Consider the following 57,671-nt stretch of genomic DNA (forward strand, 5'->3'; position numbering starts at 1 on the left):
TGGTCAGGGGCATAAAAGAACACTAACCAAAACAGTCCACTGTTGAGTTCTCAAAGAACACACCCACACCATCGCCACAACCCCATTTCCAGGGCGTGAACTCCGGGGAGTCATTTCCTCGTTCGCGCTTTCGCTGCAGTGAAGACTAGCAGGCCCTTTTTTCGGTCTCACCGGGGGGGTAACCCTTATCCGGTGCCGCCGAATTCGGCTCGCTATTCTGCCCGGCAGCTTACCAAGCGCTATTTTCAATCAAAGAACAGGGTGGAAAACCGCGTCCGCATCCCCAAGCCGATTGGCTTGCTTTTACTTTCTCGATTTCCCGGTCGGGGCGCCCACTCTACCATCCGGAGACAGGAGCTTGGTTCGCAACCCCGCATCAGGCCCGGCCCGGTTTTCCCGGCCCGTGTCGCTCTGACTTGGAATAAGTTACACGGTCTGTTTCGCGGGGGTCAAACCGGGGGGGTGGTCAACCGAAACGGGGCGCGAACCCGCAGGTCAGCGCCCCGTTTCAGTGCTCGCGGCCGTGTCAGCTCAGGACCTTGGCCCCGGCCGTGTGGCGCTTGCCGCGGCGGACGACCAGCCAACGACCGTGCAGCAGGTCCTCCTGGCTCGGAACCCAGTCCTCGCTCGCGATCTTGACGTTGTTGACGTACGCGCCGCCCTCCTTGATGGTGCGTCGCGCAGCGCCCTTGCCGTTGGCCAGACCGGTTTCGACGAGCAGGTCGACGATCGTCGGTCCGTCGGCCAGGCGCACCTCGGCCTGCGGGACCGCGGCCATGGCGGAGTCCAGGGTCGCCTCGTCGAGCTCGGCGATCTCGCCACGCCCGAACAGCGCCTGGCTGGCGGCGATCACCTTGCGGGTCTGGTCCTCGCCGTGCACCAGCGTGGTCAGCTCCTCGGCGAGCCGCTTCTGCCCCGCGCGCAGCTGCGGGCGCTCGGCCGTGGTCTTCTCCAGCTCCTCGATCTCCTCGCGGTCGAGGAAGGTGAACAGCCGCAGGTAGTTGGGCACGTCGGCGTCGGCGGCGTTCACGAAGTACTGGTACCAGGCGTAGGGCGAGGTCAGCGACGGGTCGAGCCAGACGTTCCCGCCGCCCGTGGACTTGCCGAACTTGCGTCCCTCCGAGTCGGTGACCAGCGGCAGCGTCAGCGCGTGCGCCGCCGCGCTCTCCTGCTTCCGGATCAGGTCCACCCCGGCGATGATGTTGCCCCACTGGTCGGACCCGCCGAGCTGCAACGTGGTGCCGTGCTTGCGGTAGAGCTGCACGAAGTCGTTGGCCTGCAGCAGCATGTAGCTGAACTCGGTGTAGGAGATGCCGTCGGTCTCCAGCCGGCGCTTGACCGTCTCGCGCGCGAGCATCGTGTTCACCGAGAAGTGCTTGCCGACGTCGCGCAGGAACGCGGTGACCGACAGATCAGCGGTCCAGTCGGCGTTGTTGGCCATGACCGCGCCGGTCGGCGAGTCGTCGAAGTCGACGAACGTCGACAGCTGGCCGTGGATCTTGTCGGTCCACTCGGCGACGGTGCTCTCGTCGTGCAGGTTGCGCTCGCCGACGTCGCGCGGATCACCGATCAGACCGGTTGCCCCGCCCGCCAGCACCACGGGCCGGTGGCCCGCCTGCTGGAACCGGCGCAGCGTCAGCATCGGGATCAGGTGGCCGGCGTGCAGGCTCGGCGCGGTCGGGTCGAAACCCGCGTAGAGAGTGAGCGGGCCGGTGTCGAGGTCTCGGCGCAGCGCGTCGAGGTCGGTGGATTGCGCGATCAGTCCGCGCCAGGCCAGCTCGTCAAGGATGTGCTCACTCACGCAGTCCAGTTTCGCTCATCCCCGCAAACGGGTTTACGTCCGGGCTCGGGTCCGGCGTCGCCCGCCGCGCCGGTAGGCGCTGACGGACTCCGAGCCGTCGACCCACGACCGCCACGGCAGGTCCATGGCGGCGGCGACGCCGACGCGGGGGCCGCTGCGGATGTCGTCCTCGGCGACCTGCGTGCCGTCGTAGAGGCGGACCGGCGAATCCGGCGAGGTCAGGTCGACGCCGTTGTGCTCGCGGGTGATGCCCAGGACCCCGGCGAGCCGGGCAGGGCCGCTGGCCAGCTGGGCGTCCTTGCGGGCGGCGGGCTTTCGGCTGCGAGCGAGCTCGCTGCCGGTGGTGATCTCCCCGGCGCGCAGCAGAACCGCGCCGGGGACACCGTCGGTCATGCACACCACGTTGATGCAGAAGTGCATCCCGTAGACGAAGTAGACGTAGAGGTGGCCGGCGGGGCCGAACATGACCGAGTTGCGCTCGGTCCGGCCCCGGTAGCAGTGCGACGCCGGATCATCGGTGCCCCGGTAGGCCTCCACCTCGACCAGGCGCACGCCGACCTCGCCCTCGGGGCTGCTGGACCGCAGCTCGCAGCCCAGCAGCCGACGCGCGACCCACAACGGGTCGCGCGCCAGCTCGTCGCTCGTCACCAGGTCCACGCTCAGCACCCTACCGGGAGCGCGTTGACGTTGATCACTCCGACAGCCACCCGCGGTGCTCGTCGACTGCCGCCACGACCTGCTTGCGCTGCTCCGCGACCCGGCTCGGTGCGGTGCCGCCGTGCGAGTCGCGGGACTCGATGGAGCCCGAGACCGTCAGCACCTCGCGGACCTGCGGGGTCAGGGCCGGGTGGGCTGCGGTCAGTTCCGCATCGGTGAGCTCGTCCAGGCCGACTCCGCGCGTCTCGGCGGTGCGCACGCACTCCCCCGACGCCTCGTGGGCGACGCGGAACGGGACTCCCTGGCGCACCAGCCACTCGGCGATGTCGGTGGCGAGGGTGAACCCGGCGGGCGCGAGCTCGGCCATCCGCTCGGTGTGGAAGGTCAGCGTGCCGAGCATGCCGCTCATCGCGGGCAGCAGCAGGTCCAGCTGCTCGACGGAGTCGAAGACCGGCTCCTTGTCCTCCTGCAGGTCCCGGTTGTAGGCCAGCGGGAGGGCCTTGAGGGTGCTCAGCAGGCCCGAGAGGTTGCCGATGAGCCGACCGGACTTGCCGCGGGCGAGTTCGGCGACGTCGGGGTTCTTCTTCTGCGGCATGATCGAACTGCCGGTGGCCCAGGCGTCGTCGAGGGTGATGTAGCCGAACTCGGCGGTGTTCCAGATGATCACCTCTTCAGCGATCCGGGAGAGGTTGACCCCGAGCATGGCCAGGCAGAACGCGGCCTCGGCGGCGAAGTCGCGGGAGGCGGTGCCGTCGATGGAGTTGTCGGTGGCGCCCCGGAAGCCCAGGTCGGCGGCGATGGCCTGCGGGTCCAGGCTCAGCGAGGAACCGGCCAGCGCACCCGAGCCGTAGGGCGAGTAGGCGGTGCGGGCGTCCCAGTCGCGGATGCGGGAGACGTCGCGCAACAGCGCCTGGCAGTGCGCGAGCAGGTGGTGCCCGAGCAGCACCGGCTGGGCGTGCTGCAGGTGGGTGCGCCCGGGCAGCACCGCCTCCGGGTGCGCGGCGGCCTGCCCGGCGAGCGCGTCGACGACGTCGAGGACGCCCGCGGCGATGCGCCGGTTGGCGTCGCGCAGCCACATCCGGAACAGGGTGGCGACCTGGTCGTTCCGGGACCGACCGGCCCGCAGCTTGCCGCCGAGGTCGGCACCGACGCGTTCCAGCAGGCCGCGTTCGAGGGCTGTGTGCACGTCCTCGTCGTCGATGACCGGGGTGAACGCTCCGGATTCGACGTCGGCTGCGAGGGTGTCGAGCCCGGCGAGCATCGCGTCGAGCTCGTCCTGGGTCAGCAGCCCGGCGCGGTGGAGGACTCGGGCGTGGGCGCGCGATCCGGCGATGTCGTAGGGCGCCAGTCGCCAGTCGAAGTGCGTCGACAGGCTCAGCGCGGCCATCGCCTCGGCCGGGCCGGAGGCGAACCGGCCGCCCCAGAGCTTGGTGGGCTCACTGCCTTGCTGCGTCACGTTCGGTTCCTCGGTGCTCTCTCGGTTGGCTTCCGGGCAGTTCTCCTGTCGAACCGCCCGCGTTCGATGTCCCTGGTGTCCGGACAGCTCGGACCAGACTGCCCTACGCCTCATCCTCGACGTGGAGGCCGCCCGCTGCCATCGCGGTGAAGCGCTCGGCGAGCTCGTGCCCGGTCAACGGCTCGCGGGCGACGATCATGACCGTGTCGTCACCCGCTATCGAGCCCACGACCTCGGTGAGCGCGGCGCGATCGATGGCGCTGGCCAGGAACTGGGCAGCGCCCGGCGGTGTCCGCAGGACGGTGAGGTTGCCCGCGCCGTCGGCACCGGCCAGCAGCTCGCCGAGCAGACGGCTCAGCCGCGAGGTGCCTCCCTGGACGCCTCGGACCGGGCTGCCGTCCTCCGGGATGACGTAGACCGCCGCCCCTCCGTCCGGGCCGCGCAGCTTGACGGCGCCGAGCTCGTCGAGGTCCCTGGACAGCGTGGCCTGGGTGACCTCGATGCCGGCGTCGCCGAGCAGCTTGGCCAGTTCGGTCTGGCTGCGGATGTCCATCGAGGACACGAGTTCGACGATGCGCGCCTGCCGCGCGACCCGGGTCGTGCTCACGATCGTCGCACCAGCCAGGACAGCAGGGCCTTCTGGGCGTGCAGCCGGTTCTCGGCCTCGTCGAACACCGCGCTGGCGGGTCCGTCGAGCACGTCGTCGGTGATCTCCAGGCCGCGGTGCGCGGGCAGGCAGTGCAGCACGCTCGTGTCGGACTTGCCCGTGGCGGCCAGCAGTTCGGCGTTGACCTGGTACGGGCGGAACGGGCTCACCCGGTCCTTGCCGTCGTTCTCCTGCCCCATCGACGTCCACGCGTCGGTGACCAGCACGTCGGCGCCTTCGACGGATCCCTGCGGGGTGTTGTGCAGCTCGACGGAACCGCCGGTCTCCGCCGCGCGCTTGCGAGCCGCTTCCAGCACCCACTCGGCGGGGCGGAAGCCCTCGGGGGCGCCGATCCGCACGTGCATGCCCGCGGTGACGCCGCCGACCAGCAGCGAGTGCGCCATGTTGTTGGCGCCGTCACCGAGGTAGGTCAGGGTCAGCCCGGCGAGCTTGCCGTGGCGTTCGCGGATGGTCTGCAGGTCGGCGAGCACCTGGCAGGGGTGGAACTCGTCGGTGAGCGCGTTGATCACCGGTCCGCGCGAGACCGAAGCCATGGCGTCGATGCGCGCCTGGGCGAAGGTCCGCCACACGACGGCGTCGACGTAGCGGGACAGCACGCGCGAGGTGTCCTCGATGGTCTCCTCGCGACCGAGCTGCATCATCCGCCCGTCCACCACGATCGGCTGCCCGCCGAGCTGGTGAATGCCGACCTCGAAGGAGAGGCGGGTCCGGGTGGAGTTCTTCTCGAAGAGCACCGCGATCGACTTGCCCTTGAGCACGTCGGAGCCGAGCGGATCGGCCTTGAGCTCGTCGGCGAGGTCGAGCACCTCGGCCTGCTCGTCGGGCGTGAGGTCGTCGTCGCGGAGGAAGTGCCGGGACATCAGTTCTCCTTGGCAGCGTTGAGCAGTTCGGGAAGGTCGGCGAGCAGTCGCTGCACCTGCTCACCGCGCACCACCAGTGGCGGGCACAGCCGGATGGCGTCCGGCTGGATGGGGTTGACCAGGTATCCGCGTTCCTGCGCGGCGGCCGCGACCTTGGCGGCGACGGGTTCGGTGAGCCCGATGGCGACCAGCAGTCCAGTCCCGCGGACCTCGCGAACCAGCGGGTGGCCGAGCGCTTGCACACCGCTGACGAGGTCCTTGCCGACCTGTTCGACGTGGTCGAGCAGTCCTTCGGAGGCGATGGTGTCGAGCACTGCCAGAGCCGCCGCACACACGATCGGGTTGCCGCCGAAGGTGGTGCCGTGTTGACCGGGGTGCAGCAGGTCGGCGGCGCTTCCGATGCCGATGCAAGCGCCGATCGGCAGACCGCCGCCGAGGCCCTTGGCCAGGGTGATCACATCGGGCGTGACGCCCTCGCGCTGGAAGGCGAACCACGAGCCGGTGCGGCCGATGCCGGTCTGCACCTCGTCGAGGACCAGCAGCGCACCGTTGCGGGAAGCGATCTCGCGGGCGGCGCGCAGGTATCCCTCGGGCGGGACGACGACCCCGTTCTCACCCTGGATCGGCTCCAGGAACACCGCGGCCGTGTTGTCGTCCACTTCGGACTCCAGCGCGGCGACGTCGCCGTAGGGCACGTGCACGACACCGGCGGGCATCGGCGCGAACGGCTCCTGCTTGCCGGGCTGTCCGGTCAGCGCGAGCGCGCCCATGGTGCGGCCGTGGAAACCGCCCTGGGTGGCGACGATCTTGGGACGTCCGGTGAGCCGGGCGATCTTGAACGCGGTCTCGTTGGCCTCCGCGCCGGAGTTGCAGAACAGCACGCGCCCCTGGCCCGCCACCCCGGCGAGCTCCAGCAGCCGCTCGGCCAGCGTCAGGCCGAGCTCGTGCACGTAGAGGTTGGAGACGTGCCCCAGCTTGGCGACCTGCTCGGACACCGCCTGGACGATCGCGGGGTGGGCGTGGCCGAGGGCGTTGACGGCGATCCCGCTGACGAAGTCCAGGTAGGTCTTGCCGTCGGCGTCGGTCAGCTCGGCACCGGAACCGCTGACGAAGGTCAGCTTCGGGGTGCCGTAGTTGTCCATCATGGACGCCTGCCAGCGCTGCATCCCGGTCGCGTTGGTGGTCATGCGTCCTCCGTGTTCTTGCGGGGCACCCGCACCCGGTCGGCCGGCATGAGCGTGGGAAGCGGAATCGTCACTCATGCGTCCTCCGATTCGACGGGGAACACCATGGTTCCCACTCCGGCACTGGTGAAGACTTCGAGCAGGACGGAATGCGCCAGCCGCCCGTCGATGACGTGAGCGCGCGGCACTCCCCCGCGCACGGCGCGCAGGCAGGCTTCCATCTTCGGGACCATCCCGGAGGCCAGGTCCGGCAGCAGCTCCGCGAGCTGTTCCACGTCGAGCCTGCTGACCAGCGACGACTTGTCAGGCCAGTTGGTGTAGAGACCTTCGACGTCGGTGAGCACCACGAGCTTCTCAGCCCCCAGCGCGACCGCCAGCGCACCGGCGGCGGTGTCGGCGTTGACGTTGTGCACCACGCCGTCGGCGTCGGGGGCCACGGTGGACACCACCGGGATGCGTCCTGCGTTGATCAGGTCCAGCACGGCGTCGGGGTTGACGTCGACGACGTCGCCGACCAGCCCGACGTCGACCGCTTCGCCGTCGACGGTGGCGGTGCGGCGGGCGGCGGTGAACAGCCGCGCGTCCTCGCCGGACATGCCGACCGCGTAGGGACCGTGCTGGTTGATCAGGCCGACGAGCTCGCGCCCGACCTGCCCGAACAGCACCATCCGGACGACGTCCATCGTCTCCGGCGAGGTCACGCGCAACCCGCCGCGGAACTCGCCCTCCATGCCGAGCCGGTCGAGCATCGAGGTGATCTGCGGACCGCCGCCGTGCACCACGACGGGACGCAGGCCCGCGAGCCGCAGGAACACCATGTCCTGCGCGAACGCGGCCTTGAGCTCGTCGTCGATCATGGCGTTGCCGCCGTACTTGATCACCACTGTGGCGCCGTTGAAGCGCTGCAACCACGGGAGCGCTTCGACGAGGACGCTGGCCTTCTCGGCCGCGGTGGCCAGCCGATCGCTGGTGTCACTGGTCATGAGGAGTACGCGCTGTTCTCTTCGACGTAGTCGTGGGAGAGGTCGGTGGACAGGATCGTGGCGGCGTGCTCGCCGAGGTGCAGGTCGATGACGATCTCGATCTGCCGCCCCGACAGGTCGGCCTCGCTGCGGTCGCGGGCGGTCGCGCCGTGGGCGTAGAGCGTGACCCCGTTGGTGGCGATCTCGACCTTGTCCACGTCGATCTCGGCCTGCGCGCGGCCCAGCGCCATGGCGATGCGGCCCCAGTTCGGGTCGGATCCGAACATCGCGGTCTTGACCAGGTTGTCCTCGGCGACGATCCGGCCGATGGTCACCGCGTCCGCTTCGCTGACGGCACCGCGCACGGTGATGTCGATGGTCTTGGTGGCGCCTTCGGCGTCGTCCTGCAGCTGGCGCACCAGGTCCTGGCAGACGGCGGTGAGCAGCGCGGTGAACTCCTCCTGGGAGGCTTCGACGCCCGAGGCGCCTGAGGCCATCACCAGCACGGTGTCGTTGGTGGAGGTGCCGCCGTCGACGTCGAGCCGGTCGAAGGTGACCCGGGTCGCCGCCCGCAGCGCTTCGTCGAGGTGGGCGCCGCTGATCATCACGTCGGTGGTGATGACGCTGAGCATGGTGGCCATGTTCGGCGCGAGCATGCCCGCTCCCTTGGCGAACCCGCCGATCGACCAGCCGTTCTCGTGCGCGTGGTGCGCCTGCTTGGCCTTGCTGTCGGTGGTCAGCACGGCGGTCGCGGCGTCCAGGCCGGACTGCTCACCTGCGTCGAGCGCCTTGGCGGCGGTGTCGACGCCGGGCAGCAACGCGTCCATCGGCAGCCGTTCACCGATCAGGCCGGTCGAGCAGACCGCGACCTCGATCGCTCCGGCGCCGAGGACGTCGGCGACCTTCTCCGCGGTGGCGTGGGTGTCCTGGAAACCGCCCGGTCCGGTGCAGGCGTTGGCGCAACCGGAGTTGAGCACGATCGCGCGCAGCTTGCGCTCCTGCAGCACCTGCTGCGACCACAGCACCGGCGCGGCTTTGACCTTGTTCGTGGTGAACACGCCGGCCGCCGACTGCTGCGGACCGTCGTTGACCACGAGTGCGAGATCGCGCGCCCCCGCTGCCTTGATGCCTGCGGCGACCCCGGCCGCCCGGAAACCGGCGGGACCGGTCACGCTCATGTCTTCTCCTCGGTTCTGGTGGCGGGACTCACGGCGCGAGGCCTGCGGTGGGCAGTCCGGTGGTCTCGGGCAGGCCGAGGGCGAGGTTCATGCACTGCACGGCGCCGCCCGCGGTGCCCTTGGTGAGGTTGTCCTCGGCACCGACCACGATCAACCGACCGGCGTCGGGATCGACGGTGACCTGCAGGTGAACTGTGTTGGCGCCGAGCGTCGCCGAGGTCTGCGGCCAGGCTCCTTCAGGCAGGACGTGGACGAACGGCTCGTCGCCGTAGGCGTCGAGGTAGACCTTGCGGGCGGCTGCGGGATCGACGCCGCCGCGCAGCGGTGCCGAGCAGGTGGCGAGGATGCCGCGCGCCATCGGGGCCAGCACGGGCGTGAAGGAGACCTTGGCCTTCTCCCCCGCCGCGGCGCTGAGGTTCTGGATCATCTCGGGTGTGTGCCGATGGGCGCCGCCGACGCCGTAGACGCTGGCCGAGCCCATGACCTCGGCCGAGAGCAGGTGCGGCTTGAGGGCGCGACCCGCACCGGAGGTGCCCGTGATCGCGGTGACCACGACGTCGGGCTCGACGATGCCCGCGGCCAGCGCGGGCACGATCGCCAGCGACGAGACGGTCGGGAAGCAGCCGGCGACGGCGACGCGCTTGCTGCCGCGCAGCCGGTCGCGCGCACCGGGGAGCTCGGGCACGCCGTAGGGCCAGGTGCCGGGATGGTCGCCGCCGTACCAGCGGGTCCAGTCCTCGGCATCGTTGAGGCGGTGGTCGGCTCCGCAGTCGACGACCACGACGTCCTCGCCGAGCTCGGCGGCGATGGCCGCGGAGTGGCCGTGGGGCAGCGCGAGGAACACGACGTCGTGGCCGCGCAGCTGCTCGGCGGTGGTCTCTGTGAGCTCGCGGTCGGCCAGGCGCAGCAGGTTGGGGTGGTGCTGACTGAGCTTGCTGCCCGCGTTGCCTCCCGCCGTCAGCGCGCCGATCTCGACCTCGGGGTGCGCCAGGAGCAGGCGGAGCAGTTCTCCGCCCGCGTAGCCACTGGCACCCGCTACAGCAACCCTCACCGTCATACGGATGATTATGCACTGCTATGCAAAATCAATCAAACAGCTTTCCGGGGCCGACCTCAGTTTCCCACGTCACGCCCCCGCCCGACCTGTGACGCTGCACCGAGCTCAGACCCCCGGCCACCGACCACCCGGGTTGACCGGATTTCCACTGAAATCGGAGGTCTGACTTCAGTGGAAATCCGGGGTCTGACTTCCACTGAAATCCGGTCACAGGAGTGCGGCGTCGGGGGCCGGTGGCAGGATCGGCGGGGTGGGTGAGGTCGCGGGGTACCGGGAGGCGGCGTTGCGGCTGCTCGGCGAGCACGCCGTGGCGGAGGACGCGCCCGCGATGCAGCGGTACATGAAGTCGGAGATGCCGTTCATCGGGGTGCGCAAGCCCGCGCGCGTGCGGATCGTCGATGCGCTGTGCGAGCGGTTCCGCTTCGCGATGCAGGAGGACCTCATCGATTCCGCGCGGGAGCTCTGGCGGAAGGCGAGCTTCCGGGAGGAGCGGTACGTCGCGTTGTCGGTGACGGGACACCGGGCGCAGCGGGGTTTTCAAGACCCCGAGATGCTCGGGATCTACGAGGAGTTCGTGGTCACCGGAGCCTGGTGGGACTTCGTCGACGAGACGGCGAGCCGCCGGATCGGACCGCTGTTGCTGAGCCACCCGGACGTCGTGCGCCCGCTGCTGCTGAGCTGGTCCACCGACGAGGACCGCTGGCGCCGCCGCACGTCGATCATCGCCCAGCTCCGCGCCAAGGACCGCACCGACGTCGAGCTGCTGCGGCGGAGCATCGAGGCGAACCTCGACGATCCGGACTTCTTCCTCCGCAAGGCGATCGGCTGGGCGTTGCGGGAGCACGCCAAGACCGACCCCGGCTGGGTCCAGGAGTTCGTCGAGAACCACGACCTCTCGCCGCTCTCCCGACGCGAAGCCCTCCGCAACATCGACCGCTGACCGATCGCGATCATCCGCACCCGCCAACACCTCGGAATCACCCTTAACGGCGACGTTTCCAGCTCGCGCGTTGACACCGAGTAACTCCCGGGTCATCGAAGTTTCACAGCGCTCGCAGAAGGTCACACGACGTGGACCCCCCTGTGGATTCGGTCGGTCCGGGAGGGCATCATCGAGTTCGATGACGATGATCCCGCCGCACCCGAACCTGGGGGCCCGCCACGGCCCGGCGCCGATCACGACGTCGTCCTGGGTCGGGCGGCAGGTGCTGTTACGACGCGTCGCCGCTGCCGACAGACGAATCCTGGCCGGTTTCGACCAGGACCCCACGCGCGCTCCGTACGTGCAGACCGACGGCTACCGGCACTGGGCCGCGCACCGCGCGTACCACCCCGATTCGCCGGACGACTTCCAGCTCGCCATCGAAACCCGCCGGGACCAGGTGCTCGTCGGCTCGATGTGCACCAGCCAAGCCGACGAACCGGGCGTGTTCAGCTACGGCGTCGGCATCGGCCCGATGCACCGTCGCCACGGCTACGCCGACGACGCGATCATCACGCTGCTCGCGGTCATGTTCGGCCGCCGCAGGTTCCGCAAGTGCCAGGTCGGCATCTACCAGGAGAACGTCGCCTCGCTCGCGCTGCACAGCAAGCTCGGCTTCCGCGAAGAAGGCCGCACCAGCGAACCGGACTCCCTCTCCGACGGAATGCTCCACCTGGTCATCATGGGCCTCACCGCCGAGGCCTTCACCACCAAGCACCTCCCCCGCAGCAACTGAGCACCTGACGCAACGGCCCCGCCCGGAGGGTTCCGGGCGGGGCCGTTGCACGGGTGTCTCAGGCGCGGAGGGTGGCGCCGAGGCGGTCTGCTGCGGACTTGACCGCTGCGTCCCGGGCCTCGGTGGCTTCCTCCTGCTTGAGGGTGCGATCGGGGGCCCGGAACCGCAGGGCCAGGGCCAGCGACTTCTTGCCCTCGTCGAGCTGCTCGCCCGCGTAGACGTCGAAGAGGCGGACGTCCTCCAGCAGCTCGCCGCCGCCGGCGCGGACCGCCTCGACCACGTCGGAGGCCGCGGTCGACGAGTCGACGACCAGCGCCACGTCCATCAGCACCGGCGGGTAGGCCGAGATGTCCGGCGCCGCGCGGCGCTCGACCAGCGGCAGCGCGTCGAGGTCGAGCTCCATCGCGCTGGTGCGCTTGGGCAGGCCCAGCGCCTCGACGACCTTCGGGTGCAGCTCACCGGCGTGGCCCACGACCGTCTCGCCGACCAGCAGCTCGGCGCAGCGGCCCGGGTGCCACGGGGCGTGCTCGGCGTTGCGGACCGCCAGCTCGACACCGGCGGCCGAAGCCACCACGCGAGCCGCCTGGATCGCGTCCGCCCAGTCGGCGGCGCGGCCCTTGCCCCACCAGCCGGCCTGCTCGCGCTGACCGGCCAGGACCGTCGCGACCCGCGTGGGCTGCGCGGGCAGGGCTGCCAGCAGCCCGGCGAGCTGCTCGTCGGTGGGACGTCCCTCGACACCGACCGCCGGCACCGCGGGCTGGTCCGCCGACGGCTGGCTGATCTGTCCGATGTGGAACAGCGCGACGTCGCGGTGACCACGGGAGACGTTGCGCTGCAGGGTGTCCAGCAGGCCCGTCAGCAGCGTCGTGGTCAGCTGCGACTTGTCGCTCTCCAGCGCGTTGAGCACGCTCACCGTGCGGCGGCGCTCGTCGTCCTCGGCGAGACCGAAGGCGTCGAGCATCTCGTCGCCGGTGAACGGGAAGGGCAGCACCTCGACGTAACCTGCACCGGCCAGGGCTCGCGACACCGCGCGCTTGCGGCGCTGCGCCGCCGACAGGCCGCGACCGGGCGGCGCGGAGGGCAGCACCGACGGGATCGTGTGGTAGCCCTCCAGCCGCAGCACCTCCTCGACCAGGTCGAACGGCTGCGTCAGGTCCGGTCGCCAGGACGGCGGGGTCGCGGTGATCAGACCGACGCCCTCGTCGGAGGTGCTCAGGTCGATCTTGCAGCCGATCTGGGTCAACCGCCGCGCGGTCACGCCGCGCTCGTAGGAGACCCCGGCGACCTTGTCCGGCAGCGCCAGCGGCATCGTCACCGCCGCCGGGGCCTTCGGCTCGCCCACGTCGGTGCGGCCCGGCGCGATGGTGCCGTCGCCGTAGCGGACCAGCAGCTGCGCGGCGAGCTCGGCGGCCACCGGCGCCACCGCCGGGTCCACCGTGCGCTCGAAGCGCTTGCCCGCCTCGCTCGGCAGCTTGTGGCGGCGGATGGTGCGGGCGATGTTCGCCGGGTCCCAGTTCGCCGCCTCGATCAGCACGTCGTGCGTGCCGTCACCGATCTCGGTGCTCTCGCCGCCCATGACACCGGCCAGCGACACCACGCCGGAGTCGTCGGCGATCACGATGTCGTCGGCGTCGAGGGCGCGAACCTGACCGTCCAGAGTGGTCAGCTTCTCGCCGCTCTCGGCGTGGCGGACCACCAGGTCACCGGTCACCTTCGTGGTGTCGAAGGCGTGCAGCGGCTGACCGAGCTCCAGCATCACGTAGTTGGTGACGTCCACCGACAGCGAGATCGAGCGGATGCCCGCCAGCGCGAGGCGGCGGCGCATCCACCACGGGCTCGGCGCCGTCGGGTCCACGCCGGTGACCCGGCGCAGCACGAACCGCGAGCACGCCTGCGCGTCCCGCAGCTCGACGCCGCGCGAGGGCTTGTCGTCCTCCGGGACCGGGCGGGTGCCCGGGTCGCCGAACGGCACGTCCAGCGCGTTGGACAGCTCGCGGGCCAGCCCGCGCACCGAGAAGCAGTAGCCGCGGTCGGGCGTGATGGCCAGCTCGATGATCGAGTCGTCGAGACCGACCAGCTGCACCGCGTCGTCACCGGGGTCGGCCGAACCGGGCGGCAGCACGAGGATGCCGTCGTGGTCCTCGCCGAGGCCCAGCTCCTTGGCGGAGCAGATCATGCCCTCGCTGATCTTGCCGTAGGTCTTGCGGGAGCTGATCTCGAAGCCGCCGGGCAGCACCGTGCCGGGCAGCGCGACGACGACCAGGTCGCCCTCGGAGAAGTTGCGGGCACCGCAGATGATGTTCTGCAGCTTCTGCTCGCCCTCCTCCGGAGCACCGTCTTCGGAGGCGCCGATCTCGACCTTGCAGTACCGGATCGGCTTCTTGAACTCGGTGAGTTCTTCGATCTCGGCGACTCGGCCGGCCACGAGCGGGCCGCGCACCTGCGTCAGGTGCTCGACCTCCTCGACCTCCAACCCGATCCGGATGAACGCCTCTGCCAGCGTCTCCGCGGTCGTCTCCTCGGGCAGCTCAAGGTGCTCGGCCAGCCAGGAAACCGGAATCCGCACTTGGTCAGGCCCTTCTCTCGTTCAGGTAAGTGATGTCGGGGACGTCGTGATGGGTGGCTAGATGCCGAACGGCTCGGTGAAGCGGACGTCGCCTTCGACCATGTCGCGCATGTCCGGGATGCCGTTGCGGAACATCAGGGTCCGCTCGATCCCCATGCCGAACGCGAAGCCGGTGTAGACCTCGGGGTCGACACCGCTGGCGCGCAGCACGTTGGGGTTGACCATGCCGCAGCCACCCCACTCGACCCAGCCGGCGCCGCCCTTCTTCTCCGGGAACCAGATGTCCATCTCGGCCGACGGCTCGGTGAACGGGAAGTACGACGGCCGCAACCGGGTCGTGGACTCCGGGCCGAACATCGAGCGCGCGAAGGCGTCCAGGGTCCCCTTGAGGTGCGCCATGGTCAGGCCCTTGTCCACCGCCAGGCCCTCGACCTGGTGGAACACCGGGGTGTGGGTGGCGTCGAGCTCGTCGGTGCGGAAGGTGCGCCCGGGGCAGACCACGTACACCGGCAGCTCGCGGTTGAGCAGCGCCCGGACCTGCGACGGCGAGGTGTGCGTGCGCAGCACCAGGCCGGAGTCCTCCGGCGCGACGTAGAAGGTGTCCTGCATGGTCCGCGCCGGGTGGTCCTTGCCGAAGTTCAACGCGTCGAAGTTGAACCACTCGGCCTCCAGCTCGGGGCCTTCGGCGACCTCCCAGCCCATGGCCACGAAGGTGTCCTCGATCTGCTCGGCGAGCTGCGTGATCGGGTGCCGGGCGCCGGTGTGCACGCGGTCCCACGGCAGCGTCACGTCGACGGACTCCTCGCGGAGCACTCGCTCGTCGCGCTCGGCCTGCAGCACGGCCCGGCGCTCGTCGAAGGCGCCCTGGATGGCCTCGCGGGCCTGGTTGACGCGCTTGCCCGCCTCGGAACGCGCCTTGGGCGGCAGCGCTCCGATCTCGCGGCGCGCGGTCAGCAGCGGCGAGCGGTCACCGAGGTGAGCGGGCTTGACCGACGCCAGCTCGTCCAGATCGGCGGCGGCGACGAAGGCCTTCTTGGCCTCGTCGACCGCGGCGTCCAGCGTCTCCGGCGACAGCGCGGCGACCTCTTTCGGGTCGTACGAGTCGTTGGCTCCAGACATCGTTAGTGCGTGACTCCCGTTGATCCCACAGGCATCATCGCCCAGGTCCCTGTTCTGCCAGGTGGCTGGGCTTGCGAACCTGCTGAGGTTGCATACGACTCTTCGGTGCGAAGCCGCAAGCTGACATGGGCGATTCTATGCGACGGCGTCCACGGCGTTTCGCGGTGATCCGTCCCGCCCGAGCTCAGCGGTGCTGCGCACGCGCCGAAGCGTAGAGGCAGACGGCGGCGGCCGTGGCCAGGTTCAGGCTTTCGGCCTGACCGTAGAGCGGCACCCGCAGCGTCGTGTCCAGCTGGGACTTGACCTCGTCGGACAGGCCGTGGGCCTCGCTGCCGAAGACCCACGCGGTCGGCTCGGCGAGCTCCCCCGCGCGGTCGGCGGTGTCGAGGTCACCGGCGGCGTAGCCGTCGGCGCCGACCAGCCGCAGCCCGGCGTCCCGGCATGCCGCCAGCACCGCGCTCACGTCGCGATCGCGAGCGATCGGCAGGTGGAACAGGCTGCCCGTCGAGGCGCGCACCGCCTTGCCGTTGTAGGCGTCGACGGTGTCACCGGCGAACAGCACCGCACCGGCCCCGGCCGCGTCGGACACGCGCACCACGGTTCCGGCGTTGCCCGGGTCGGCGATGCCGACCAGCACCGCGACCAGCTTCGGCCGCTGCGCCAGGGCGGCGACCGGATCGGTGCGCGGCAGGTCGCAGACCGCCACGACGCCCTGCGGGGTGACCGTCTCCGACAGCGACGCGGCGGCCTTGTCGGTCACCTCGCGCACCGGCACGCCCGCCAGCACCGCGCGCTCGGCGAGCTCGGGGTGTCGCGGTTGCTCGGTGACGAACAGCTCTCGCACCCGCAGCCGGTCGTCGGCGTGCGCGGTCAGCGCCTCGCCCACGGCCTGCGCTCCCTCGGCGAGGAACGCGCCGGCCTTCTCGCGGCCTGCGCGGCGGGTGAGCTTACGAGCGACCGCGACCCGGGACGATCGCTCGGTGAGCGGGGTCCCGGGTCGCGAATCGGAAGTGCTTTCGGCGATCAGGCCGCACTCTCCGGCAGGTTCTTGCGCGCCACGTCGACCAGCGCCTCGAAGGCCTGCGGGTCGTTGACGGCGAGCTCCGCCAGGATCTTGCGGTCGACCTCGACCTCAGCGGCCTTCAGGCCCTGCACGAACTTGTTGTAGCTCAGGCCGTGCTGCCGGGTCGCGGCGTTGATGCGGGTGATCCACAGCTTCCGGAACTCGCCCTTGCGGGCGCGGCGGTCCCGGTAGGAGTAGGTCATCGAGTGGAGCATCTGCTCCTTGGCCTTGCGGTACAGCCGGGAGCGCTGACCGCGGTAACCACGGGCCGACTCGAGAACTGTGCGGCGCTTCTTCTGGGCGTTGACCGCCCGCTTGACGCGTGCCACGGGGTCCGTCCTGTTATCTCATCAGGGGCGGCGGATTGACCGCCCAATGCGGGTGGCTGGATGGCTTGCGATGCCGGACTACTGCTCCCTCGCGGGTGCAGCGGGGAAGTCGGCGTCAGCGACCCAGCAGCTTGTTGATGCGCTTGACGTCGGCCTTGGCGACGGCTTCGGTGCCTTCGAGGCGACGGGTGACACGGCTGGACTTCTTCTCCAGGATGTGCCGGCGACCGGCCTGCTCGCGCCGCAGCTTGCCCGAACCAGTCACCTTGAAGCGCTTCGAGGTGCCCTTGTGGGTCTTGTTCTTCGGCATCTTCCGTCCTCGTTTCGTACTGGAGCCGGGTGGGGGCGCGGCCAGCGTCCCGACCCGGCCTCACATCACGAGCCCTGGCGGCGGCGTACGACTACGCGTTGGCCTTGGGCTTGGTCTTGTTGGTCTTGTGCGGCGCCAGAACCATGATCATGTTCCGACCGTCCTGCTTCGGGGTCGCTTCGATGAACCCGAGCTCGGAAACATCATCGGCCAGTCGCTGCAACAGGCGGAAGCCCAACTCGGGCCGCGACTGCTCGCGACCGCGGAACATGATCGTCACCTTGACCTTGTGACCCTGACCGAGGAAGCGGGACACGTGGCCCTTCTTCGTCTCGTAGTCGTGCGGGTCGATCTTCGGCCGGAGCTTCTGCTCCTTGATGACGGTCTGCTGCTGGTTGCGACGCGATTCGCGAGCCTTCTGCGCGCTCTCGTACTTGAACTTGCCGTAGTCCATGAGCTTGCAGACCGGCGGGCGCGCCTGCGGGGCGACCTCGACAAGGTCCAGATCCGCTTCCTGGGCCAGGCGCAGGGCGTCCTCGATGCGGACGATCCCGACCTGCTCACCGTTGGGTCCGACGAGTCGGACTTCCGGAACCCGGATGCGGTCATTGATGCGCGTCTCGGAGCTGATGGGGCCTCCTCGGTTCGATGGCTGTGTGTACTGCACACCACGGCGTGTAGAGCTCACCCCGGAATGCAAAGGTCCCGCCGGCTTCCGCTCGTGCGGATACCGCGGGACCCTGACTCCAAACCGATCGAACCGGTATCAGCCGATACCGTTCGCACCACCGACGCCACACGGGACATCGACAGGACCGGAACCCGGCGGCCTCAGCGGCTGCTCGGGTGGGAGCGGGGCTCCACTTTGCCGCCCCCGCCGCAACGGGGGCTGGTCGTGCGTGTCAGGGTAGCAGGCGTGAGCGAACCGCAGCCAACCACTCCCACGAACGACACGACCGGTGCCGGTGAACCGGCACACGACGCGGATATGGAGCTCAACGTACGCGAGCTCTCCGATGTTCCCAGCGTCGAGGTCATCAGCCGCGCTGCGGTGATGCTCATGTCCGCCGCCGCGGAGAAGCTCGGGCTCGCTGACGACGACCCGGACGCCACCCCGGTGCGCGATCTGGACGAGGCCCGCAGGCTGATCACCGGACTGGCGGGCCTGATCACCGCCTCGGTCGAGTACCTCGGACCGCACGCCGGTCCGCTGCGCGAGGGGCTGCAGTCCCTCCAGCGCGCCTTCCGCGAGTACTCCACCCACCCGGACGCCCCGGGTCAGGGGCCGGGCGAGAAGTACACCGGCCCCGTCTACTGACGGTTGCCCAGCTCCCGGGAGATCTCCGCCGCCGTGCGGCGGAGATCCGGGAGCCAGCCGAGCAGGTCCTCCCAGGAGAGCAGGACCTTCGGCACCGAGATCGACATCGCCGCCACGGCATCTCCCCGGTGGTTGCGCACCGGAGCCGCGATGCAGTGGGTGAACTCCTCGTGCTCGCTGCGGTCCACCGAGTACCCCTGCGCGCGGACGCGCTCCAGCTCCGCCAGGTAGCGCTCGGCCGAGTCGATCGTGTTCGCGGTGAGCTTCGGGTAGGCGATCCGCTGCGCCAGGCGTTCGCGGCGCTGCTGCGAGAGGTCGGCGACCAGGATTTTGCCCACCGCCGTGCAGTGCAGCGGGGCGCGTCGGCCGATGCGGGAGTACATCCGGACCGGGTGGACGCTGTCGACCTTGTCGACGTAGACGACCTGATCCTCGTCGAGGGTCGCCAGGTGGATCGTGTGCCCGGTGCGCTCCCCCAGCGCGTCGAGGAACGGCCGGGCGACGTCGCGCGCGTCCAGGTCGTCCAGCGCCTGGTGGGCGAGCGCGAACACGGCACTGCCCAGCCGGTAGCGGTGGACGTCCTCGCGGCGGACGAAGCGGCCGGTCTCCAGCGTGCGCAGCAGGCGCATCGCCGTCGTCTTGTGCACGCCGAGCCGCTGGGCGAGACCGTCGAGCGTTTGCGGCCCCTCGGCCAGCGCGGTCAGCGCGGCGAGTCCGCGTTCCAGGCTCTGGCTCACCGGCGTCTCCGATCATCGTTGACTCGACGAAGCGGGCAATGCTACACACCGAAGTCGTTCTTCGCGCAACATTCGTTGCAACATGCGCAATAGGAGGCCGGCAGTGCCCGCAGCAGGGATCAACACCGAAGCGATCCGCGCGTTGCGCGACGAGACCATCGACTGGCGGTTCAAGGGCATGCCGCCGAACGCGTCCGGCAAGACCGCCGGGGAGTTCCTGGCCGAGCGGCCGACGCTGTGGGAAGCCGGTTTCACAGGGCCGCTGCTGACCCTCGACGACGCCGCGATGGAGCACAACCTGCGCACCATGGCCGCGTGGTGCGACGAGCACGGCCTGCGGATCGCTCCGCACGGCAAGACCACGATGGCGCCCCGGCTCTTCGAGCGGCAGCTGGAGCACGGCGCGTGGGGCATCACCGCGGCCAACATCGGTCAGCTGCGCGTGTACCGGGCGTTCGGCGTCCAGCGGATCCTGCTCGCCAACGAGCTCGTCGACCCGCAGGGGCTGGCCTGGCTGTCCGCCGAGCTCGACGCCGACCCGGACTTCTCGTTCTGCTGCTACGCGGATTCGCTGCGCGGGGTCGAGCGGATGGCCTCCGCGCTCGCCGCGCACGGCGGGACGCGGCCGGTCGACGTGCTGGTGGAGTTCGGCGTCCCAGGCGGCCGGACCGGTGCCCGCACGGTGTCGCAGGCGCGAGCGGTCGCCGCGGCCGTGGCCGCCGAGCACCGGCTGCGCCTGGTCGGCGTGTCGGGATACGAGGGCGAGGTGGCGCACGACATCGAGGAGTCCTCGCTGTCGGCCATCGACGACTACCTGGGCGAATTCCGCTCCCTGGTGGTGGAATTCGCCGGGGCCGGCTACTTCGACGGGCTGGACGAGGTCATCGTCAGCGCGGGCGGGAGCGCCTACTTCGACCAGGTCGCCGAGGCGCTGACCCTCCCGTGGCCGGAGGGGCTGCCCGTGGTGCCGGTGCTGCGCAGCGGCGGATACCTGCTGCACGACGACGGCTTCTACCGGGTGCGCTCGCCGTTCGGCCGCCGGCACCGGCTGGCCGGTGCCGAGTCACCGTTCCGACCGGCGATGCGGATCTGGGCGCAGGTGGTGTCGCAGCCGGAAGCCGATCTGGCGCTGCTGACGATGGGGCGCCGCGACGTCTCGTTCGACCAGGGGCTCCCGGAACCGCAGGTGATCCGGGGAGCGGACGGCGAGACCCGCGAGCTCGCCGACGGTTCCTGCCACGTGTCGGGTCTGGCGGATCAGCACGCGTTCCTCAGGCTCGCCGGGGCCGAGGTGCGCGTGGGCGACTGGATCGGCTTCGGCCTGTCCCACCCCTGCACGGTCTTCGACAAGTGGACGCTGATCCCGGTGGTCGACGGCGAGCAGGTCACCGACCTGGTGCGCACCTACTTCTGACCCGTCAGCGGGTGGCGGTCCCGGCCGGACCGCCACCCGCCCCAGGTCAGTCCAGGACTGCGAGGGCGTCGATCTCGCACAGCAGGCCGGCCGGGAGGCCGACGTAGACGGTCGTGCGAGCCGGGAAGGGCTCGCCGACGACGCGGGCGTAGACCTCGTTCATCTCGGCGAACTGCGCGGTGTCGGTGAGGTAGACGCGCAGCATCAGCACGTCCTGCAGCGATCCGCCCTCGGCCTCGATGATCGCGATGACGTTGCGCAGGCACTGCTCGGTCTGCTCGGCGACACCGCCCTCGACGACCTTGCCGGTCGCCGGATCGACCGCGGTCTGCCCGGAGACCTGCAGGATGTTGCCCTTGCGCACGCCCTGCGACAGCGGGATGTTCGCCGGCGGCTTCGGTGCGGCGTCGGTGCTCACCACGGTCCTGCTCATGTCGGTGTCCTTCCACGGATTTCGGCGTCGTGAAGCGGAATTTCGGCCGGAGCCGATCTTCATTGCTTTCACAGGGGAATGGTACTTACCATTCGATCACCCGGTGCAGACCAATTGCCCGGCGTGTGACCGGAGGAACGACTCCACCATGGACATCGTCTATCGCGGCGCGCGAGTCGTCGACGGCGACGGCGGCCCGGGGTTCCTCGCCGACGTCGGAGTCGACGAAGAACGCATCGCCGAGATCGCCGACGCGGGAACGCTGAGCGGACGTCGGCGCATCGACGCCGACGGGCTCGTGCTGGCACCCGGATTCGTGGACATGCACGCGCATTCGGACCTGCGGCTGCTCGCCGAACCGGACCACACCGCGAAGGTCTCCCAGGGCGTGACGCTGGAGGTCATCGGCCAGGACGGGCTGTCCTACGCCCCGGTCGACGACGACGCGCTGGGGACCCTGCGCGCGCAGCTGGCGGGCTGGAACGACGATCCGCCGGGTTTCGACTGGAACTGGCGCAGCGTCGCCGAGTACCTCGACCGGCTCGACACCGGCATCGCCACCAACGCCGCCTACCTCGTCCCGCAGGGCACGCTGCGCCTGCTGTGCGCGGGCTACGACGACCGGCCGGTCACCGATGACGAGCTGAACCGGATGCGCGAGGTCCTCGCCGATTCCCTTGCCGAGGGCGCTTTCGGCATGTCGTCCGGGCTGACCTACACGCCCGGGATGTACGCCGACACGGCGGAACTGGCCGCGTTGTGCGAGGTCGTGGCCTCCTTCGGCGGCTACTACAGCCCGCACCACCGCAGCTACGGCGCCGGTGCGCTCGCGGCCTACGAGGAGATGATCGAGGTCAGCCGGTCCTCGGGATGCCCGCTGCACCTGGCGCACGCGACGATGAACTTCGGCGTCAACGCCGGAAGGGCCGGCGAACTGCTGGCGATGCTCGACGCGGCGCTCGACGACGGCTGCGACATCACCCTCGACACCTACCCGTACCTGCCGGGCAGCACCTCGCTGCACGCGCTGCTGCCGAGCTGGGCGATGGCCGGCGGCGTCACCGCGACCCTGGAGCGGTTGCGGGATCCCGTGCAGCGGCAGCGGATTCGCCAGGTCCTGGAGGTGGAGGGCTCCGACGGCTGCCACGGCGTTCCGGTCGAGTGGGAGAACATCGAGATCAACGGCGTCCGCGAACCGGGCAACGCTCACCTCGTGGGCCGCAGCGTCGCCGAATCGGCGCTGGCCGCCGGGGCGCAGCCGACCGAGTTCTACTTCGACGTGCTCACCAGCGAGCGGCTGGGCGCGTCCTGCCTGATGCACGTCGGGCACGAGGACAACGTGCGAGCGATCATGCGCCACCGCACGCACACCGCGGGCAGCGACGGGCTGCTGGTCGGCGAGCGCCCGCACCCGCGCGCGTGGGGCACCTTCCCCCGCTACCTCGGCCACTACGTGCGCGAACTCGGCGTGCTGAGGCTGGAGGAGTGCGTGCGGAACATGACCTCGCGTTCCGCCGACCGGCTCGGGCTCACCGACCGAGGACGCGTCCGGGAAGGCCACGTCGCCGACCTGGTGCTGTTCGATCCCGACACCGTCCGCGACACCGCGACCTTCGACGAGCCCCGGCAGCAGGCCGTCGGCATCCCGCACGTGCTGGTCAACGGCGTTCCGGTGATCGACGACGGCGACCGCACCGACGCCCTGCCCGGGCGCGCGCTGCGCAAGAACCGCTAGCAGCCGCACGCGGCTCGCGCCGAGCAGAGCAGTCCCTGAGGAGCTCCCAGGAGGACCCGTGTTCTTGAACTGGTTGCAGCACGAGACGTCCGGGCTGCTCACGTTGTGCGCGGTCGGGATCGCGGTGCTGCTGATCATGATCATCCGCTTCCGGATCGAACCGTTCATCGCGTTGCTGGTCACCGGGCTGCTCATCGCGCTGGCCGCCGGGCTGCCCGTGGAGGACATCGTCGGGACCGCGCAGAAGAGCAGCGATTCGCTGCTCGAAGGCGGTTTCGCCAGCATCCTCGGGCACATCACCGCCATCATCGGACTCGGCACCATCCTCGGCTCCGTGCTGGAGGCATCGGGTGGCGCGCAGCTGCTGACCCGCAAGCTCCTCGGGGCATTCGGGGAGAACCGGGCTCCGCTGGCGATGGGGTTGTCCGGGCTGATCTTCGGGATTCCGGTGTTCTTCGACATCGGCATCTTCGTGCTCGCACCGCTGGTCTACGTGGTCGCGCGGCAGGGCAAGCGCTCGATCCTGCTGTACTGCCTGCCGCTGGTGGCCGGGCTGTCGATGACCCACGCGTTCCTGCCGCCGCACCCCGGTCCCGTGGTGGCCGCGGGGCTGCTGGGCGTGGACCTGGGGTGGATCATCCTGATGGGACTGGCCTGCGGACTCCCGGCGTTCGTTGTGGCCGGTCTGCTCTACCCGGTGTGGATCGGCAAGCGGATCACCCTTCCGGTGCCCGCCGACATGCTCGCCGCCGCCGACGAGCTCGCCGCCAAGCGCGAGGGCCGGCGCGATCCGTCGCTCGGCGTGGTCGCGCTGATCATCGGCTTACCGATGGTGCTGATCCTCGGCGCCACCTTCGGCAGCATCACGTTGCCCGAGGGCAGCGGCGCGCTGTCGGTGCTGACGTTCCTCGGGAACCCGACCGTGGCGTTGACGATCGCCGTCCTGCTGTCGTTCTGGTTGCTGGGAACCCGGCGCGGGATGACCGGGCGGGACCTGTCCGAGCTGACCAGCGGGGCGCTGCGGCCGCTGGGCATGCTGCTGCTGGTCGTCGGCGCGGGCGGCTTCTTCGGCAAGGTGCTCGCCGAAACGGGTGTCGGGGACGCCTTGGCCGGGTCGTTGCAGGGCGTGGGGTTGCCGATGATCGTGTCGGCCTACGTGATCAGCAGCGGGCTGCGGATCGCGCAGGGTTCGGCGACCGTGGCGATCGTGACCACCGGTGGGATCGTGGCCCCGCTGGTCGGTTCGGCCGGTCTGTCGCAGGCCCAGCTCGCGCTGATCGCGGTGGCGATCGCCGCCGGGTCGATCATCGCCTCGCACGTCAACGACGGCGGGTTCTGGATCATCTCGCGGTACTTCGGGATTCCCGTGAGCGACATGCTCAAGACCTGGACCGTCCTGGAGACCCTGCTGTCGCTGGTGGCCTTCGGCATGGCGGCCGGGATCTCGCTCCTGGTCGCGTGAGAGCACCGCGTTCTCGGCCCCCGCGAGGCGATTTCGCGACATCGCCACGGATGGTGAACCGTTTCGGGCCTTAGCGCCTATGGCGGCGGTCCGGTTAGGCCATTTTGGTCTAGTCCACCTGTGGTCACTGCGACAGACTTCGCTTCTGCCGTGTCGTCTAGCTGGGAGAACGTCGTGGGTGACAGCTCGTTTTCGCGTCGTGGTTTCTTGAGCGCGGTCGGGGCTCTGGGCATTGCCGGAGCGACCGTCGGCTGCGCCACCGCCGCCGGCAGGCAGGGCGCGGCCGCGCCGCACCAGGTGCACCAGGCGCACGAGGGCCTGATGACCTTCATCGGCAGCTACACCAGCTCGCAGCCCGCCGGCCGAGGCGTGGACATCGCGATGCGCGACATGAACGGGGTGCTCGCCCCCTCCGGAACCCTCGACGGGATCGCCGACGCCTCCTTCTTCGCCTGGTCCCCCGACCACGAGTTCCTGTACGTGACCAACGAGCGGGAACAGGGCTCGATCACCGCGATCGACGTCAGCACCCACGAACCCAAGGTGATCAACACCGCGCCCAGCGGTGGGAGCTCGCCCACCCACCTGTCGGTGCACCCGAGCGGGGAGTTCGTGCTCACCGCCCACTACGGGGACGGCACCGTGGCGGTGCACCGGCGCAACCCCGACGGCAGCATCGGCGAGAACACCGCCCTGGTGAAGCACCCCGGGGCCGAGCCGCACGCGCACCAGGTCGTCGTCGACCCCAGCGGGAAGTGGGTCGTGACCGTCGACCTCGGCGCCGACTCGGTGTTCGTCCACGCCTTCGACGCCGGGAAGCTCACCCAGCACCAGCAGCTCCCGCTGCCCGCGGGCACCGGCCCACGGCACCTGGTGTTCAAGGGCACCACCGCCTACCTGCTGGCGGAGCTGAACTCCACGATCACCGTGCTCGCCTGGGACCCCAAGGCCGGCGCCCTCACGGCCGGGCAGGTCATCAGCAGCCGCGCTCCCGAGGCGACCGGCGAGAACTTCCCCGCCGAGATCGCGATCTCCCGGGACGGCCAGTTCGTCTACGCCTCCAACCGCGGTGACGACACCATCGCCACCTTCGGCGTGGAGAACGGGTCGCTGGTGTTCAAGGCCGTCACGCCCACCGGCGGCAACTGGCCCCGGCACTTCGCCCTGGACCCCGAGGAGACCTCGCTGTTCGTGGCCAACCAGCGCGCGGGCACGATCACCCGCCTGGCGCGCGACACCGAGACCGGTGCGCTGACCCCCACCCCGGACAGCTACGCGTGCCCCTCGGTCGCGGTCATCACCTTCCACGGCTGATCCGTCCACAACGGACAGTCAGTGCTCTCTCCCCTCGAATTCGGCAGTTCCACGACGATCGCCTCGGCCAAGGTTCGGCGACGGCTTCGCTCCGGCGAGGCTTCACCCTCCCCGCCACCAGGGCTCACAAGAGAACAGCACCGATTTCAATGGAAATCGAGGTACCGAGTTCCACTGAAATCCGGTTCCTGATTTCCATTGAAATCGTTCAGCACATCGGAGACCAGCCATGCGCGCAGGAAAAGCCGTCATCGTCGCCGCCGTCGCTGCGTTGCTCACGGCCTGCGGGCCACCGCAGGTGCAGCAGGCCGGACCCGCGGTCGACGAGCGCACCGGAACGCTGCGGGTCTGGCTGTTCGACGAGGCCAACCGCGCGCCCAAGCAGGCCACCGTGGACGAAGCGGTGGCGCGGTTCGAGCGCGAGCACCCCGGCGTCGAGGTCGACGTGCAGTACATCGCGGTGGAGACGAGGTCCGAGCGCTTCACCGGCGCGTTCAACGATCCCGCCAGCGCACCCGACGTCGCCGAGGTCGGCAACACCGACCTCGCCGGCTACGTCGCCGCCGGCGGGCTGGCCGATGTGACCGAGAAGCTGCCGCAGTGGCCGGAATCCGCCGACCTGTCCCCCTCCGCGCTGGACACCGCGCGAGTCGAGGGCAAGGTCTTCGGCGTGCCCTGGTACACCGGGGTGCGAGCTCTGTACTACCGCACCGACGTGTTCGACGAGCTCGGCCTGCAACCACCGCGCACCACCGCCGAGCTGCTGGCCACCGCGCAGCGCATCCACTCCGAACGTCCGGACCTCTACGGCATCGCCACCGGCGGCAAGTACCACTACGCGCTGATGCCGTTCATCTGGGCGGCGGGCGGCGACCTGGCTCGCCAGGAGGGCCAGCGCTGGGTGTCCACCATCGACAGCCCCGAAGCGCAGCGCGGCATCGAGACCTACGCCGAGATGATCACCAGCGGCGCGTGCCCGCCCGAGCAGTGCTCCGACATGACCGGCAGCCAGAGCGTGCAGGCGTTCGCCTCCGGCAAGGCCGCGATGACCATCGGCGGCGACTTCAACCGCAAGGCCGTCGACGCCGGTGTGGCGGGCAAGTACGGCGTCGTGCCGCTGCCGGGCGATGCGATCGGCTCCACTGCCCCGGCCTTCGCGGGCGGGAACCTGCTGTCGGTGCTCAAGTCCTCGCAGCGAGCGACCCTGGCGCGCGAGTTCGTCCAGCTGCTCGCGGGCAAGGAGTACCAGCGCAAGATGTACGGCGCGATGGGCAATTTGCCCACGTTCATCGACGTCCAGGGCGAGGTGGCCGAGCACGATCCGGCGGCGGCTCCGTTCGTGATGACGCTGCGCGGCGGAACGCACTTCGTGCCCGCGACCGAGGCGTGGTCGAAGATCGACGCGCAGGGCGTGCTTCCCACGATGGTGCAGCAGATCGTGCGCGGTACCCCTGTCGCCGAGGCATCGGGGCAGGCGGCGGCGCAGATGAACGCGGCCTTCGAAGGCCGATGATGGCGCTGCTCTACCTCGCACCGGCGGCGCTGCTGCTCATCGGCATGATGGGCTACCCGCTGTACCAGCTGGTGCAGATCTCGCTGTACGAGTACGGCCAGGCTCAGGCTTCCGGCGGTGCGCCGCTGGAGTTCCTGGGCGCGGGCAACTACCTGGCGCTGCTCGGCGACGCCCGGTTCTGGACGATCCTGCTGCAGACCTGCGTTTTCGCCGCGATCTGCGTGCTGGGAAGCCTGGTGGTCGGCATCGGCCTGGCGGTGCTGGCCACCAAGGTCTCGCCGCTGCCCCGGATCCTGCTGTTCCTGGCGGCCATCGGAGCCTGGGCCACGCCCGCGGTGGCCGGGTCGACGGTGTGGCTGTTCCTGTTCGACCAGGACTTCGGGCTGGTCAACGAGGCGCTGACCGGCATCGGCATCAGCGGCGCCGAAGGCATGTCGTGGACCTACGACAAGTACCTCGCCTTCGGCCTGGTGGCCGCCGAGGTGATCTGGTGCTCCTTCCCGTTCGTGCTGGTCACCACCTACGCCGGCCTCATCGGGATTCCGGGCGAGGTGGTGGAGGCCGCCGCGCTGGACGGCGCTTCGACGTGGCGGACCACGCGCAGCGTGCTGCTGCCGATGCTGCGCCCGGTGCTGGTCATCGCCACCATCCAGTCGATAATCTGGGATTTCAAGGTGTTCACGCAGATCTACGTGATGACCAACGGCGGCGGCGTCGCCGGGCAGAACATGGTGCTCAACGTCTACGCCTACCAAGAGGCGTTCGCGGCCTCGAACTACGGGCTGGGCTCGGCGATCGGCGTGGTGATGACCGCGCTGCTGCTGGTGATCACGCTGCTCTACCTGCGGGCGCAGCGCGGGAACGGGGTGCTGGCATGAGACGTTCCCGCGCCGTCGCCAACACCGCCGCGGTCGTGATCGCGGTGCTGGTGGCGTTTCCGCTCTACTGGATGGTGCTCTCGGCGTTCAAGCCGGAATCCGAGCTCCAGTCCTCAGATCCGCGACCCTGGACCACCGCGCCGACCCTGGACGGGTTCCGGCGGGTCCTCACCGTCGACGGGCTGGGCGGCTACTTCCTCAACAGCCTCCTCGTCGCGGGCGCGGTGGTGCTGCTGTCGCTGCTGATGTCGTTCCTGGCGGCGGTGGCGCTGACCCGGTTCCGGATCAAGGGCCGTGCCGTGCTGCTGCTCATGCTGCTGGTGGCTCAGATGGTCCCGGTGGAGGCCCTCACCATCCCGCTGTTCTTCCTGATGCGCCAGGTCGGTTCGGCCGCAACGGCTTTCGGTCTCAACCACCTGGGTTCGCTCGTGCTGGTGCACCTGGCGTTCAGCCTGCCCCTGGCGATCTGGATGCTGCGCGGGTTCGTCGCCGCCGTCCCGGTCGAGCTGGAGGAGGCCGCCACCCTCGACGGCGCGAGCCGCACCCGGTTCGTCTGGCAGGTGCTGTTCCCGCTCGTGGCTCCGGGACTCGTTGCCACCAGCGTGTTGTCGTTCATCCACGCGTGGAACGACTTCCTTTTCGCCAAGACCTTCATCATCTCGGCGACGGAGAACCAGACGCTGCCGATGGCGATCCTGGTATTCTTCAGCCCGCAGGGAAACGACTGGGGCGCGATCATGGCAGGCTCCACGCTGATGACCATTCCGGTTCTGATCTTCTTCGTGCTCGTCCAGCGGAACCTGGTGTCGGGACTCTCCGGCGCGGTGAAGGGATGAGCTTCCACTCGTTGCTGCCGCGCCCGCGGCGCGTCGAGTACGCCACCGGCCGGCTGTCGCTGGACATCCGCACCAGCGTCGGCGGTGAACCGAGCGTGGCGCGGTGGTTCCGCAGGCACGTCGGTGCCGCGACGGGACTTCCGCTGCCGCTGGCCGCCAAGCCCACCATCGAGTTCCGCATCGATCCCCACATCAACGGCCACCGCGTGGAGATCAGCCCCGACCAGGCCCTGGTGACCGCGCAGCACACCGCCGCCGCGCACCACGCGGCGCAGACGCTGCGGCAGCTGCTCCCGCCGGACGCGTTCCGCCGCGCCCCCATCCACGACGAGCCGATCTCGTTGCCGTGCGGGATGATCGAGGACCACCCCCGGTTCGGGTGGCGCGGCTGCCACCTCGACGTCGCCCGGCACTTCGTGGCCAAGCGGGAGGTCCTGCGGTTCGTCGATCTGCTGGCGATGCACAAGCTCAACGTCCTGCACCTGCACCTCACCGACGACCAGGGCTGGCGCATCGAGGTCCCCAAGCACCCGGAGCTGACCCGCATCGGTTCGTGGCGCGAGCGTTCCATGATCGGCCGCGGCGAGGTCCCGGAGTTCGACCGGCAGCCGCACGGCGGCTACTACACCACCGAGGACCTGCTGGAGATCGTCTCCTACGCCGCCGAGCACCACATCACGGTGGTGCCCGAGATCGACGTCCCCGGGCACAGCCAAGCCGCCATCGCCGCCTACCCCGACCTGGGAACCGGTGGGCCCGTGGGCGTGTGGGACTCGTGGGGCGTCAGCGACAGGATCCTGGCTCCCCGGCGGGCCACGGTGGACTTCTTCCGCGACGTGCTGGACCACGTGATGTCCATCTTCCCGTCGCCGGTGATCTGCCTCGGCGGCGACGAGGTCCCGGGGGCCACGCCCGCGCACGGCGCGCTGCTGCGGCGGTTGATGGAGCACGTGCACAACCACGGCCGCCGCACATCGGCGTGGGACGACGCCATGCACCTGGTCTCGCTGCCGACGGAGACCATCGTGCTGAGCTGGCAGGACGCGCAGGCCATCGCCCGCGCCGCCGAAGCGGGCAACGACGTGCTGCTGTGCCCGGAAACGCACTTCTACCTGGACCACCGGCAGTCCGATGAGCCCGACGAGCCGATCCCGGTCGGGTTCCTCAACACCCTGGACAACGTCTACGCCTACGAGCCGCCGACCGAGCGCGTTCTCGGCCTGCAGGCGCAGGTGTGGACCGAGCAGCTCGACTCCCCCTCCCGCATCGACTACTCGGCGTTCCCCCGGCTGTGCGCGTTCGCCGAGGTCGCCTGGAGCAGTGAGCGGGATCCGGCGGAATTCCACCACCGCCTGGCCCACCACCACCTGCCGCGCCTGGACGCCTTCGGCGTCGAGTACCGGCCCCTCGACGGCCCTTACCCCTGGCAGCTGCGCCCCGGTGTCGAGGGCAGGCCTCGCTGAGCGGCGCTCGCGCCGGAAACGACGCGGGTGGGGCCCGGACTCGATCCGAACCCCACCCGCCGGGTCTCCCCTAGGCTTCGGCCTTGGCCGGCTCCTTGGGCTCCCAGCACTCGACGCCGGGTCAGCTCCGGCAGCCGGTCCCGGGTGAAGACCAGGTCGAGCCCCTGCTCGCGCTGATCGTTGATTGGCGTTCAGCCCAGCGTTTCGGCGAGGAACCGCCCGGTGTGGCTGTCCTCGATCTCCGCGATGTCCTCGGGCATGCCCTCGGCCAGCAGCAGACCGCCGCCGTTGCCGCCCTCGGGGCCCATGTCCAGGATCCAGTCGGCGGTCTTGACGACGTCCAGGTTGTGCTCGATCACGATCACCGTGTTGCCCTTGTCGACCAGGCCGTTGATCACGCCGAGCAGCTTGCGGATGTCCTCGAAGTGCAGACCCGTGGTCGGCTCGTCGAGGATGTAGACCGTCTTGCCGGTGGAGCGCTTCTGGAGCTCGCTCGCGAGCTTGACGCGCTGCGCCTCACCGCCCGACAGCGTCGGGGCCGGCTGCCCCAGCCGCACGTAACCCAGGCCGACGTCGACCAGCGTCTTGAGGTGCCGGTGGATGGCGTTGATCGGCTCGAAGAACTCGGCGGCCTGCTCGATCGGCATGTCGAGGACCTCGGCGATCGTCTTGCCCTTGTAGTGCACCTCCAGGGTCTCCCGGTTGTACCGGGCGCCCTTGCACACCTCGCACGGGACGTAGACGTCGGGCAGGAAGTTCATCTCGATCTTCAGCGTGCCGTCGCCCGCGCACGACTCGCACCGGCCGCCCTTGATGTTGAACGAGAACCGGCCCGGCTGGTAGCCGCGCACCTTCGCCTCGGTGGTGGCCGCGAACAGCTTGCGGATGTGGTCGAACACGCCGGTGTAGGTGGCCGCGTTGGACCGCGGTGTGCGACCGATCGGCGACTGGTCGACCTGCACCAGCTTGTCGACGTGCTCCAGGCCCTTGACCCGGGTGTGCCTGCCGGGAACCTGCCGCGCACCGTTGAGCTTGTTCGCCAGCACCGACGCGAGGATGTCGTTGACCAGGGTCGACTTCCCCGAACCGGACACGCCGGTGACCGCGGTCAGCAGACCCAGCGGGAAGGAGACGTCGATCTTGCGCAGGTTGTGCTCGCGCGCGCCGACCACGGTCAGCTGCCGCTTGCGGTCCGGGACCCGGCGCTCGGTGGGAACCGGGATCTCCTTGCGCCGGGCCAGGTACGCGCCGGTCAGCGACTCCTTGTTCTTCAGCAGCTCCTTGTAGGGACCGCTGTGCACGACCTTGCCGCCGTGCTCACCGGCACCGGGACCGATGTCGACCACCCAGTCGGCGCTGCGCACGGTGTCCTCGTCGTGCTCGACGACGATGAGCGTGTTGCCGAGGTCGCGCAGCCGGCTCAGCGTCTCCAGCAGGCGGTGGTTGTCGCGCTGGTGCAGCCCGATCGAGGGCTCGTCGAGCACGTAGAGCACACCGACCAGGCCGGAACCGATCTGCGTGGCCAGCCGGATGCGCTGCGCCTCGCCGCCGGAGAGGGTGCCCGCCGCGCGGTCCAGCGACAGGTAGTCCAGGCCGACGTCGAGCAGGAAGCCCAGCCGGGCCTGGATCTCCTTGAGCACGGCACCGGCGATCATCTGCTCGCGCGGACCCAGGACCAGCGCGTTGAGGAACTCCGCGCAATCGGCCACGCTCAGCGCGCTGACGTCGGCGATGGAGAGCTCGTCGTGCTCGTTCTCCATGGTCACGGCCAGGATCTCGGGCTTGAGGCGGGTGCCGTCGCAGGCCGGGCACGGCACGTCGCGCATGTAGCCCTCGTACTTCTCGCGCGCGTAGTCCGACTCGGTCTGCTCCAGCCGCCGCTCCAGGAACGGGATGACGCCCTCGTAGCTGGCGTAGTAGGAGCGGGTGCGGCCGTAGCGGTTGCGGTAGCGCACGTGCACCTGGTCGTCGGTGCCGTGCAGCACCGCCTTCTTGACCTTGGTGGGCAGCTGGCGCCACGGGGTGTCCATCCGGAACCCGATGGCCTCCGACAGGGACGTCAGCAACCGGGAGAAGTACTCGGCGGTGTGCCCGCCCGCCCACGGCGCGATCGCGCCGTCGCCCAGCGAGAGGTCTTCGTCGGGCACGACCAGCTCGGGATCGACCTCCTTGCGGATGCCCAGGCCCGCGCACTCGGCGCAGGCGCCGTAGGGCGAGTTGAAGGAGAACGAGCGAGGTTCGAGCTCGTCGACGCCCAGCGCGTGCCCGTTCGGGCAGGCCAGGTTCTCGGAGAACTTGCGCTCGCGGGCGGGATCGGACTCGTCGAGGTCGATGAACTCGACCAGCACCAGCCCGTCGGCGAGCCGCAGCGCGGTCTCGACCGAGTCGGTGAGCCGCTGCTTGGCGCTGGGCTTGACGGTGAGCCGGTCGATGACGACCGCGATGTCGTGCTTCTCCTGCTTCTTGAGCTTCGGCGGCTCGTCCAGCGGGTGCACGACGCCGTCCACGCGGGCGCGGGCGTAGCCGGAGGAGCGCAGCTGCTCGAAGAGGTCGACGTACTCGCCCTTGCGTCCGCGCACGACCGGAGCCAGCACCTGGAACTTGGCCCGCTCGGGCATCTCCAGGACCTGGTCGACGATCTGCTGCGGGGTCTGCTTGCTGATCGCCTCGCCGCAGGTCGGGCAGTGCGCCTTGCCCGCGCGGGCGTAGAGCAGCCGCAGGTAGTCGTAGACCTCGGTGATGGTGCCCACCGTGGACCGGGGGTTGCGGCTGGTGGACTTCTGGTCGATCGACACCGCCGGGGACAGGCCCTCGATGAAGTCCACGTCGGGCTTGTCCATCTGACCGAGGAACTGCCGGGCGTAGGCGGACAGCGACTCCACGTAGCGGCGCTGCCCCTCCGCGAAGATGGTGTCGAAAGCCAAGCTCGACTTGCCCGAGCCGGAAAGCCCGGTGAACACGATCAGGCTGTCCCGGGGCAGGTCGAGGTCGATCCCGCGCAGGTTGTGCTCACGGGCGCCGCGAACGACGAGGCGGTCAGCCACGGTGATCCCTTCGAAAAAGTTCTGGTGTTGCGCGAGCGCGCGCCGACTGCGAGCGGCCGCCTGCTTCAGGCAGCGGGACCGCCGGCGCGGCATCGGGTCGCGACGTTGCGACGTCCATGCTATTCGGGGCCACCGACAGTCTCGGACCGACGGCGTCCGGTACCGAGCACCTTCCCCGGCCGTCACCCCAACGTGTGAGATGTTGCGTGATCCGGCGGTGGCTGCCCCCTCACGACGATACGCAAAGTCGCCCGCATGGGGCACTGTCCCCGACGTGTCCTGCACCTTTACGCTCAAGACTTCACGTTCTCCGCAAATTCGACCCTCCCCTCTCCCCCACGTGAGGTAGAGCCATGGCTGACATCGTTCTCGGTACCGGCCGATGGTCCGCTGCCGCCCTGGCAGACGAGGTCGCGAACCGGCGAGCCGCCGTCCGGCACGCCACCGAGGTCCTGGTGCGCTCCGCGTCCGGGCTCGACGAGATCTCGGTCCGACAACCCAGCCTGCTGCCGGGCTGGAGCCGATCGCACGTGCTCACCCACCTGGCCCGCAACGCCGATGCCTGCTGCAACCTCCTGCTGTGGGCTCGGACCGGCATCGAGCACCCGATGTACGCCAGCCGCGACGACCGCGACCAGGCCATCGAGGAAGGCGCCTCGCGCAGCCACCAGCTGCTGATGGAGGATCTGGTCGCCTCCAGCGACCGGTTCTTCGTGGCGGCTCGGGACCTGCCCGACTCCGACTGGACGGCCGAGGTCACCCTCTCCGGGGGCGACGTCATCCCCGCGCTGCACGTCCTGCGGCTGCGGCTGCTGGAGGTCTGGGTGCACCTGGTCGACCTCGACCACGACGTGGACTTCGCCGACATCCCCCTCGCGGACGCCGAGATCGTGCTGGAGGACGTGGTGCAGCCCTTCGGCGGGCGGCCGGACGTGCCCGCGCTGACGCTGGATGTCGACTTCGGCCATCACCACCGCCGTTGGGACCTGCGCGGCACCACGTCGCGACCGGCGGCCGTCTCCGGCGAACCCGGTCCGATGCTGGGCTGGCTGCTCGGTCGCACGGGCCCCGGTGAGCTGCGCGGCGACGCACCCGAACTGCCCGACTGGATGTGAGCCCGATCTTCCGGCCGGTGCCGGGTCGCGGGCGTTAGGCTCACGGGCGTGGAGCTTCAAGCTGAGTACACCGGACACGTGGAGCCCGGCGGCGCGGCCGCGCGCCGGGACCTGGACGCGCTGACCATCACCAAGATCTCGGTCGGCCCGATGGACAACAACGCCTACCTGCTGGTGTGCAAGAGCACCGGGGACGCGTTGCTGGTGGACGCGGCCAACGACCCCGAACGGCTGAGCGACCTGCTCGGTCACGACGAGCGTCGCCCCCGGCTGCGCACCATCGTCACCACCCACCAGCACGGCGACCACTGGCAGGCGCTGGGCGCGGTGGCAGGCGCGACCGGCTGCTTCACCGTGGCGCACCCCGCCGACGCCGACGAGCTGCCGGTGCCGCCGGACCGCCTGGTCGAGCACGGCGACACCATCGCGGTCGGCGACTCGGAGCTGTCGGTGATCCACCTGCGCGGGCACACCCCGGGCTCGATCGCCCTGGTCTACCGGGACCCGGCGGGTCACCCGCACCTGTTCACCGGCGACTCGCTGTTCCCGGGCGGGGTGGGCCGCACGACCTCGCCGGAGGACTTCAAGTCGCTGGTCGACGACGTGGAGACCCGGGTCTTCGGCGAACTGCCGGACGACACCTGGTTCTACCCGGGCCACGGCGACGACTCCACCCTCGGCGCCGAGCGCCCCAAGCTCGCCGAGTGGCGCGAACGCGGCTGGTGATCGGCAGCGGGGGAAGTTCCCGGTGGGGACTTCCCCCGAGCCCGGTGTGCGCCCCGATGTCGCTGCGGTCGTCGGAGCCCCCGCCTACTCTGGCTTCCGGGAGCGCGAGCACCGGAGGTCGTCGTGAGCGAGGCCGTGAAGCTGGACATCGGGGGCACCGAGGTGTCGGTGTCACATCCGGACAAGGTGTTCTTCAAGACCCGCGGTGAGACCAAGCTGGACCTCGTGGACTACTACCGGGCGGTGGCCGGCCCGCTCCTGAGCACCCTCGGCGGTCGCCCGCTGCTGATGGAGCGTCATCCCGACGGGGCGAGCGGCAAGTCGTTCTTCCAGAAGCGGGTGCCCGCCTCTGCTCCGGAGTGGCTGCGCACGACCGTGGTCGAGACTCCCAACGGCACGACGAGCGACGCCCTCGTGGCCGCCGACCTCGCGCACGTCGTCTGGGCGGTCAACATGGGCTGCCTGGGCTTCCACGTGTGGCCCTACCAGGCCGGGCAGCCGGAGATCATCGACGAGCTGCGCATCGATCTCGACCCCTCGCCCGGAGTCGGCTTCACCGAGGTGTGCGAGACCGCGGCGCTCACCCGCGACTTCCTCCGCGAGGACGGCATCGACGTGCGGCTGAAGACCTCCGGCTCACGCGGCCTGCACCTCTACGTCCCGCTGCGTCCCGAGTGGGACAGCTACCGGGTCCGGGCCGCGGCCGTGGCGCTGGCGCGCGAGCTCGAACGCCGCCACCCCGATCTGATCACCGCCAAGTGGTGGAAGGAGGAGCGGGGTCGGCGCGTCTTCGTCGACTTCAACCAGAACGCCCCGCACAAAACGGTTTTCGGCGCCTGGTGCGCCCGGCCCCGAGTGGGCGGGCAGGTGTCCACACCGATCGCGTGGGACGAGCTGGACGGCGTCGACCCGGACCAGCTGACCATCGCCACGGTGCCCGGCCGGCTCGCCGAGCGCGGTGACCCGTGGGCCGACACCCGGCCGCAGTCGATCGACCCGCTGCTGGAACGCTACGACCGGGACATCGCCGCCGGAGCGCAGGACGCGCCCTGGCCGCCGGTGTACCCGAAGCAGCCGAACGAGCCGCCCCGGGTGGCACCGAGCCGAGCCAAGCGCGACTGACCGAGAACCGTTTCCTTGCAGCAGATTTCGCTAGACCGACATGCGCGGGACCTCGCGGACCGCCGCAGCCACCCGGCGGGCCTCGGAATGGCAGTCACCGCAGGTCTGCCAGAGCCACGCCTCCTTGGTCGCGTCGGCCACGACCTCCTGGCTGCACAAGGTGCTGACGAGCATGCCGCTCGGGTAGGCGTTGCCCCACGGCCGCTTGTCCAGGCTCGCGTGCCGTCTTCCGTCCGCCGGCACCCAGTGAAACGGATACATCGCTGCGCACATCCCCCTCTTGCCTGCTCCGATCGGCGTTTCCGCGTCGCGGAACGAAAATCGCGACGAAACCCATCCGGGTTCCGAAGCGACCTCGATCAAGACGAGACCAATGCTCATGGTCTCGGGACCACTGCGGCAATTCCCCGAACGGATGACGCCATTCAGCGCACACGTCGGTGCGTAATCAGGTAGTCACGCAGACGACGACCCAGGGTGCCGTTCGATTCCGCACCTGAAATAAGCTGTGGTGCATGAGCGAGACCACTCCGGCACCGCGGGCATACGTTCTCGGTGCGGAAATCCGGGACGCGAGATCGCGTTCCGGTCTCGGGCTGCGCCAATTAGCCGGACGTCTCGACGTTTCGCACTCCGTCGTGGTCCGCTGGGAGCGCGGCGAACGAGTGCCGTCGACCGAATCCGTCTCGGCCGTGTGCGCGGTGCTGGGCCTGTCGAGCCCGGCTCGCGATCGGCTGCTGCGGCTCACCCGCGAGGCGCAGGCGGAACCACCCAACTCGGTGTCGGTCGGGTCAGTCGGTGAGGCCGATCAGCTCACCGCGCTGCTGGAGTTCGAACGGATCGCCACAGCGATCACCGACGTCTCCCCGATCCTCATCCCCGGTCTGCTGCAGACCACCGACTACGCGCGCGCGATCATGGGCACCGGCATCCCGGAGCACGAGGTCTCCACCCGCGTGGCGGTCAGGCACGGCCGGCGCGAGGTCATCACCCGCCACCAAGAACCCGTGCGGTACACGGCTTTCCTGCTCGAATCGGTGCTGCACCAGCCCATAGGCGGCCGGGCCGTGCTGATCGACCAGCTGCGGCACGTCCGCGACATGAGCGCCCGCGACAACATCGACATCCGGATCATCCCGCTGTCCGCGGGATGGACCCCTGCGCACGCCGGACCCTTCGTGCTCCTCGAGTTCGCCAAGGCCTCTCCCGTCGTGCACCTCGAACACCACAGGTCCAGCGCGTTCCTGCGCGATCCCGGCGACGTGACGGCTTTCGTCAAGGCCGGGAGGGACCTGGGGCAATTCGCGATGAGCAGCGACGACTCGGTTCGCCTCGTCGACGAGATCATCCACCGGGAGGAGACAACACCGTGACGTTGCTGCAGTCGCCGGTCGGTTGGCGCAAGTCCAGCCGAAGCAGCCAGGAGACCAATTGCGTCGAGGTCGGCCGCGTGTTCGGCGGGGCCGCCGTGCGCGACACCAAGGACCGCGCAGGGGGCCTCTTAACCGCCAATTCCGCTCAGTGGCGCTATTTCGTCAGAGCGATCAAAACGGGTCGCTTCGACAGATAGACCGCCGCCTCGATTCGCCCTCTGGGGGACGAAAACCGGGGAGCGTTCCGCCGGGGGCGGAGCGCTCCTGATTCATGCGCGCGGTCAGACCAGCTGCTCGGCCACCAGGCGGGCGGCGTCGGCCAGCAGCGCGTTGTTCGCGGTGTCGTGCTCGCGGGGACGACCGGTGAGCAGCGAGATGACGATCGGCGTTCCGGTGTCGGTCCAGGTCACGGCGATGTCGTTGGCCACTCCGTAGGCGCTGCCGCCACCGGTCTTGTCCGCCGTGCGCCAGCCGGCCGGAACCCCGGCGCGGATCCGGGCGGCGCCGGTGGCGCTCCCGAGCATCCAGCCGGTGAGCCGGTCGCGTTCCGCCGGGCCGAGCGCATCGCCGAGCAGCAGGCGCTGCAGGCCGTCGCCCAGCGCCCTGGGCGTGGAGGTGTCGCGCTCGTCGCCGGGGATGGCGGTGTTGAGCTCGATCTCCCAGCGGTCCAGGCGCGTCATCGGATCGCCGATGGCGCGCGCGAACTCCGTGATGGCCTGCGGGCCACCGAGTTCGCGCAGCATCAGGTTGGCGGCGGTGTTGTCGGAGTGCTGCACCGCGGCCGCGCACAGCTCGCCGACCGTCATGCCGGTGTCCACCCGGGTCTCGGTGATCGGCGAGTTCTTCACGAGCTGGCCGGCGTCGTAGCGGATGACGCGCTCGAAGTAGCCGCCGGCGAGCCCGTGGGCGCGCAGCAGGGCCGCCGACGCGTAGACCTTGAAGGTCGAGCACAGCGCGACGCGCTCGTCGGCGCGGTGTGCGGCGGTCCGCCCGGTGGCGACGTTGCGCGCGAACAACCCCAGGCGCGCGTCGTAGCGACGTTCCAGCTCGGCCCACACCGGGTCGGGCCGGGGAGCGGCCGCGATCGGCGCGGCGGACGGGGTGCTCGGCGCGCAAGCGGCCACCGGCGCGGCCAGCAACGCCGCCAGAACCGCCCGGCGACCCACGCGGATGTCATTGTGCTGCAATTGATTTCCCTCCAGAAGTGCCGATGCCCCCAATCAAGCAGCCGACCGCTGATAGCGCCAATAAGAACCGGACCGACTCCCGATAGCGCATCGATATCGCCCCAGCACGAGCCGTCGCCGAAGCCGGGAGAGCTCCCGAAAAATTCTTCCGACGCCCACTTCCGGATGCCTGCTCAGCGCAGGTCCGAGTCCGAAACGACCGGACGAAGGGGACCTCGACCACCGGCGGTCGCGCCGAAGACCGGCCGCGCTAGAGACGACCGGAGCGCAGGTCCGTCACGGCGACCCGGGCGCACTCGGCGATCGCGGCGTCCACCCGCGGGAGCGACGGGTCCGCGCGCGCCGCGAGCGTGAAGACCGCCACCGCCACCGGCGCCTCGCCGTCGAACTCCACCACCGAGACCTCGTTGCGGACGGCACCGATCGTGCCCGTCTTCCCCGAGACGCGAACCCCCTGGAACGGGAATCCCGCCCGGACCCGGTGCATCCACGCCTGCTGGCCGAGCAGCCTGCGGACGAACGCGCACTGCTGCGGCGAGGCGACCGCGTCGGCCCAGATCAACTCCATCAGCCGGGTCATCTCGCGGGGTGTGGTGGCGCTGGCGTAGGACGGGTCGTAGGCGCGGAGGGTGCGCGCCTCGTCGTTGTCGGCCAGCAGGGCGAACGCCTCGGAAGCGCTGGTGGCGCCCATCTCGCGGGTCAGCGCGGCGTGCGCGTCGGCGGTGCCGCCGACGACCCGGGTGCGTTCCAGGCCGAGGTCGGCGAGCGCGGCGGCCAGGGCGTCGAGACCGATGGCACCCAGGATGACGTCCGCGGCGGCGTTGTCGGACACCGCGATCATCGAGGCCGCGAGGTCGCGCCAGGACATCCGCACCGGGTCCTGGAAGGTCGACACCCCGGTCGGGCCGGGCGTGCAGGAACCGGGGTCGAGCCGGATGGCTTCGCGCGGGTCGAGGGTTCCCGCGTCGAAGGCGCGGGCCAGCGCGACCAGCAGCGGGAGCTTGTAGACCGAGGCGGTGACCACGAGCTCGTCGGCGCCGAAGCCGAGTTCGTGACCACTTCCGCCGAGCCGGACCGCGTGCACCCAGCCCTGCGCGCCCGCGTCGGCGAGCACGTCCCGGATGCGCTGCTCGGCGTTCACGCCAGGTCCCGGAGCGCGACTTCGAGCGCCTCGCACACGTCGGGCTGCGGTGCCGGGTCGGGCCAGACCACCCGGACCCGCAACGCGAGCTCGTCCCCTGCGGCGACGACGGCCACGCCGGGTGCGCGCACCTCGGGGTCGGTGCTGAGCGCGAACGCGCGTCCGGCGGCGACGGCGCTGAGCGCGTCGCGATCACCGGGCGCGGGCAGGAACTCGGGGTCGAGGCCGCGCTCCCGGAGGGTGTCCACGAGCAGGTCGAAGGCCGCGGTGCCGTGGGCGCGCGGAGCGGTGGCGCAGAGCAGCCCGCGCAGCGCGCGGATCGAGGGCTTCTCGGCCGCCGGGTGGTCGGCGGGCACCAGCAGTCGGCGCGGGATCTTGACCACCGAGGAGGTCCGCAGGTCGCCGAGCAGCGCCGGGTGGTGCACGACCGCGCAGTCCAAGCGGCCGCCGGCCACGGCGTCGACCAGGTCGATGGTCGGGGCGGTGCTGACGATGACGGTGCGCGCCGACGGCTCCGCCGCCGCGCCGCGCAGGGCGGCGACGAGACCGGCGACCTGGCGATCTCCGAGGGCGGCGATGACGCCGATGCGCACCGCTCCCCTGTTCTCCCGCTGCCTGCGTGCCGCTTCGGCGAACTCGTCGGCCCCGGCGAGCAGCGTCCGCGCCCTGGGCAGCAGGTCGGCCCCGGCGGTGGTCAACCGCACGCCCCGAGATCCCCTGGTCAGCAGGGTGACGCCGAGCCGGTTCTCCAGCCGCTGCACGCCCTGGGACAGCGGCGGCTGGGTCATGCCGAGGCGGTCGGCCGCGTGCCCGAAGTGGCCTTCCTCGGCGACCGCGACGAAGAACCGGAGATGACGCAGGAGGTCCACACCACCGATCCAAGCACAGGGCCCGGAACGCGATGCGCGCTCCGGGCCCCTGCTGCGTCTTCTCCCCGCGGAACGACCACAGCGGCAGAAGAACTCAGGGTGAGTGGTACAGGGCGCTGCCCTTGACGTACTCCTCCCACGGGACGGTCCAGTCCCAGATGTCGCCGTCGGCCGGGGTGAGCGGTTTGGTCGACCCGACGATCTCCACCGGGTCTCCGATCTGCGTGAACTCCAGGAACCACCTGCCGTCGGTGCTGGAGAGGTTGACGCAGCCGTGGGTGACGTTGCTCGACCCCTGCGCGCCCGTGCTCGCCGTGTTGGTGTGCACGTACTCGCCGTTGTTGGAGATCCGGACCGCGTTGGGCAACACCTCGTCGTAGGCGCCCGCGCTTCCCTGGGCAGGCCCGCCCCAGCTCCAGGAGTTCATCCGCACCGAGTCGTGCCGCTCGGTGGCGACGTGGATGCCGTGCTGGGTCGGGTACGCCGACTGGCCGTAGGAGGCGTCCATCTTCCTGATCTCCTGGCCGTCCTGGTAGACGGTGAAGGTGTGGGCGTTGACGTCGCCGACGGAGCGCTGGTCGCGGCCGACGGTGAAGTTCGATTCGAAGTTCTTGTCGCCCATCACGCCGGCGCCGGTGTCGATGCCGTAGAGGTCGGCGCGCACCTTCACCTGGGTGCCCGCCTTCCAGTAGTCCTTGGGCCGCCAGTTGACCTGGTTGTCGGAGTACCAGTTGAACGAACCCTCGGTGGGCACGGAGGTCTCGACCTTCAGGCGGCGTTCGACGGCGGCGCGGTCCTTGACCGGCTTGTCGAAGTAGATCGAGACCGGCATCGCGATGCCGACGGTGTCTCCGTCGGTGGGCCGGGTGCGCTCGACGTTGACGATGTCGGTGGGGGTGGCGGTGGTGAACGTCGAGTTCAGCGGGATCGACGGCACGCCGTCCTGGTCGTGGGCGACGGCGTGCACCTGGTAGGTGGTGCCGAAGGCCAGCGGCGAGTCGATCGTCCACTTGTGACCGCTGCGGTCGATCTTGCCCGGAACCGGTGCGCCGTTGGCCGTCACGTTGACCGAGGTCAGCACGCCGCGCTGCGAGTTGAGCTCCAGCGGTTCACTCGGTGACAGCGATGTCGTCCTGTCTGGAACCGAGGTCGTCACCGACGCCTCGGAAACGTCCGGCCCGCACGCCGTCAGCGCGCACGCGACCAGGCTCGCGATGACTAGTTGGCACGCAACTGCCCCCCGCATACCGGCCTCCCCAAGAACCCTGCACCGTCTCGTTGGTAATCAGTAACTGTCCGTGCGGCGAGCGGGGTTCTCAACACGATCAAGCAGCGCGGGGTGGGCGATTCACGGTTCGCCGAGCGGCGTTGTTGACCAGCGCAGTGTCATTCGGCGCCGATGAACGCTCCATCGAGTGGATTGAGCGCAGCGGCGGTTCTATATCGGCTACCCGCAGTCGATCGCAAGCATGACACACCAAGATCATGTAATCCGATCGGTGGACACCATATTTCGTCGTCAGAACCGGTGGCACGCATTGGGGTGAGACCTCCGGTCTGTTTTGCCCGGTATGGCCGGGTTGAACGGGCTTCGATCACGGCCGGTCCGGGACTGCCGGTGCTCAGGGGCCGGGCGGCGAGACGGGCGCCGGGACCGGGTAGCGGATCGCGTGCTGCGAGCCGCGCACCCCGGTGGGGCTGCCCTTGGGCTCGGTGCACGCGAGGTCGTAGTTGGTGGGGCCGTCGGTGGTGTCGGACCCGTGCTTGCGCGGCGTGCCCTCGTACCCCGCGGTGCACGCCGGCGGGTTGAACATGTTGAGCACCAGACCGAGGTGCCCGGTGCCGTCCGGCGAGAGCGTGTGGGTGAACGCCGAGATCATCGGCAGCGCGACCAGCGTCTGCTCCAGCGCGGGACCGCGCACGCTGGTCAGCTGCGTGGTGGTGAGCAGGTTGGCGGCCACGATGCCGAAGTCGGTCCCGATCGAGCGCGTGAGCTCCTGCACCTCGGTGGCCGCGCCCGGCGCCTCCTGGATGGTCTTGCGCAGGTCGGGGTCGGACTGCTTGAGCTGCCCGGAGATCTGCCGCAGCCCGGTGCTGAACTCGGTGAGGTTCTGCGCCTGCTCCTGCTGGGTGCGCAGGACGACGTCGCTGTTGTCCAGCAACCCCGTGGTCTGCGGCAGGTTCTGCTGCGCGGCGGTGGTGAAAGAGCTGGTGGTGTCGAGCAGCTTCTGCAGGTGGGAGCCGGTTCCGTCGAAGGCGGTCCCGACCTCGGTGACCACCGTCCGCAGCTTGTCGGTCGGCACTCCCGCGACCAGCCGGTCGACGTTGACCAGCAGCGACTCGGGCGCGGGTGGGATGGAGGTGCGCTCGATGGGGATGACCGACCCCTCCTCCAGGAAGGGCCCGCCGCGGTGCTGCGGCTGAAGGTCGATGTACTGCTCGCCGACTGCCGAGCGGTTGGCGACCACGGCGCGGGCGTCGGCGGGGATCTGCGGAGCGCCGTCGTTGATGTGCAGGTCGGCGGCCACGCCCTCGTGGGTCAGCCGCAGCGCGGTGACCCGGCCGACGGCCACGCCGCGGTAGCTGACCTCGGAGTTGGTGAACAGCCCGCCGGATTCGGGCAGCTGCACCGACACCGGGTAGCCGTTGGAGCCGAACAGCCGGTCCAGCCCGGCGTAGCGACCGCCGACGAAACCCACGCCGACAACCGCGATGACCAGGAACAGCGCCAGCTGCACCTTCACCTTGCGCGCCATCATCAGGAACCTCCTCCGGACGGTCCCGGCAGCAACCCGCCGTCCGGCTGCGTTCCGGGGATCGGCAGCGGCGGCAACGCCGGCACGCCGGGCGGCAGCGGGATGTTGGCACCGGACTGGCCGGAATCGGTGAGGCCCGGGATCGGGATGGGCGGCCCGGAGGACCGCGCGAAGTTCTCGTAGAGCGCGGACAGGTCCAGGTCGATGAGCACGTCGGTGTTCACGAAGTCGCCCTTGAGCGGAACCATCGCGTACTCCGGGAACGGGTAGGTCGACAGGAACGCCATCGCCTTGGGCAGGTCGGTGCCGGTCTTGGCGAGCTGCTGCAGCGTGGGAGCGAGCGCGTGCAGGTCGGCCACCAGGTCTTCGCGGCTGGCTTCGATGGTCCCGGTGGCCGTGCCGGAGAGCTTGTCCAGCGATTGCAGCATCCCGACCAGCTGACCCCGCTGGGCCTCGATCTCGCGCAGACCCGGGGAGAGCCCGTCGAGGGCGGTGTTGATGTTGCCGGTCTGCTCGCGCAGGTTCGCCGAGAGCCGGTTGAGACCGTCGAGGGCCTTGGTGATCTCGCCGCGCTGACCGTCGAGCCGGGTGACCACGTCGTTGACGTTGCCCAGCAGCGAGCGGATCTCCTCCTCGTTGCCGGTGAACGCCTTGTTGAGCTCCTGCACGATGGTCTGCAACTGCTCGATGCCGCCGCCGTTGAGCAGCAGCGACACCGCGCCGAGCACCTCCTCGATCTGCGGGTTGCGGTTGGTGCGGTCCAGCGGGATCACCGCGCCGTCGGCGAGCTTGCCGGTGGCGTTGTCAGGCGGTGGTGCGAGTTCGACGAACTTCTCCCCCAGCAGGCTCGACTGGCGCAGCCGCGCGTAGGCGTTGGCGGGCAACCGCACGTCGCCGTTGACCCGCAAGGTCACCATCGCGGTCGTGTTGTCGGCGCTGAGGTCGATGCGGTCGATGCGCCCGACCGCCACGTCGTTGACCTTCACGCTGGCCTGCGGCACCAGGTCCAGCACGTCGTGGAAGTGCGCGGTCACCGCGTAGGGGCGGTCGCCGAGCTCGGCGCCACCGGGCAGCGGCGTGTTGTAAAGACCGGTGAAACCGGCTGGGCCGCAACCGGACACCAGCAGCAGCGACAGGGAGCCTGCCAGCAGCGCGCACCGCCTGGCCGTCATGGCGTCCCCGCCCCTCGCTTCATCGCGTCCACCAGCGGCAGCGGCACCGGGTTCTCGCCCTTGCCGAGCTGGTCCGGGACGTCGCCCGCGCCGGTCTGGATCTTGCCCAGCACGTCGGCGACCGACGGCAGCGGCGCCAGGCCCTCGACGACGGGGTTGAGCTTCTCGCAGGTGTCGCGCAGCGACTGCGGAACGGGCTCGGGAAGCGGCGTGACGTTGGCGATCAGCCTGCACACCAGCAGGATCGGCGGCTGCGCGAGCTCCTGCGGGTTCCAGCGGGAGGCCACGCTGCCGGACGCCGAGTCGTAGGCGTTGATGAAGTTGGTGGTGGCCAGCGGCATCAGGTCCAGCACCTCGGCCAGCGCTTCCCGCTGGTCGACCAGCGCCTGGGTGACGCCGGTGAGGTTGCGGACGTTGGAGGACATGTGGTCGCGGTTGTCGTGGACGAAGCGCTGGACGTCGTCGAGCGCGATCGCCAGCGAGTGCAGCGAGGTGCCCAGCTGCTCGCGCTCGGAGGCGAGGTAGCCGGTGGTGTCGGCCATCCGCCCGTAGAGCTCGCGGATCTGCTTGTCGCTCTGGGCGAGCGTGCCGGTGAACTGGTTGAGGTTGTCCACCGTGGCGAACAGGTCGTCCTGGTTCTCCGACAGGGTCGTGGAGAGCTCGCCGAGCCGTTTGATGGTGGTGTTGAGGTCCTGGCCGTTCCCGTCCACCGTGGCCGCTGTGGTGTTGAGGACGTCGTTGAGCGCGCCTTCGCGGTTGGCACCGTCCGGGCCGAGCGCGGTCGACAGGGCGTTGACGCTCTTGTAGAGCTCGTCGAGTTCGGCGGGGGTCGCGGTGCGCTTGCGGTCGAGGACCGCACCGGAGGCCATCACCTCGCCCTGCGTGTACGCGGGGGTGAGCTGCACGTAGCGGTCGCTGACCAGGCTGGGCGCGACGACCACGGCGTTGGCGTCGGCGGGGATGTTCACCCCGTCGTCGACGTGCATGTCGACCCGCACCACCGGCCCTTCGGGCGTCACGGTGTCGATCTGGCCGACCTTGACGCCGAGCACGCGCACGCTGGAACCGGCGTAGAGGCCGACGGCCTTGTCGAAGTAGGCGGTGATGGTGGTGCCGCCGGCCGACAGCGTCCACCACAGCGCCCCGGCGGTGACCAGGGCCAGCGCGCACAGCACGGCGATCGTGCGGGTGAGCCTGCTCATCGGCCGCCTCCCTCGGGAACCGGGAGCTCGCACTCGGGGGTGTTGGTCTGGATCGGGCCGGCGTGGATCGGCGGCGGCAGCAGGCCGCAGAAGTAGCCCTCGAACCAGCGGCCGTTGCTGATGGTGTTGTTGAAGCCGCGCACGTAGGGCTGGAGCGCGCCGACGGCCCTGTTCAGGTTGTCCTGGTTGCGCTTGAGCATCGCGGTGAGCTGGTCGAGCTGGTCGAGGGCGGGCTTCATCTGCTCCTGGTTGTCGGCGACCAGGCCGCGCAGCTGCCGCGAGAGGTTCTCGGTGCCCACCAGCAGTCCGCTGATCGCCTGCTTGCGGGCCTGCACCTCCGACAGCAGCAGGTTGCCGTCGGAGACGAGCTTGCTGACCTGCTGGTCGCGGTCGGCGACGATGCCGGAGACGTTGCTGGCGTTGTGCATCAGGTCGGCGAGCTGCTGGTCCCGGGAGGCGATGGTCTGCGAGAGCTGGGACAGGCCGTTGACGGCCTGATCCATGTGCTGCGGCGCGCCGCGCATGGTGTCGGACATGACCCGGAAGCTCTCGGCGAGCTTGCCGCTGTCGAGCTGCCCGGTGGTCTGCGTCAGCTGGTCGATGGCGTCGGGGATGTCGAACGGAGAACTGGTGTTGCGCACCGGGATCGGTTCGGACAGCTCCTCGTCGCCTGCCGGCCGCAGGCCGACGAACTTCTCGCCGAGCAGCGTCTTGATCTGGATGTCGGCGCTGGTTCGGTCACCGATCTCGCGTCCGTCCACTGTGAACGACACCAGCACCCGATTGCCTTCCAGCGACACGTCGTCGACCTCGCCGACCTTCACCCCGGCGATCTGCACCTCGTTTCCCGGCTCCAGCCCGGCGGATTCGGCGAAGTAGGCCGAGTAGGAGTTGCCGGAGCCGATCAGCGGCAGGTCCTTGGCGGAGAACGCCGTCAGCGTCCCGACCACCAGCAGCGCGATCGTGACGAGGCCGACGGTGACCTGGTTGCGGGCCCGTAGTGGTTTCATCGGCATCTCTCCGGCAACTGGGTCGTCGGCACGGGCAGGAGCGGGAGGTTGATGTTGAGCTGGTCGATGCGGATGTTGCCGCTGACCTGGCACGAGTAGTAGTTGAACCAGCCGCCGTAGCTGACGGTCCGGGTCAGCCGGTCCAGCCGCCCCGGCATGGTCTGCAGCGTGTGGTCCAGCAGCGGCAGGTCCTCGTTGAGCAGCCCGGTGACGTCGCGCAGCGCCGCGATGTCCTGCTGCAGCGGCGGTCTGGCCTGTTCGACGAGCCCGGCGGTGGTGTTGGTCAGCTCGTCGAGAGCGCCGATGGCTTCGCCGACCGGCTTGCGCTGCTCGGAGAGCCCGGTGGTCAGCCGCTGCAGCGCGTCGATGAGCTCGGCCAGTTGAGGCCCGCGTTCGTTGACGTTGCCCAGCACGGCGTTGAGGTTGTCGATGACCTGACCGATGACCTCGTCCTTCTTCGCCAGCGTCCCGGTCAGCGAGGCGGTGTGCGCCAGCAGGCTGTCGACGGTTCCGCCTTCGCCCTGCAGCACCTTCACCAGTTCGCCGGAGAGCTGGTTGACGTCCTCCGGGTTGAGCGCCTGGAACAGCGGTTTGAAGCCGTTGAACAGCGCGGTGAGGTTCAACGCCGGGTGGGTGCGCTCCAGCGGGATCTCGCCGCCGGGCCGCAGCACGTCGGACGGATCGCGCAGCGGCGCGTCCAGCGCGAGGTAGCGCTGACCCGCGATGTTGCGGAACTTCACGGTGGCCTGGGCGTCGCGCGGCAGCTTCCGGGCGCTGTCGACGTCGAAGCGCACCAGCGCGTGGTCCGCGTCGTCGACTTCGAGCTCGGTGACCCTGCCGACCTTGACCCCGGCGATGCGCACGTCGTCGCCCTCGCCGAGACCGGAGGCGTCGGCGAAGCGCGCGGTGTACTCGTGGGCGTCGCCGGAGGAGTTGGCGGCGATGGTGGACACCAGGATCCCGGTCAGGGTCAGCGTGACCGCCACGAAGGCGATCAGCTTGATCAGCGGCGCGGTGATCGACCTCATCGCACGGTCACCTCCGCGTTCCGGAACAGCGGCCCGACCAGCAGGCTCGTCCAGTCCGGCACGGCCTTGGGCTGGACCTGCAGGCGCGGGGCCATCAGGGCGGCGAGCAGGTCGCGCTCGGGCTGGGAGTTGGCCACCGACGAGCTCGCCGACTGCGGCGAGGTCGACGCCGGCGCCCCGCCGGGCTTCTTCCACGGGAACACCGCGTCGCGGTCCCGCGGCGGCTCCGGCTTGGTGGAGCCGTCGTCGAGCGGTCCGCCCGGCGGGTACTGCGGGAACGTCTCCGGTGCCTCGACGAACGGGTAGCAGCGCGGACCGCGGTGCTCCAGGTTCTTCGGATCGTCCACACCGGGCAGGTACTTGCCGCGGCTGCCGGTGATCTCCAGGGTCATCCGCGCCATGTTCGGGGTGTCGGTTCCCTTGCCGAAGGTGAGATCGGCGTTCTTGCTACCCGCCTGGAACTGCTGGAGCATGCAGGGATATTGCGGCGAGTACTTCGCCAGCAGCTCCAAAGTGGACCGCGAGGTGCCCGCCAGCCGGATGAAGTTGTTGCCGTTGGCCGACAGGAACCGGTCCATCTCACCGCTGGCGCTGGTCAGCGCGCCGGTCATCTGCTGGAGCTGACCGCGCTGCTCGACGACGGTGCGGCTGGTGGTGGTCAGGTCGTTGACCGCCTGCATCAGGTCGGGTGCCGCGTCGGCGTAGTTCTCGGCGACGTCGTCGACCCGGCTGATCACCGATTCCAGCTTCGGCAGCGACGGGTCGAAGTCCTGCAGGTAGCGGTCGAGCTGCACCAGCGTGTCGCCGAGCTGCTCCCCGCGTCCCTCCAGCGCCTGGGAGACGGCGTTGAGGGTGGTGGCGACCTGCTGCGGCTGCACCGCCTGCAGCACCGGCATCAGGTCGCCGAACACCTTCTCGATCTCCATCGCCGAGGCGCTGCGGTCCTGCGGGATGACGTCCCCCGCGCTCAACGTCGCCGACGCCGCTTCCTTCGGGATGTCCAGTGCCACGTAGCGCTCGCCGAACAGGGTTTTCGGCAGCAGCCGCGCGGAGGCGTTGGCCGGGATCATGCCCGCCTTCTCCGGTTGCAGCGCCAGCCTCAGGTCGGCGTGGCCGTTGCCCGCGTCGATGGCGCGCACCTCGCCGACCACGACACCGCGCACCTTGACGTCGGCGCCCGGCATCATCTGGTTGCCGGCGGTGTCGGCGCGCACGGTCACCGCGACGAACCGGGTGAACGCCTTGTTGTACATCCCGATCGTGCCCGCCAGGAACAACCCGGCGACGACCAGGAACGCGATGCCCATCGCCTGGTAGCGGCGTCTGCTGCGCACTTCGATCATCCGGCGATCCGAACCGTCGTGGTCGATCCCCAGATCGCCAGGCTGCAGAAGAAGTCGAGCACGGTCACGAGCACGATCGAGGTCCGCACCGCGCGGCCGACGGCGACGCCCACCCCGGCCGGGCCGCCGCTGGCGGTGTAGCCGTAGTAGCAGTGGGTCAGGATCACCGCGACGCTGAAGACCATGACCTTGCCGAAGGACCACAGCACGTCCTCCGGCGGCAGGAACAGGTGGAAGTAGTGGTCGTAGGTGCCCGCCGACTGCCCGTAGACCCACACCGTGATCTGCCGCGACGCCAGGTAGGAACCCAGCAGCCCGACCACGTAGAGCGGGATGACGGCGGCGACACCGGCCAGCACCCGGCTGGTCACCAGGTACGGAACGCTGCGCACACCCATGACTTCCAGCGCGTCGATCTCGTCGGAGATGCGCATCGCGCCCAGCTGCGCGGTGAACCCGCAGCCGACGGTGGCCGACAGCGCCAGGCCGGCCGACAGCGGCGCCACCTCGCGGGTGTCGAAGTAGGCGGCGATGAACCCGGTGAGCGCGGCGGTCCCGAGCTGGTTCAGCGAGGAGTAGCCCTGGAGGCCGACGACCGCACCGGTGGCCATGGTCATGCCGACCATCACGCCGAGCGTGCCGCCGATGATGGCCAACGCACCGCTGCCGAAGACGACCTCGGTGAGCAGCCGCATCGTCTCCTTGCGGTACTTGGTCAGCGTGACCGGCACCAGAGCCAGGGCGCGCACGTAGAACGAGAGCTGCCAGCCGAGGTTGGCCAGCACATCACCGGGCCGGGAGGCGGCTTTGGCGATGTGGCGCCGCACCGGGGCCGGTGTCGGCGGGGGTGTCGTTTCCAGGACTGCCATCTCACAAGCCCTTCGGCGGCACGAGTTGCAGGTAGATGCCCGTGACCAGCAGGTTGATCATGAACAGCAGCAGGAACGTGATGACCACGGCCTGGTTGACCGCGTCCCCGACGCCCTTCGGCCCGCCGGTGGGGTTGAGCCCGCGGTAGGCGGCGACGACCCCGGCGACGAACCCGTAGATGGCGGCCTTGATCTCGCTGACCCAGATGTCGGGCAGCGAGGCCAGCGCGTTGAAGCTGGCCAGGTAGGCACCTGGCGTGCCGCCCTGCAGGATCACGTTGAAGAAGTAGCCGCCGAGCACGCCGACGACGCTGACCAGGCCGTTGAGCAGCAGCGACACCAGCACCGCGCCGAGCACCCTGGGCACGATCAGCCGGTGGATCGGCGAGATCCCCAGCACCTCCATGGCGGCGATCTCCTCGCGGATGGACCGGGCGCCGATGTCGGCGCACACCGCCGAACCGCCCGCACCGGCCACCAGCAGTGCGGTGATCAGCGGGCTGGCCTGCTGCAGGATCGCCAGCGCGCTGGCCGCGCCGGTGAACGACTGGGCACCGATCTGCTGGGTCAGCGACCCCAGCTGCATCGCGATCACCGCGCCGAACGGGATGGCCACCATGGCGGTCGGCAGGATCGTGACGCTGGCGAAGAACCACGCCTGCTGGATCCACTCGCGCACCGCGAACGGCCGGCGCGGGGTGAGGCGCACGACTTCCCAGGCCAGCGTGGCGATCTTGCCCACGTGGCCGAGGGCCGTCGAGACTCCGGCGACCGGCGCGCTCATGGCCGCCGCTCCTGGGTACCCATGCTTCCTCCCGGCCTCGTTGACGAGAAACGTTCTGCGTACCGCCGTTGAGCCCGGCGGTGTGGCGATGCGCGATCCGCGTTATGGAATCGAGAGGACGTCGTTGGCGGCGAACGAGCGCTCGGGATCGCGCTCGGCGAAGTAGCCGCCGAGGCCGTTCTCCAGGTCCTGCTGGGTCCAGAGCTCGCCGGGCGCGGCGAACTTCTGCTCGATGGTGGGCGGTGCGAGCAGGGCGACGGTGCCGCTGTGCACCACGAAGACCTGGCCGCTGATGTCCTTCGCGGACGGTCCGGCGAGGTAGGCCACCAGCGGGGCGACGTGCTCGACCGACATCGGGTCCACGCCCTCCCCGGGGGCGTCGCCGAAGGTCTGCTCGGTCATCGCGGTGCGGGCACGCGGGCAGATCGCGTTGGCGCGCACGCCCATTCGCGACATCGCGCGCGCGGTCGAGACGGTCAGCGCGGCGATGCCGCCCTTGGCCGCGGCGTAGTTGGGCTGTCCCGCGGAGCCGAGCAGGAACGCCTCGGAGGTGGTGTTGATGATGCTGCCGCAGGTCGCGCCGGTGTCCTTGTACTCCTGGCGCCAGTGCGCGGTCGCGTTGCGGGAGAGCAGGAAGTGGCCGCGCAGGTGCACCCGCAGCACGTCGTCCCACTCCTGGTCGCTCATCTTGAACAGCATCCGGTCGCGCAGCAGTCCGGCGTTGTTGACCACCACGTGCAGCCCGCCGAGGCGTTCGGTCGCGGCGGCCATCATCTCGGCGGAGACGTCGGAGTCGGAAACGTCGCCGACGACGGCGACCGCCTTGGTGCCGATCTCCTCGATCTCGGAGACCACGGCGTGCGCCGCGTCGGTGACGTCGTTGACCACGACGTTGGCCCCGGCCCGCGCGAGCGCGAGCGCTTCGGCCCGTCCCAGTCCCGCACCGGCTCCGGTGACGATCGCTACCTTTCCGTCCACACTCGACACGTGCGCCTCACCTCGGGTCGAAAGTGACGATCTGGCGCACCACCGCGTTGTCCCCGCTGCGCAGTGCGGCCAGCCCGTCGTTGATGTCCGCCAGCGGCAGCCGCCGGCTGATCATGCCTTCCAGGTCCAGCAATCCCGCCCGCCACAGCTCGACCATCCGGCCGGTGTCCCGGCGCGGATCGGCCGAACCGTAGAAGGAGGGGACGATGTTCTTCTCGTTGATGAACAGCTCCTGGGCGGAGAACTCGACCTTCTGCTCCTCGCCTCCCGCCCCGACGATCACCGCGGTGCCACCGCGGCGAGCGGCGTCGTAGGCCGCGCGGATGGTCGCGGCCAGGCCCACGACCTCGAAGGCGTAGTCGAAACCGCGTCCGCCGGTGGCCTCTTGGCGAACCTCGGCCAGCCCGTCGGGCGTGGTGGCGTGCGTGGCGCCGAAGCGCAGCGCCGCCTCGTGCTTGGCGACCGCGGGGTCGACCGCGACGATGCGCGCGGCACCCGCGATCCGAGCGCCCTGGATGACCGAGATCCCCACGCCCCCGCAGCCGATGACGACGACGGTCGACCCGGGCTCGACGCGCGCGGTGTTGAGCACCGCACCGACACCGGTCAGCACGCCGCAGCCGATCAGCGCGGCGGCCTCGTAGGGCACGTCGTCGTCGACCTTGACCGCGGCGTCGGCCGGGATCACGAGCTCTTCGGCGAAGGTCCCGCACCCGGCGAAGCCGAAGGCGGACTCGCCGCCGACCTCGAAGCGGGGCGAGACGAAGGCGTTGACCGTGTGCACCTCGCACAGGTGCGGCTGCCCGTTCAGGCAGACCGCGCAGCGGGTGCACGGCGGCACGAAGGAGAGCACCACGCGGTCGCCTTCGCGCAGATGCGAAACCCGCTCACCTGCGGCGATCACGTCACCGGCGCCCTCATGTCCCATGATCCCGGGGGCGAGCGCGGGCAGTCCGCCGCTCATGGCCGACAGGTCGCTGTGGCAGATGCCCGACGCCCGGACCCGCACGCGCACCTCGTCGGGGCCCACCTCGGTGGTGGCCACGTCCGAGCGCACGTCGAGCTCGGGGTCGCCGATCTGCTTCAGCACGGCTGCCCTCATCGGCACGCTCCTCACCGGATCGACCCCGCCACGGCGCGGGGAGGTGTTAGCCAACACACACTAGAATGTGTTCTCACTCAGTATCAAGTGCCGCGTCCAGATGCGCGGATTTCGCAGGACATTCAGCCACGGAGTAAGGACTCAGAAATGAAAACTCGTTCTATCAAACGGGACCTTTCGGTCACGTTCGAGTCACGGGATCGCGAGGGCGGCACCCCTCGGGCCTTCAACGAGCGAATGCAGAGCCGGTCACTGCTCCATTCGGACGCGACCCCGGATTGCGATCCTTGCTTTTAGAACACGTTACACCTTTGATGGCGAGACGGTGACCGCCTGGTCTCGACCAGATCGCGACTGCCGGTCTATGATTTTAGAAACGTGTTTCACAAGCGCGTAACCACCCCGGGAGGATGCATGCGCATCGCCTACACGCCCGAGCACGAGAAGCTGCGGGAGGAGTTGCGCGCCTACTTCGCCGATCTGATGACGCCCGAGCTTCGGCAGGAGCTGTCGCAGGGCGATTACGGCGACAGCGGCGCCTACAAGCAGCTGGTGCGGCAGATGGGGGCCGACGGCTGGCTGGCACTGGGCTGGCCCGAGGAGTACGGCGGGCAGAACCGCAGCATGCTGGAGCAGCTGATCTTCACCGACGAGGCGGCCATCGCGGGCGCCCCGGTCCCGTTCCTGACGCTCAACAGCATCGCGCCGACCATCATGCGGTTCGGCACCGACGAGCAGAAGTCCCACTTCCTGCCCAAGATCGCGGGCGGTGAGATCCACTTCGCCATCGGCTACTCCGAGCCCGAAGCGGGCACCGACCTGGCCTCGCTGCGCACCACCGCCGTGCGCGACGGCGAGGACTACGTGATCAACGGCCAGAAGATGTGGACCAGCCTCATCCAGTACGCCGACTACGTCTGGCTGGCCTGCCGCACCGATCCCGAGGCGCGCAAGCACCGCGGGCTGAGCGTGCTCGTCGTGCCCACCTCCTCCCCCGGCTTCTCCTGGACCCCGGTGCACACCGTGTCCGGGCCGACGACCAGCGCCACCTACTACTCCGACGTGCGGGTTCCGACGTCGTCGCTGGTGGGGACCGAGAACGAGGGCTGGCCGCTGGTGACCAACCAGCTCAACCACGAGCGCGTCGCGCTCACCTCCGCCGCCCCGCTGCAGCTGGCGCTGTCGGAGGTGCGGGACTGGGCGGCCCAGACGCGGTTGTCCGACGGGCGGCGGGTCATCGACCAGGAGTGGGTGCAGCAGCACCTCGCGCGGGTGCACGCGGGCGCGGAGTTCCTGAAGCTGATGAACTGGAAGATCGCCACCACCGCCGAGAAGCACCCCGCCCCGGCGGCGGCATCGGCGACGAAGGTCTTCGGCACCGAGTTCGCCACCGAGGCGTACCGGCTGCTCATGGAGGTGCTGGGCAGCGCCGCGTACGTGCGCTCGGGTTCGAAGGGCGCCGCGTTGGCCGGGCGGATCGAGCGGATGCACCGCTCGGCGCTGATCCTCACCTTCGGCGGCGGGACGAACGAGGTGCAGCGCGACATCATCGCCGCCGTCGGCCTCGGCCTCCCTCCCGCGAAGCGTTGACCAGGGGCGGTTCTGGTCCGAACTGTCCATGATCGAAGTCCTTTTTGCCCGGACGGTTCGGACCGAAACCGACCACTCCGCACACCACCTCCCAGGAGGCGACATGGATTTCACCTTGACCGAGGCCCAGGAGGACCTGGCCGGGCTGGTCGGGCGCATCCTCGGCGACAAGGTCACCAACGAGCGGCTGCGCGAGATCGACGCGCAGGACGACCGCTTCGACCGCGCGCTGTGGTCCGAGCTGGCCAAGGCCGACGTGCTCGCCGCGGCTCTGCCCCACGGCGGTTTCGGGCTGTTGGAGCAGTGCAGCGTGCTGATCGAGATCGGCCGCGCGGTGGCCCCCGTGCCGTACCTGCCGTCGATCACCATGGGTGCCACGACGCTGGCCGAGTTCGGCACCGACGAGCACCGGCAGCGCTGGGTCGAACCCGCCGCTCGCGGCGAGGTCGTGCTCACCGCCGCGCTGACCGAGGACGGCGGCGCCGCCCCGGACTCCCCCGCCACCCGCGCCGAGCGCGACGGCGATCAGTGGGTGCTCACCGGAACCAAGGTCACCGTGCCCGCAGGCCCCATCGCCGACCTCGTCCTCGTCCCCGCCACCACCGCCGACGGACCGCGGATCTTCCTGGTCCGGCCCGGCGATCCCGGAGCGCGGATGCAGCGCCAGGAGATCGTCGACGGCGACAGCGAGGGCTGGCTGGAGCTCTCCGGCGTCCGCATCAGCGACGCCGACGTGCTCGGTTCCGAAGCGCTGCACCAGCTCATCGTCCGCGCGACGATCGGCGTGTGCGCGGTGCAGGTCGGCGTCCTCTCCGGCGCGCTGGAGCGCACCAGCGCCTACGCCGGGGAGCGCGTGCAGTTCGGCCGCCCGATCGGCACCTTCCAAGCCGTGGCGCAGCGGCTGGCCGACGGTTTCATCGACGTCGAGGCCGCGCGGCTGACCCTCTGGCAGGCCGCCTGGATGGCCTCCGAGGGGATGCCGTGCGCGGAAGAGGCGGCCACCGCGAAGTTCTGGGCCGCCGAAGCCGGGCACCGGTTGGCGCACACCGCGGTTCACGTGCACGGCGGCGTCGGCATCGACGTCGACCACGAGCTGCACCGCTACTTCGTGGCCGCCAAGCGCAGCGAGTTCACGTTCGGCGGGGCGACCGCGCAGCTGCGCCGGATCGGCGCGGGCCTGGCGGCGCGATGAGCTCCGCGCTGTCGCGGCCGGAGGTGATGCCGACGGTCACCGAACTGCTGCTGGCCAGGGCCGACGACGACCGGCCGGGACTGCGCACCGAGGACGGCGAGTGGACCTGGGCCGAGCACGTGCGGCACAGCGCGGAACGCGCCGCGCTGCTCAGCGAGCTGCTTCCACCCGGCGAACCGCCGCACATCGGCGTGCTGCTGGACAACGTCCCGGAGTTCTCCTTCCTGCTCGGCGGCGCTGCGCTGTCGGGTTCGGTGGTGGTCGGCCTCAACCCGACCCGCAGGGGCACGGCGCTGGAGCGCGACATCCGCCTGGCCGACTGCCGGATCGTGCTCGCCGACGCCGCCTACGCGCCGCTGCTGGAGGAGTTGGACCTCGACGGGATCGAGGTCCTCACGCTGGATTCCTGGCACCGCGAGCTCGACCGGCACGTCGGCGCGCCCCTGGACCCGGTGCCCGCCCGCGGCGATGACCTGCTGGTCCTGGTGTTCACCTCGGGCACCGGCGGCGATCCGAAGGCGGTGCGCTGCACCCACGCCAAGATCGCCTTCCCGGGCCGGATGCTGGCCGAGCGCTTCGGCCTCGGCGGCGAGGACGTCGCCTACGTCTCGATGCCGCTGTTCCACTCCAACGCCCTGATGGCGGGCTGGTCGGTCGGGCTGGCAGCAGGCGCGGCCCTGGCCCTGCGGCCGAAGTTCTCGGCCTCCGGATTCCTGCCCGACGTGCGCCGCTACGGCGCGACCTACGCCAACTACGTCGGCACTCCGCTGTCCTACGTGCTGGCCACACCGGGGCGTCCGGACGACGCCGACAACCCGCTGCGCGTCGTCTACGGCAACGAGGGGAACCAGCGCGACATCGCTCGCTTCGCGGAGCGCTTCGGCTGCCACGTCGTCGACGGTTTCGGCTCCTCGGAGGGCGGCATCGCGGTCACCCGCACCCCGGACACCCCTCCGGGCGCGCTCGGCAAGGCCACCGACGGGGTCGCGGTCTTCGACCCGGACACCGGAAAACCCTGCCCACCGGCGGAGTTCGACGAATCCGGGCTGCTGCTCAACGGCGAGGCGGCGATCGGCGAGCTGGTGAACACCACCGGACCCGGCTGGTTCGCCGGCTACTACGGGGCTCCGGAGGCCGACGCCGAGCGGATGCGCGATGGCATGTACTGGAGCGGCGACCTCGGCTACCTCGACGCGCACGGGTTCTGCTACTTCGCGGGTCGTTCGAGCGACTGGCTCCGGGTGGACGGCGAGAACCTGGGCGCCGCGCCGATCGAGCGGATCCTGATGCGCCACCCGCAGATCCAGGAGGCCGCGGTCTACGCGGGTCCGGCGGAGGTGGGCGATTCGGTGATGGCGGCGATCACCACCACCGGTGAGTTAGACCCGGCGTCGCTGGACGACTTCCTGACGGCGCAGGCCGATCTGGGCCCCAAGCAGTGGCCGAGCTACGTCCGGCTGGTGGCCGAACTGCCCCGGACCTCCACGCACAAGGTGCTCAAGCGCGAGCTCGCCGCCGAGGGCATCCGGACCCGAGACCCGGTGTGGTGCCGCCTCAAGGACACCTACCAACCTCAAAATCTATAACTTGTTCTAATTTTCCCCGATCGGGTAACGCCGACAGATGGCGTGTTTGACCCATATTCCTATAACCTGTTTCACATACAACACGTGACTGATGGAGGGACGCGATGAGCGGGACGGAGCGTGAGCACGGGGTGCGCACGATCGATGCCGGTGCCCCGCCACAACGGTTCGCCCGGGGGTGGCACTGCCTGGGCCCCGTCGAGGAGTTCCAGGACGGCAAGCCGCACGCGGTGCACGCGTTCGGCACGAAGCTCGTGGTCTTCGCCGACAGCCAGGGCGCGCTGCACGTGCTCGACGGCTACTGCAGGCACATGGGCGGCGACCTCACCCAGGGCGAGATCAAGGGCGACTCGGTCGCGTGCCCCTTCCACGACTGGCGTTGGGGCGGCAACGGCCGCTGCACCTCCATCCCCTACGCCAAGCGGGTTCCCGGCCGCGCCCGG

53 protein-coding genes (1 of these 53 running past the window's edge) are annotated in these 57,671 nt (G+C 70.0%); 20 read left to right on the forward strand and 33 right to left on the reverse strand.

Annotated features, from left to right (window positions below; all coding sequences use genetic code 11):
• Positions 1-526: 526 nt before the first annotated feature.
• The 9 genes from tyrS to argC form a co-directional block, all read right to left on the reverse strand.
• Complete coding sequence (gene tyrS, locus AB0J91_RS25340) at positions 527-1,801, reverse strand: tyrosine--tRNA ligase (RefSeq protein WP_363873360.1); 1,275 nt, start codon at positions 1,799-1,801, stop codon at positions 527-529.
• A gap of 33 nt (positions 1,802-1,834) precedes the next feature.
• Positions 1,835-2,449: a DNA-3-methyladenine glycosylase gene (locus tag AB0J91_RS25345; protein WP_363873506.1), complete on the reverse strand. Its 615-nt coding sequence runs from the start codon at positions 2,447-2,449 to the stop codon at positions 1,835-1,837.
• 43 nt (positions 2,450-2,492) lie between these two features.
• On the reverse strand, positions 2,493-3,914 hold the full coding sequence (gene argH, locus AB0J91_RS25350; protein WP_363873363.1) for an argininosuccinate lyase: 1,422 nt from the start codon (positions 3,912-3,914) through the stop codon (positions 2,493-2,495).
• A 103-nt stretch (positions 3,915-4,017) separates the two neighbouring features.
• Entirely contained in the window at positions 4,018-4,521 is a 504-nt protein-coding gene (locus tag AB0J91_RS25355) for an arginine repressor (RefSeq protein ID WP_132675190.1), read from the reverse strand.
• Positions 4,518-5,441 carry an ornithine carbamoyltransferase gene (argF, locus tag AB0J91_RS25360; RefSeq protein WP_363793205.1) on the reverse strand — a complete coding sequence of 308 codons (924 nt, stop codon included), beginning with the start codon at positions 5,439-5,441 and terminating at the stop codon, positions 4,518-4,520. The genes AB0J91_RS25355 and argF overlap by 4 nt, the downstream gene beginning before the upstream one ends.
• Entirely contained in the window at positions 5,441-6,628 is a 1,188-nt protein-coding gene (locus AB0J91_RS25365; protein ID WP_363873366.1) for an acetylornithine transaminase, read from the reverse strand. Before AB0J91_RS25365 ends, argF begins: the two co-directional genes overlap by 1 nt.
• Before the next feature lie 71 nt (positions 6,629-6,699).
• Positions 6,700-7,608 (reverse strand): acetylglutamate kinase, encoded by a 909-nt coding sequence (gene argB, locus AB0J91_RS25370; protein WP_363873369.1) that lies wholly within the window; start codon positions 7,606-7,608, stop codon positions 6,700-6,702.
• Complete coding sequence (gene argJ, locus AB0J91_RS25375; RefSeq protein ID WP_363793199.1) at positions 7,605-8,765, reverse strand: bifunctional glutamate N-acetyltransferase/amino-acid acetyltransferase ArgJ; 1,161 nt, start codon at positions 8,763-8,765, stop codon at positions 7,605-7,607. Before argJ ends, argB begins: the two co-directional genes overlap by 4 nt.
• A gap of 28 nt (positions 8,766-8,793) precedes the next feature.
• Positions 8,794-9,822, reverse strand: a complete 1,029-nt coding sequence (argC, locus tag AB0J91_RS25380) for an N-acetyl-gamma-glutamyl-phosphate reductase (RefSeq protein ID WP_363873372.1) — start codon at positions 9,820-9,822, stop codon at positions 8,794-8,796.
• 250 nt (positions 9,823-10,072) lie between these two features.
• Here argC and AB0J91_RS25385 point away from each other — a divergent pair, with 250 nt between their 5' ends.
• Positions 10,073-10,762 (forward strand): DNA alkylation repair protein, encoded by a 690-nt coding sequence (locus AB0J91_RS25385; RefSeq protein ID WP_363873376.1) that lies wholly within the window; start codon positions 10,073-10,075, stop codon positions 10,760-10,762.
• Between the two features lie 181 nt (positions 10,763-10,943).
• Positions 10,944-11,540 (forward strand): GNAT family N-acetyltransferase, encoded by a 597-nt coding sequence (locus AB0J91_RS25390; protein ID WP_363793193.1) that lies wholly within the window; start codon positions 10,944-10,946, stop codon positions 11,538-11,540.
• 58 nt (positions 11,541-11,598) lie between these two features.
• On the opposite strand, the gene pheT is transcribed toward AB0J91_RS25390, so the two are convergent.
• The 6 genes from pheT to infC form a co-directional block, all read right to left on the reverse strand.
• Positions 11,599-14,106 (reverse strand): phenylalanine--tRNA ligase subunit beta, encoded by a 2,508-nt coding sequence (pheT, locus tag AB0J91_RS25395; RefSeq protein ID WP_363873379.1) that lies wholly within the window; start codon positions 14,104-14,106, stop codon positions 11,599-11,601.
• A 57-nt stretch (positions 14,107-14,163) separates the two neighbouring features.
• Entirely contained in the window at positions 14,164-15,225 is a 1,062-nt protein-coding gene (pheS, locus tag AB0J91_RS25400) for a phenylalanine--tRNA ligase subunit alpha (RefSeq protein ID WP_363873382.1), read from the reverse strand.
• Between the two features lie 184 nt (positions 15,226-15,409).
• Positions 15,410-16,249, reverse strand: a complete 840-nt coding sequence (locus tag AB0J91_RS25405) for an RNA methyltransferase (protein ID WP_363873509.1) — start codon at positions 16,247-16,249, stop codon at positions 15,410-15,412.
• Positions 16,249-16,617, reverse strand: coding sequence for a 50S ribosomal protein L20 (gene rplT / locus AB0J91_RS25410; RefSeq protein WP_093415812.1), 369 nt, complete (start codon positions 16,615-16,617; stop codon positions 16,249-16,251). Before rplT ends, AB0J91_RS25405 begins: the two co-directional genes overlap by 1 nt.
• A 115-nt stretch (positions 16,618-16,732) precedes the next feature.
• The gene (rpmI, locus tag AB0J91_RS25415; RefSeq protein ID WP_093415814.1) at positions 16,733-16,927 is read right to left on the reverse strand and encodes a 50S ribosomal protein L35; all 195 of its coding nucleotides are present in this window, start codon (positions 16,925-16,927) and stop codon (positions 16,733-16,735) included.
• Between the two features lie 91 nt (positions 16,928-17,018).
• Entirely contained in the window at positions 17,019-17,594 is a 576-nt protein-coding gene (gene infC / locus AB0J91_RS25420) for a translation initiation factor IF-3 (RefSeq protein ID WP_132625053.1), read from the reverse strand.
• A 321-nt stretch (positions 17,595-17,915) separates the two neighbouring features.
• Between infC and AB0J91_RS25425 the strand changes: the two genes are divergently transcribed.
• A complete protein-coding gene (locus AB0J91_RS25425) occupies positions 17,916-18,245 on the forward strand; it encodes a DUF1844 domain-containing protein (RefSeq protein WP_363793183.1) in 330 nt (109 codons plus the stop codon).
• Here the strand turns inward: AB0J91_RS25425 and AB0J91_RS25430 are convergent.
• The gene (locus AB0J91_RS25430; protein WP_363873385.1) at positions 18,239-18,982 is read right to left on the reverse strand and encodes an IclR family transcriptional regulator; all 744 of its coding nucleotides are present in this window, start codon (positions 18,980-18,982) and stop codon (positions 18,239-18,241) included. The two genes, AB0J91_RS25425 and AB0J91_RS25430, sit on opposite strands and share 7 nt — an antisense overlap.
• 82 nt (positions 18,983-19,064) lie before the next feature.
• Between AB0J91_RS25430 and AB0J91_RS25435 the strand changes: the two genes are divergently transcribed.
• Positions 19,065-20,396, forward strand: coding sequence for an amino acid deaminase (locus AB0J91_RS25435; RefSeq protein ID WP_363873387.1), 1,332 nt, complete (start codon positions 19,065-19,067; stop codon positions 20,394-20,396).
• A gap of 46 nt (positions 20,397-20,442) precedes the next feature.
• Here the strand turns inward: AB0J91_RS25435 and AB0J91_RS25440 are convergent, their stop codons facing one another.
• On the reverse strand, positions 20,443-20,829 hold the full coding sequence (locus AB0J91_RS25440) for a Rid family detoxifying hydrolase (RefSeq protein WP_363793177.1): 387 nt from the start codon (positions 20,827-20,829) through the stop codon (positions 20,443-20,445).
• Positions 20,830-20,977: 148 nt separating this feature from the next.
• Here AB0J91_RS25440 and AB0J91_RS25445 point away from each other — a divergent pair, with 148 nt between their 5' ends.
• The 7 genes from AB0J91_RS25445 (at position 20,978) to AB0J91_RS25475 (ending at position 30,030) form a co-directional block, all read left to right on the forward strand.
• The gene (locus AB0J91_RS25445) at positions 20,978-22,564 is read left to right on the forward strand and encodes a D-aminoacylase (RefSeq protein WP_363873390.1); all 1,587 of its coding nucleotides are present in this window, start codon (positions 20,978-20,980) and stop codon (positions 22,562-22,564) included.
• A 58-nt stretch (positions 22,565-22,622) separates the two neighbouring features.
• Positions 22,623-24,026, forward strand: coding sequence for a gluconate:H+ symporter (locus AB0J91_RS25450; protein ID WP_363873393.1), 1,404 nt, complete (start codon positions 22,623-22,625; stop codon positions 24,024-24,026).
• A 207-nt stretch (positions 24,027-24,233) separates the two neighbouring features.
• Positions 24,234-25,340 (forward strand): lactonase family protein, encoded by a 1,107-nt coding sequence (locus AB0J91_RS25455; protein ID WP_363873396.1) that lies wholly within the window; start codon positions 24,234-24,236, stop codon positions 25,338-25,340.
• Between the two features lie 229 nt (positions 25,341-25,569).
• Positions 25,570-26,853 (forward strand): extracellular solute-binding protein, encoded by a 1,284-nt coding sequence (locus AB0J91_RS25460; RefSeq protein ID WP_363873399.1) that lies wholly within the window; start codon positions 25,570-25,572, stop codon positions 26,851-26,853.
• A complete protein-coding gene (locus AB0J91_RS25465) occupies positions 26,853-27,731 on the forward strand; it encodes a sugar ABC transporter permease (protein ID WP_363873402.1) in 879 nt (292 codons plus the stop codon). The genes AB0J91_RS25460 and AB0J91_RS25465 overlap by 1 nt, the downstream gene beginning before the upstream one ends.
• A complete protein-coding gene (locus tag AB0J91_RS25470; RefSeq protein WP_363873405.1) occupies positions 27,728-28,567 on the forward strand; it encodes a carbohydrate ABC transporter permease in 840 nt (279 codons plus the stop codon). The genes AB0J91_RS25465 and AB0J91_RS25470 overlap by 4 nt, the downstream gene beginning before the upstream one ends.
• Positions 28,564-30,030, forward strand: coding sequence for a beta-N-acetylhexosaminidase (locus AB0J91_RS25475; protein WP_363873408.1), 1,467 nt, complete (start codon positions 28,564-28,566; stop codon positions 30,028-30,030). Before AB0J91_RS25470 ends, AB0J91_RS25475 begins: the two co-directional genes overlap by 4 nt.
• 191 nt (positions 30,031-30,221) lie before the next feature.
• Here the strand turns inward: AB0J91_RS25475 and uvrA are convergent, their stop codons facing one another.
• A complete protein-coding gene (gene uvrA, locus AB0J91_RS25480; RefSeq protein WP_363873411.1) occupies positions 30,222-33,074 on the reverse strand; it encodes an excinuclease ABC subunit UvrA in 2,853 nt (950 codons plus the stop codon).
• 353 nt (positions 33,075-33,427) lie between these two features.
• Here uvrA and AB0J91_RS25485 point away from each other — a divergent pair, with 353 nt between their 5' ends.
• The 3 genes from AB0J91_RS25485 (at position 33,428) to ligD (ending at position 36,037) form a co-directional block, all read left to right on the forward strand.
• Complete coding sequence (locus tag AB0J91_RS25485) at positions 33,428-34,189, forward strand: maleylpyruvate isomerase family mycothiol-dependent enzyme (protein ID WP_363873414.1); 762 nt, start codon at positions 33,428-33,430, stop codon at positions 34,187-34,189.
• Between the two features lie 48 nt (positions 34,190-34,237).
• A complete protein-coding gene (locus AB0J91_RS25490; RefSeq protein WP_363873417.1) occupies positions 34,238-34,915 on the forward strand; it encodes an MBL fold metallo-hydrolase in 678 nt (225 codons plus the stop codon).
• A 123-nt stretch (positions 34,916-35,038) separates the two neighbouring features.
• Positions 35,039-36,037, forward strand: coding sequence for a non-homologous end-joining DNA ligase (gene ligD / locus AB0J91_RS25495; RefSeq protein WP_363873420.1), 999 nt, complete (start codon positions 35,039-35,041; stop codon positions 36,035-36,037).
• Between the two features lie 30 nt (positions 36,038-36,067).
• Here the strand turns inward: ligD and AB0J91_RS25500 are convergent, their stop codons facing one another.
• Positions 36,068-36,298: a zinc finger protein gene (locus AB0J91_RS25500; RefSeq protein WP_363793150.1), complete on the reverse strand. Its 231-nt coding sequence runs from the start codon at positions 36,296-36,298 to the stop codon at positions 36,068-36,070.
• 254 nt (positions 36,299-36,552) lie between these two features.
• Between AB0J91_RS25500 and AB0J91_RS25505 the strand changes: the two genes are divergently transcribed.
• Positions 36,553-37,410 (forward strand): helix-turn-helix transcriptional regulator, encoded by an 858-nt coding sequence (locus AB0J91_RS25505; RefSeq protein ID WP_363873423.1) that lies wholly within the window; start codon positions 36,553-36,555, stop codon positions 37,408-37,410.
• Between the two features lie 2 nt (positions 37,411-37,412).
• Entirely contained in the window at positions 37,413-37,607 is a 195-nt protein-coding gene (locus AB0J91_RS25510; protein WP_363793236.1) for a DUF397 domain-containing protein, read from the forward strand.
• 84 nt (positions 37,608-37,691) lie between these two features.
• Here the strand turns inward: AB0J91_RS25510 and bla are convergent, their stop codons facing one another.
• The 14 genes from bla to AB0J91_RS25580 all read right to left on the reverse strand — a co-directional run bounded on the left by bla (position 37,692) and on the right by AB0J91_RS25580 (position 52,860).
• Positions 37,692-38,597: a class A beta-lactamase gene (gene bla, locus AB0J91_RS25515; protein ID WP_363873426.1), complete on the reverse strand. Its 906-nt coding sequence runs from the start codon at positions 38,595-38,597 to the stop codon at positions 37,692-37,694.
• 250 nt (positions 38,598-38,847) lie between these two features.
• Positions 38,848-39,738, reverse strand: coding sequence for a serine hydrolase (locus AB0J91_RS25520; protein ID WP_363873429.1), 891 nt, complete (start codon positions 39,736-39,738; stop codon positions 38,848-38,850).
• Positions 39,735-40,607, reverse strand: a complete 873-nt coding sequence (locus AB0J91_RS25525; protein ID WP_363873432.1) for a LysR family transcriptional regulator — start codon at positions 40,605-40,607, stop codon at positions 39,735-39,737. The genes AB0J91_RS25520 and AB0J91_RS25525 overlap by 4 nt, the downstream gene beginning before the upstream one ends.
• Positions 40,608-40,701: 94 nt before the next feature.
• A complete protein-coding gene (locus AB0J91_RS25530; RefSeq protein WP_363873435.1) occupies positions 40,702-41,853 on the reverse strand; it encodes an Ig-like domain-containing protein in 1,152 nt (383 codons plus the stop codon).
• Between the two features lie 376 nt (positions 41,854-42,229).
• Complete coding sequence (locus tag AB0J91_RS25535; protein WP_363873438.1) at positions 42,230-43,363, reverse strand: MlaD family protein; 1,134 nt, start codon at positions 43,361-43,363, stop codon at positions 42,230-42,232.
• Positions 43,364-43,365: 2 nt separating this feature from the next.
• On the reverse strand, positions 43,366-44,535 hold the full coding sequence (locus tag AB0J91_RS25540; protein ID WP_363873441.1) for an MCE family protein: 1,170 nt from the start codon (positions 44,533-44,535) through the stop codon (positions 43,366-43,368).
• On the reverse strand, positions 44,532-45,737 hold the full coding sequence (locus tag AB0J91_RS25545; RefSeq protein ID WP_363873444.1) for an MCE family protein: 1,206 nt from the start codon (positions 45,735-45,737) through the stop codon (positions 44,532-44,534). The genes AB0J91_RS25540 and AB0J91_RS25545 overlap by 4 nt, the downstream gene beginning before the upstream one ends.
• Entirely contained in the window at positions 45,734-46,747 is a 1,014-nt protein-coding gene (locus tag AB0J91_RS25550) for an MCE family protein (protein ID WP_363873447.1), read from the reverse strand. Before AB0J91_RS25550 ends, AB0J91_RS25545 begins: the two co-directional genes overlap by 4 nt.
• The gene (locus tag AB0J91_RS25555) at positions 46,744-47,775 is read right to left on the reverse strand and encodes an MCE family protein (protein ID WP_363873450.1); all 1,032 of its coding nucleotides are present in this window, start codon (positions 47,773-47,775) and stop codon (positions 46,744-46,746) included. The genes AB0J91_RS25550 and AB0J91_RS25555 overlap by 4 nt, the downstream gene beginning before the upstream one ends.
• Entirely contained in the window at positions 47,772-49,118 is a 1,347-nt protein-coding gene (locus AB0J91_RS25560; protein WP_363873453.1) for an MCE family protein, read from the reverse strand. The genes AB0J91_RS25555 and AB0J91_RS25560 overlap by 4 nt, the downstream gene beginning before the upstream one ends.
• Positions 49,115-49,987: an ABC transporter permease gene (locus AB0J91_RS25565; protein WP_363873456.1), complete on the reverse strand. Its 873-nt coding sequence runs from the start codon at positions 49,985-49,987 to the stop codon at positions 49,115-49,117. Before AB0J91_RS25565 ends, AB0J91_RS25560 begins: the two co-directional genes overlap by 4 nt.
• A 1-nt stretch (position 49,988) precedes the next feature.
• The gene (locus AB0J91_RS25570) at positions 49,989-50,771 is read right to left on the reverse strand and encodes an ABC transporter permease (protein ID WP_363873459.1); all 783 of its coding nucleotides are present in this window, start codon (positions 50,769-50,771) and stop codon (positions 49,989-49,991) included.
• Between the two features lie 102 nt (positions 50,772-50,873).
• Positions 50,874-51,758 carry a 3-oxoacyl-ACP reductase gene (locus AB0J91_RS25575; protein WP_363873462.1) on the reverse strand — a complete coding sequence of 295 codons (885 nt, stop codon included), beginning with the start codon at positions 51,756-51,758 and terminating at the stop codon, positions 50,874-50,876.
• Between the two features lie 7 nt (positions 51,759-51,765).
• Entirely contained in the window at positions 51,766-52,860 is a 1,095-nt protein-coding gene (locus AB0J91_RS25580; RefSeq protein ID WP_363873465.1) for a zinc-binding dehydrogenase, read from the reverse strand.
• A gap of 414 nt (positions 52,861-53,274) precedes the next feature.
• On the opposite strand from AB0J91_RS25580, the gene AB0J91_RS25585 reads away from it, so the two are divergent.
• The 4 genes from AB0J91_RS25585 to AB0J91_RS25600 all read left to right on the forward strand — a co-directional run.
• The gene (locus AB0J91_RS25585) at positions 53,275-54,450 is read left to right on the forward strand and encodes an acyl-CoA dehydrogenase family protein (protein WP_363873467.1); all 1,176 of its coding nucleotides are present in this window, start codon (positions 53,275-53,277) and stop codon (positions 54,448-54,450) included.
• Between the two features lie 103 nt (positions 54,451-54,553).
• Complete coding sequence (locus tag AB0J91_RS25590; RefSeq protein WP_363873469.1) at positions 54,554-55,642, forward strand: acyl-CoA dehydrogenase family protein; 1,089 nt, start codon at positions 54,554-54,556, stop codon at positions 55,640-55,642.
• Positions 55,639-57,228 carry a long-chain-fatty-acid--CoA ligase gene (locus tag AB0J91_RS25595; protein ID WP_363873472.1) on the forward strand — a complete coding sequence of 530 codons (1,590 nt, stop codon included), beginning with the start codon at positions 55,639-55,641 and terminating at the stop codon, positions 57,226-57,228. Before AB0J91_RS25590 ends, AB0J91_RS25595 begins: the two co-directional genes overlap by 4 nt.
• A 104-nt stretch (positions 57,229-57,332) precedes the next feature.
• Positions 57,333-57,671, forward strand: the 5' portion of a protein-coding gene (locus AB0J91_RS25600) for a Rieske 2Fe-2S domain-containing protein (RefSeq protein WP_363793111.1). The gene runs 819 nt beyond the window's last position; 339 of the gene's 1,158 nt are visible here — the first part of the coding sequence; its start codon is at positions 57,333-57,335; its stop codon lies beyond the right edge, outside the window.

The organism is Saccharopolyspora sp. NPDC049357 (assembly GCF_040677225.1).
Lineage (GTDB): Bacteria > Actinomycetota > Actinomycetes > Mycobacteriales > Pseudonocardiaceae > Saccharopolyspora.

Coding starts and splice junctions, on each gene's coding strand:
- AB0J91_RS25475 (WP_363873408.1), top strand. CDS start 28,564: ATGAGCTTCCACTCGTTGCTGCCGCGCCCGCGGCGCGTCGAGTACGCC.
- AB0J91_RS25570 (WP_363873459.1), bottom strand. CDS start 50,771: ATGAGCGCGCCGGTCGCCGGAGTCTCGACGGCCCTCGGCCACGTGGGC.
- AB0J91_RS25560 (WP_363873453.1), bottom strand. CDS start 49,118: ATGATCGAAGTGCGCAGCAGACGCCGCTACCAGGCGATGGGCATCGCG.
- argJ (WP_363793199.1), bottom strand. CDS start 8,765: ATGAGCGTGACCGGTCCCGCCGGTTTCCGGGCGGCCGGGGTCGCCGCA.
- AB0J91_RS25535 (WP_363873438.1), bottom strand. CDS start 43,363: ATGGCGCGCAAGGTGAAGGTGCAGCTGGCGCTGTTCCTGGTCATCGCG.
- AB0J91_RS25390 (WP_363793193.1), top strand. CDS start 10,944: ATGACGATGATCCCGCCGCACCCGAACCTGGGGGCCCGCCACGGCCCG.
- rpmI (WP_093415814.1), bottom strand. CDS start 16,927: ATGCCGAAGAACAAGACCCACAAGGGCACCTCGAAGCGCTTCAAGGTG.
- AB0J91_RS25460 (WP_363873399.1), top strand. CDS start 25,570: ATGCGCGCAGGAAAAGCCGTCATCGTCGCCGCCGTCGCTGCGTTGCTC.
- AB0J91_RS25590 (WP_363873469.1), top strand. CDS start 54,554: ATGGATTTCACCTTGACCGAGGCCCAGGAGGACCTGGCCGGGCTGGTC.
- AB0J91_RS25465 (WP_363873402.1), top strand. CDS start 26,853: ATGGCGCTGCTCTACCTCGCACCGGCGGCGCTGCTGCTCATCGGCATG.
- AB0J91_RS25530 (WP_363873435.1), bottom strand. CDS start 41,853: ATGCGGGGGGCAGTTGCGTGCCAACTAGTCATCGCGAGCCTGGTCGCG.
- AB0J91_RS25580 (WP_363873465.1), bottom strand. CDS start 52,860: ATGAGGGCAGCCGTGCTGAAGCAGATCGGCGACCCCGAGCTCGACGTG.
- AB0J91_RS25500 (WP_363793150.1), bottom strand. CDS start 36,298: ATGTATCCGTTTCACTGGGTGCCGGCGGACGGAAGACGGCACGCGAGC.
- AB0J91_RS25435 (WP_363873387.1), top strand. CDS start 19,065: ATGCGCAATAGGAGGCCGGCAGTGCCCGCAGCAGGGATCAACACCGAA.
- AB0J91_RS25445 (WP_363873390.1), top strand. CDS start 20,978: ATGGACATCGTCTATCGCGGCGCGCGAGTCGTCGACGGCGACGGCGGC.
- AB0J91_RS25555 (WP_363873450.1), bottom strand. CDS start 47,775: ATGAGGTCGATCACCGCGCCGCTGATCAAGCTGATCGCCTTCGTGGCG.
- AB0J91_RS25585 (WP_363873467.1), top strand. CDS start 53,275: ATGCGCATCGCCTACACGCCCGAGCACGAGAAGCTGCGGGAGGAGTTG.
- argB (WP_363873369.1), bottom strand. CDS start 7,608: ATGACCAGTGACACCAGCGATCGGCTGGCCACCGCGGCCGAGAAGGCC.
- AB0J91_RS25485 (WP_363873414.1), top strand. CDS start 33,428: ATGGCTGACATCGTTCTCGGTACCGGCCGATGGTCCGCTGCCGCCCTG.
- AB0J91_RS25425 (WP_363793183.1), top strand. CDS start 17,916: ATGGAGCTCAACGTACGCGAGCTCTCCGATGTTCCCAGCGTCGAGGTC.
- AB0J91_RS25365 (WP_363873366.1), bottom strand. CDS start 6,628: ATGACCACCAACGCGACCGGGATGCAGCGCTGGCAGGCGTCCATGATG.
- AB0J91_RS25440 (WP_363793177.1), bottom strand. CDS start 20,829: ATGAGCAGGACCGTGGTGAGCACCGACGCCGCACCGAAGCCGCCGGCG.
- AB0J91_RS25470 (WP_363873405.1), top strand. CDS start 27,728: ATGAGACGTTCCCGCGCCGTCGCCAACACCGCCGCGGTCGTGATCGCG.
- AB0J91_RS25595 (WP_363873472.1), top strand. CDS start 55,639: ATGAGCTCCGCGCTGTCGCGGCCGGAGGTGATGCCGACGGTCACCGAA.
- AB0J91_RS25565 (WP_363873456.1), bottom strand. CDS start 49,987: ATGGCAGTCCTGGAAACGACACCCCCGCCGACACCGGCCCCGGTGCGG.
- AB0J91_RS25505 (WP_363873423.1), top strand. CDS start 36,553: ATGAGCGAGACCACTCCGGCACCGCGGGCATACGTTCTCGGTGCGGAA.
- argC (WP_363873372.1), bottom strand. CDS start 9,822: ATGACGGTGAGGGTTGCTGTAGCGGGTGCCAGTGGCTACGCGGGCGGA.
- argF (WP_363793205.1), bottom strand. CDS start 5,441: ATGTCCCGGCACTTCCTCCGCGACGACGACCTCACGCCCGACGAGCAG.
- AB0J91_RS25550 (WP_363873447.1), bottom strand. CDS start 46,747: ATGAAACCACTACGGGCCCGCAACCAGGTCACCGTCGGCCTCGTCACG.
- pheS (WP_363873382.1), bottom strand. CDS start 15,225: ATGTCTGGAGCCAACGACTCGTACGACCCGAAAGAGGTCGCCGCGCTG.
- AB0J91_RS25545 (WP_363873444.1), bottom strand. CDS start 45,737: ATGAGCAGGCTCACCCGCACGATCGCCGTGCTGTGCGCGCTGGCCCTG.
- AB0J91_RS25540 (WP_363873441.1), bottom strand. CDS start 44,535: ATGACGGCCAGGCGGTGCGCGCTGCTGGCAGGCTCCCTGTCGCTGCTG.